The sequence below is a fragment of the Ensifer adhaerens genome, from assembly GCF_000697965.2.
In the GTDB taxonomy this organism is placed as follows: domain Bacteria; phylum Pseudomonadota; class Alphaproteobacteria; order Rhizobiales; family Rhizobiaceae; genus Ensifer; species Ensifer adhaerens.
In genome coordinates, this window is the sequence record NZ_CP015881.1 from 516,532 (window position 1) to 573,262 (window position 56,731).

Annotated in this window: 54 protein-coding genes and 1 pseudogene (2 of these 55 running past the window's edge); 33 read left to right on the forward strand and 22 right to left on the reverse strand. The window is 62.9% G+C overall.

Features of this window, described 5'->3' with window-relative positions; all coding sequences use genetic code 11:
* Positions 1-781, reverse strand: the 5' portion of a protein-coding gene (locus FA04_RS21975) for an ABC transporter substrate-binding protein (RefSeq protein WP_034799248.1). Its footprint begins 764 nt before the window's first position; only the first 781 of its 1,545 coding nucleotides appear in the window; its start codon is at positions 779-781; its stop codon lies beyond the left edge, outside the window.
* 434 nt (positions 782-1,215) lie between these two features.
* Between FA04_RS21975 and FA04_RS21980 the strand changes: the two genes are divergently transcribed.
* From FA04_RS21980 to FA04_RS22010, 7 genes are all read left to right on the forward strand, one after another.
* Positions 1,216-2,295, forward strand: a complete 1,080-nt coding sequence (locus FA04_RS21980) for a LacI family DNA-binding transcriptional regulator (RefSeq protein ID WP_034799249.1) — start codon at positions 1,216-1,218, stop codon at positions 2,293-2,295.
* The gene (locus FA04_RS21985; protein ID WP_034799250.1) at positions 2,292-3,314 is read left to right on the forward strand and encodes an ABC transporter substrate-binding protein; all 1,023 of its coding nucleotides are present in this window, start codon (positions 2,292-2,294) and stop codon (positions 3,312-3,314) included. The genes FA04_RS21980 and FA04_RS21985 overlap by 4 nt, the downstream gene beginning before the upstream one ends.
* Positions 3,315-3,418: 104 nt before the next feature.
* Positions 3,419-4,246 carry an ABC transporter permease gene (locus FA04_RS21990; protein WP_034799251.1) on the forward strand — a complete coding sequence of 276 codons (828 nt, stop codon included), beginning with the start codon at positions 3,419-3,421 and terminating at the stop codon, positions 4,244-4,246.
* A complete protein-coding gene (locus FA04_RS21995; RefSeq protein ID WP_034799252.1) occupies positions 4,243-5,022 on the forward strand; it encodes an ABC transporter permease in 780 nt (259 codons plus the stop codon). The genes FA04_RS21990 and FA04_RS21995 overlap by 4 nt, the downstream gene beginning before the upstream one ends.
* Positions 5,015-6,043, forward strand: a complete 1,029-nt coding sequence (locus tag FA04_RS22000; protein WP_034799254.1) for an ABC transporter ATP-binding protein — start codon at positions 5,015-5,017, stop codon at positions 6,041-6,043. The genes FA04_RS21995 and FA04_RS22000 overlap by 8 nt, the downstream gene beginning before the upstream one ends.
* 6 nt (positions 6,044-6,049) lie before the next feature.
* On the forward strand, positions 6,050-6,970 hold the full coding sequence (locus tag FA04_RS22005) for a nucleoside hydrolase (RefSeq protein ID WP_034799255.1): 921 nt from the start codon (positions 6,050-6,052) through the stop codon (positions 6,968-6,970).
* 26 nt (positions 6,971-6,996) lie between these two features.
* Complete coding sequence (locus tag FA04_RS22010; RefSeq protein WP_051659489.1) at positions 6,997-8,754, forward strand: adenine deaminase; 1,758 nt, start codon at positions 6,997-6,999, stop codon at positions 8,752-8,754.
* A 136-nt stretch (positions 8,755-8,890) separates the two neighbouring features.
* On the opposite strand, the gene FA04_RS22015 is transcribed toward FA04_RS22010, so the two are convergent.
* Positions 8,891-10,066 (reverse strand): M20 aminoacylase family protein, encoded by a 1,176-nt coding sequence (locus FA04_RS22015; protein ID WP_034799257.1) that lies wholly within the window; start codon positions 10,064-10,066, stop codon positions 8,891-8,893.
* Between the two features lie 192 nt (positions 10,067-10,258).
* On the opposite strand from FA04_RS22015, the gene FA04_RS22020 reads away from it, so the two are divergent.
* On the forward strand, positions 10,259-10,939 hold the full coding sequence (locus FA04_RS22020) for a phosphoribosyltransferase (protein ID WP_034799266.1): 681 nt from the start codon (positions 10,259-10,261) through the stop codon (positions 10,937-10,939).
* A gap of 70 nt (positions 10,940-11,009) precedes the next feature.
* Positions 11,010-11,411 carry a VOC family protein gene (locus tag FA04_RS22025; protein WP_034799268.1) on the forward strand — a complete coding sequence of 134 codons (402 nt, stop codon included), beginning with the start codon at positions 11,010-11,012 and terminating at the stop codon, positions 11,409-11,411.
* Between the two features lie 96 nt (positions 11,412-11,507).
* Here FA04_RS22025 and FA04_RS22030 read toward each other — a convergent pair whose 3' ends face one another.
* The 9 genes from FA04_RS22030 to FA04_RS22065 form a co-directional block, all read right to left on the reverse strand.
* Positions 11,508-11,972 (reverse strand): DUF411 domain-containing protein, encoded by a 465-nt coding sequence (locus tag FA04_RS22030; protein WP_034799270.1) that lies wholly within the window; start codon positions 11,970-11,972, stop codon positions 11,508-11,510.
* Between the two features lie 82 nt (positions 11,973-12,054).
* A complete protein-coding gene (locus tag FA04_RS22035) occupies positions 12,055-12,345 on the reverse strand; it encodes a copper-binding protein (protein ID WP_034799272.1) in 291 nt (96 codons plus the stop codon).
* Positions 12,346-12,372: 27 nt separating this feature from the next.
* Positions 12,373-12,858, reverse strand: coding sequence for a cupredoxin domain-containing protein (locus FA04_RS22040; protein ID WP_034799273.1), 486 nt, complete (start codon positions 12,856-12,858; stop codon positions 12,373-12,375).
* A gap of 50 nt (positions 12,859-12,908) precedes the next feature.
* Complete coding sequence (locus FA04_RS22045) at positions 12,909-14,246, reverse strand: multicopper oxidase family protein (protein ID WP_034799274.1); 1,338 nt, start codon at positions 14,244-14,246, stop codon at positions 12,909-12,911.
* Positions 14,247-14,314: 68 nt separating this feature from the next.
* A complete protein-coding gene (locus FA04_RS22050; RefSeq protein WP_034799276.1) occupies positions 14,315-15,769 on the reverse strand; it encodes a TolC family protein in 1,455 nt (484 codons plus the stop codon).
* Positions 15,766-15,996, reverse strand: a complete 231-nt coding sequence (locus FA04_RS34350; protein WP_082936547.1) for a hypothetical protein — start codon at positions 15,994-15,996, stop codon at positions 15,766-15,768. The genes FA04_RS22050 and FA04_RS34350 overlap by 4 nt, the downstream gene beginning before the upstream one ends.
* 197 nt (positions 15,997-16,193) lie before the next feature.
* On the reverse strand, positions 16,194-16,583 hold the full coding sequence (locus FA04_RS22055) for a hypothetical protein (RefSeq protein WP_156553046.1): 390 nt from the start codon (positions 16,581-16,583) through the stop codon (positions 16,194-16,196).
* 93 nt (positions 16,584-16,676) lie between these two features.
* Entirely contained in the window at positions 16,677-17,147 is a 471-nt protein-coding gene (cueR, locus tag FA04_RS22060) for a Cu(I)-responsive transcriptional regulator (protein WP_034799282.1), read from the reverse strand.
* Between the two features lie 99 nt (positions 17,148-17,246).
* Complete coding sequence (locus FA04_RS22065) at positions 17,247-19,721, reverse strand: heavy metal translocating P-type ATPase (protein WP_034799285.1); 2,475 nt, start codon at positions 19,719-19,721, stop codon at positions 17,247-17,249.
* A gap of 180 nt (positions 19,722-19,901) precedes the next feature.
* Between FA04_RS22065 and FA04_RS35910 the strand changes: the two genes are divergently transcribed.
* Entirely contained in the window at positions 19,902-20,384 is a 483-nt protein-coding gene (locus FA04_RS35910; RefSeq protein WP_234798803.1) for an antibiotic biosynthesis monooxygenase family protein, read from the forward strand.
* Positions 20,385-20,661: 277 nt separating this feature from the next.
* The gene (locus FA04_RS22075) at positions 20,662-21,600 is read left to right on the forward strand and encodes an MYG1 family protein (protein WP_034799292.1); all 939 of its coding nucleotides are present in this window, start codon (positions 20,662-20,664) and stop codon (positions 21,598-21,600) included.
* Positions 21,601-21,666: 66 nt separating this feature from the next.
* On the opposite strand, the gene FA04_RS22080 is transcribed toward FA04_RS22075, so the two are convergent.
* Positions 21,667-22,662, reverse strand: coding sequence for a GlxA family transcriptional regulator (locus FA04_RS22080; RefSeq protein ID WP_051659490.1), 996 nt, complete (start codon positions 22,660-22,662; stop codon positions 21,667-21,669).
* Between the two features lie 621 nt (positions 22,663-23,283).
* Here FA04_RS22080 and FA04_RS22085 point away from each other — a divergent pair.
* Positions 23,284-23,481 carry a hypothetical protein gene (locus FA04_RS22085; protein ID WP_034799295.1) on the forward strand — a complete coding sequence of 66 codons (198 nt, stop codon included), beginning with the start codon at positions 23,284-23,286 and terminating at the stop codon, positions 23,479-23,481.
* A gap of 183 nt (positions 23,482-23,664) precedes the next feature.
* Here the strand turns inward: FA04_RS22085 and FA04_RS22090 are convergent, their stop codons facing one another.
* Positions 23,665-24,687 (reverse strand): LacI family DNA-binding transcriptional regulator, encoded by a 1,023-nt coding sequence (locus tag FA04_RS22090; protein WP_034799296.1) that lies wholly within the window; start codon positions 24,685-24,687, stop codon positions 23,665-23,667.
* Positions 24,688-24,942: 255 nt separating this feature from the next.
* On the opposite strand from FA04_RS22090, the gene FA04_RS22095 reads away from it, so the two are divergent.
* The 7 genes from FA04_RS22095 (at position 24,943) to FA04_RS22125 (ending at position 32,222) form a co-directional block, all read left to right on the forward strand.
* Positions 24,943-26,277, forward strand: a complete 1,335-nt coding sequence (locus tag FA04_RS22095) for an ABC transporter substrate-binding protein (RefSeq protein WP_034799738.1) — start codon at positions 24,943-24,945, stop codon at positions 26,275-26,277.
* A gap of 105 nt (positions 26,278-26,382) precedes the next feature.
* The gene (locus FA04_RS22100) at positions 26,383-27,330 is read left to right on the forward strand and encodes a carbohydrate ABC transporter permease (protein ID WP_034799299.1); all 948 of its coding nucleotides are present in this window, start codon (positions 26,383-26,385) and stop codon (positions 27,328-27,330) included.
* On the forward strand, positions 27,327-28,268 hold the full coding sequence (locus FA04_RS22105) for a carbohydrate ABC transporter permease (RefSeq protein ID WP_034799311.1): 942 nt from the start codon (positions 27,327-27,329) through the stop codon (positions 28,266-28,268). Before FA04_RS22100 ends, FA04_RS22105 begins: the two co-directional genes overlap by 4 nt.
* The gene (locus tag FA04_RS22110; protein WP_034799314.1) at positions 28,265-28,453 is read left to right on the forward strand and encodes a hypothetical protein; all 189 of its coding nucleotides are present in this window, start codon (positions 28,265-28,267) and stop codon (positions 28,451-28,453) included. Before FA04_RS22105 ends, FA04_RS22110 begins: the two co-directional genes overlap by 4 nt.
* Positions 28,454-28,456: 3 nt before the next feature.
* The gene (locus FA04_RS22115) at positions 28,457-29,554 is read left to right on the forward strand and encodes an ABC transporter ATP-binding protein (RefSeq protein WP_034799317.1); all 1,098 of its coding nucleotides are present in this window, start codon (positions 28,457-28,459) and stop codon (positions 29,552-29,554) included.
* Positions 29,547-30,542, forward strand: a complete 996-nt coding sequence (locus tag FA04_RS22120) for an ABC transporter ATP-binding protein (protein WP_034799319.1) — start codon at positions 29,547-29,549, stop codon at positions 30,540-30,542. Before FA04_RS22115 ends, FA04_RS22120 begins: the two co-directional genes overlap by 8 nt.
* A 9-nt stretch (positions 30,543-30,551) precedes the next feature.
* Positions 30,552-32,222: a dihydroxyacetone kinase subunit DhaK gene (locus FA04_RS22125; RefSeq protein WP_034799333.1), complete on the forward strand. Its 1,671-nt coding sequence runs from the start codon at positions 30,552-30,554 to the stop codon at positions 32,220-32,222.
* 85 nt (positions 32,223-32,307) lie between these two features.
* Here the strand turns inward: FA04_RS22125 and FA04_RS22130 are convergent, their stop codons facing one another.
* Positions 32,308-32,505, reverse strand: a complete 198-nt coding sequence (locus FA04_RS22130; protein ID WP_034799336.1) for a heavy-metal-associated domain-containing protein — start codon at positions 32,503-32,505, stop codon at positions 32,308-32,310.
* Between the two features lie 422 nt (positions 32,506-32,927).
* Here FA04_RS22130 and FA04_RS22135 point away from each other — a divergent pair, with 422 nt between their 5' ends.
* Positions 32,928-34,220 (forward strand): NCS2 family permease, encoded by a 1,293-nt coding sequence (locus FA04_RS22135; RefSeq protein WP_034799339.1) that lies wholly within the window; start codon positions 32,928-32,930, stop codon positions 34,218-34,220.
* A 155-nt stretch (positions 34,221-34,375) separates the two neighbouring features.
* On the opposite strand, the gene FA04_RS22140 is transcribed toward FA04_RS22135, so the two are convergent.
* On the reverse strand, positions 34,376-34,696 hold the full coding sequence (locus FA04_RS22140) for a 2Fe-2S iron-sulfur cluster-binding protein (protein ID WP_034799342.1): 321 nt from the start codon (positions 34,694-34,696) through the stop codon (positions 34,376-34,378).
* 42 nt (positions 34,697-34,738) lie between these two features.
* Complete coding sequence (locus FA04_RS22145) at positions 34,739-35,992, reverse strand: cytochrome P450 (protein ID WP_034799345.1); 1,254 nt, start codon at positions 35,990-35,992, stop codon at positions 34,739-34,741.
* A gap of 111 nt (positions 35,993-36,103) precedes the next feature.
* Between FA04_RS22145 and FA04_RS22150 the strand changes: the two genes are divergently transcribed.
* Positions 36,104-36,952, forward strand: coding sequence for a helix-turn-helix transcriptional regulator (locus FA04_RS22150; RefSeq protein WP_162253367.1), 849 nt, complete (start codon positions 36,104-36,106; stop codon positions 36,950-36,952).
* A gap of 84 nt (positions 36,953-37,036) precedes the next feature.
* On the opposite strand, the gene FA04_RS22155 is transcribed toward FA04_RS22150, so the two are convergent.
* The 3 genes from FA04_RS22155 to puuE all read right to left on the reverse strand — a co-directional run bounded on the left by FA04_RS22155 (position 37,037) and on the right by puuE (position 40,039).
* The gene (locus FA04_RS22155) at positions 37,037-37,522 is read right to left on the reverse strand and encodes an ureidoglycolate lyase (RefSeq protein ID WP_034799348.1); all 486 of its coding nucleotides are present in this window, start codon (positions 37,520-37,522) and stop codon (positions 37,037-37,039) included.
* A gap of 71 nt (positions 37,523-37,593) precedes the next feature.
* A complete protein-coding gene (gene alc, locus FA04_RS22160; protein WP_034799351.1) occupies positions 37,594-38,613 on the reverse strand; it encodes an allantoicase in 1,020 nt (339 codons plus the stop codon).
* 10 nt (positions 38,614-38,623) lie between these two features.
* Positions 38,624-40,039: an allantoinase PuuE gene (puuE, locus tag FA04_RS22165; RefSeq protein ID WP_034799354.1), complete on the reverse strand. Its 1,416-nt coding sequence runs from the start codon at positions 40,037-40,039 to the stop codon at positions 38,624-38,626.
* A gap of 172 nt (positions 40,040-40,211) precedes the next feature.
* Here puuE and uraH point away from each other — a divergent pair, with 172 nt between their 5' ends.
* From uraH to xdhC, 4 genes are read left to right on the forward strand one after another with little or no spacing between them, the layout of a single operon-like run.
* A complete protein-coding gene (gene uraH / locus FA04_RS22170) occupies positions 40,212-40,583 on the forward strand; it encodes a hydroxyisourate hydrolase (RefSeq protein ID WP_034799357.1) in 372 nt (123 codons plus the stop codon).
* Positions 40,584-40,586: 3 nt separating this feature from the next.
* Positions 40,587-42,068 carry a xanthine dehydrogenase small subunit gene (xdhA, locus tag FA04_RS22175; protein ID WP_034799360.1) on the forward strand — a complete coding sequence of 494 codons (1,482 nt, stop codon included), beginning with the start codon at positions 40,587-40,589 and terminating at the stop codon, positions 42,066-42,068.
* 11 nt (positions 42,069-42,079) lie between these two features.
* Positions 42,080-44,419, forward strand: coding sequence for a xanthine dehydrogenase molybdopterin binding subunit (xdhB, locus tag FA04_RS22180; RefSeq protein ID WP_034799363.1), 2,340 nt, complete (start codon positions 42,080-42,082; stop codon positions 44,417-44,419).
* A gap of 18 nt (positions 44,420-44,437) precedes the next feature.
* Positions 44,438-45,304, forward strand: a complete 867-nt coding sequence (xdhC, locus tag FA04_RS22185) for a xanthine dehydrogenase accessory protein XdhC (protein WP_082573035.1) — start codon at positions 44,438-44,440, stop codon at positions 45,302-45,304.
* A gap of 12 nt (positions 45,305-45,316) precedes the next feature.
* On the opposite strand, the gene FA04_RS22190 is transcribed toward xdhC, so the two are convergent.
* Complete coding sequence (locus FA04_RS22190; RefSeq protein WP_051659510.1) at positions 45,317-46,060, reverse strand: NAD(P)H-dependent oxidoreductase; 744 nt, start codon at positions 46,058-46,060, stop codon at positions 45,317-45,319.
* On the opposite strand from FA04_RS22190, the pseudogene FA04_RS22195 reads away from it, so the two are divergent.
* Both FA04_RS22195 and FA04_RS22200 read left to right on the forward strand, forming a co-directional pair.
* A pseudogene (locus FA04_RS22195) lies at positions 46,022-46,741 on the forward strand (substrate binding domain-containing protein); the annotation flags it as partial. The gene FA04_RS22190 and the pseudogene FA04_RS22195 overlap by 39 nt on opposite strands.
* A 269-nt stretch (positions 46,742-47,010) precedes the next feature.
* On the forward strand, positions 47,011-47,673 hold the full coding sequence (locus tag FA04_RS22200; protein WP_156553048.1) for a hypothetical protein: 663 nt from the start codon (positions 47,011-47,013) through the stop codon (positions 47,671-47,673).
* Positions 47,674-47,854: 181 nt separating this feature from the next.
* On the opposite strand, the gene FA04_RS22205 is transcribed toward FA04_RS22200, so the two are convergent.
* Positions 47,855-48,769, reverse strand: a complete 915-nt coding sequence (locus FA04_RS22205) for a LysR family transcriptional regulator (protein WP_034799367.1) — start codon at positions 48,767-48,769, stop codon at positions 47,855-47,857.
* Positions 48,770-48,916: 147 nt separating this feature from the next.
* Here FA04_RS22205 and FA04_RS22210 point away from each other — a divergent pair, with 147 nt between their 5' ends.
* Positions 48,917-50,155 (forward strand): urate hydroxylase PuuD, encoded by a 1,239-nt coding sequence (locus tag FA04_RS22210; protein WP_034799370.1) that lies wholly within the window; start codon positions 48,917-48,919, stop codon positions 50,153-50,155.
* Positions 50,152-51,504: a guanine deaminase gene (gene guaD / locus FA04_RS22215; protein ID WP_034799372.1), complete on the forward strand. Its 1,353-nt coding sequence runs from the start codon at positions 50,152-50,154 to the stop codon at positions 51,502-51,504. Before FA04_RS22210 ends, guaD begins: the two co-directional genes overlap by 4 nt.
* An 89-nt stretch (positions 51,505-51,593) precedes the next feature.
* Here guaD and FA04_RS22220 read toward each other — a convergent pair whose 3' ends face one another.
* Positions 51,594-52,415 carry an IclR family transcriptional regulator gene (locus FA04_RS22220; RefSeq protein ID WP_034799375.1) on the reverse strand — a complete coding sequence of 274 codons (822 nt, stop codon included), beginning with the start codon at positions 52,413-52,415 and terminating at the stop codon, positions 51,594-51,596.
* A gap of 171 nt (positions 52,416-52,586) precedes the next feature.
* Between FA04_RS22220 and gcl the strand changes: the two genes are divergently transcribed.
* From gcl to FA04_RS22240, 4 genes are all read left to right on the forward strand, one after another.
* Complete coding sequence (gene gcl / locus FA04_RS22225; protein WP_034799378.1) at positions 52,587-54,371, forward strand: glyoxylate carboligase; 1,785 nt, start codon at positions 52,587-52,589, stop codon at positions 54,369-54,371.
* A 77-nt stretch (positions 54,372-54,448) separates the two neighbouring features.
* The gene (hyi, locus tag FA04_RS22230) at positions 54,449-55,264 is read left to right on the forward strand and encodes a hydroxypyruvate isomerase (protein WP_034799381.1); all 816 of its coding nucleotides are present in this window, start codon (positions 54,449-54,451) and stop codon (positions 55,262-55,264) included.
* A gap of 5 nt (positions 55,265-55,269) precedes the next feature.
* Entirely contained in the window at positions 55,270-56,154 is an 885-nt protein-coding gene (locus FA04_RS22235; protein WP_034799385.1) for a 2-hydroxy-3-oxopropionate reductase, read from the forward strand.
* A 238-nt stretch (positions 56,155-56,392) separates the two neighbouring features.
* Positions 56,393-56,731: the 5' end (the start) of a glycerate kinase type-2 family protein gene (locus FA04_RS22240; protein ID WP_034799388.1), read on the forward strand. Its footprint extends 930 nt past the window's final position; only the first 339 of its 1,269 coding nucleotides appear in the window; the start codon lies at positions 56,393-56,395; its stop codon lies beyond the right edge, outside the window.

Here is a 56,731-nt window from a genome sequence, read left to right on the forward strand (position 1 = left end):
GGCTCTGGACGCTGGTGATGATGTCGACGGCGCCGGTCAGGAGCGCATTGTTGAGCGCGGTCGCGTCGGTGAAGTACTGGAAGACGACTTCGCCATTGGTCGGCGCAGTGCCCCAGTATTTGTCGTTGCGGATCAGGGCCAGCGACGAGCCGCGGCGCCATTCGTCGAGGCGGTAGGGGCCCGTGCCATCTTCGCTGGCGTTCAGGTCCTTGGCCGCATCGTTGACGATCCAGACATAGCTCAGATTGTAGGGCAGCGAGATCGAGCGGGCAGACAGCTTGACGACCACCGTCTGGTCATCGGGCGCCTCGATGGCGCTGATGGTTGCAAGGCTCTTCTTGCGCGAGCTCTTGGATTGCTCTGCCGTCACGCGTTCGATGCTGTACTTGACGTCTGTCGCCGTCAGCGGATCGCCGGAGTGGAAGGTGACGCCGGGGCGAAGCTTGAAAGTGTAGGTGAGGCCATCGTCGCTGACGCTCTGCTCGGCCACGAGGCCCGGCTGAACGTCGCCGGCATCGGTCAGCGTGAACAGCGCTTCATAGACATTGCCGTTGAAGGCTTCGTTGATGCCCTGGCCGGCGCCGGCGGTGTTGTCGAGGTTCTGCGGCTCATAGAGCGAGCCGATGGTGATCGAGGCGTTGGGATCGAATTTCGCGTCCTCGGCAAGAACGGCCGTGCTCGACGAAAGAGCCAGCGCCAGCGTGGTAGCTGCCAAGGTTGCGCCGCGCGCCCAGCGGGTTTGTCCCGCGGTCTTGCCAAAGCCGATGATAGTGCCAGTCATGTCCCAAACTCCTGCTTATGCCTGTTGTGCGGATCGCACCGCCGCCCGAATTCTAGCCATCGGACGATTGCCGTGCATCATACTTATTCCCTAGTAATTTAGTGGGAAAATTGATTTCTTTTGTCAGGCGAAGTTGAAATTTGTACCCGCGATTGCGGCGGTTGGGCAGGTGCGTGTTTCGCTTTTCATCGCTCGGTGTCGGCGGAGATATATCAGGCAGACTTTGGACGGCCCGTTGGCGCTTGAGGAATTGACGTGAACTCCTTCCGCTGATTGTGAACGCCAGGCGCCAAGCGGAAATCGATTGTTGTTCGCAAATCTTTTCCCTCGAAAATTGCAAAATGCAACGAGTCGACAAAAGGATTCGACAGTCGGAAGATTCTGATATATCGGCTGATTAATCGTTTAATCATGCGATAGCGGAAACCACTGACTTGGCGCGTTCCGGACCAAAACTGACGAGGATTGCCAGAACGCTGGGCGTCTCCGCGGCGACGGTTTCAAACGCGCTCTCGGGCAAGGGGCGCGTCTCCGCCGAGATGGTGGAAAAGATCCGCGCGACCGCTGCCGAGCTCGGCTATGTGCCGAGCCAGGCGGGCAGGGCGCTGCGCACCGGCCGCACCGGTGTTCTCGGCCTCGTGCTTCCCGATATCGCCAATCCGCTCTTCCCACAGATCGCCCAGGCAATCGAGCTTGCGGCTTCGTCCTCGGGCTATGGCGTGCTGATCGCCGACTCGCGCGGCGACGTCTCGACCCAGACTAAGGCGATCGAGCGCCTGATCGATCGCGACGTTGATGGCCTCGTGATCGTGCCCAGGCGCGGCACGCGCATTGCCGATGTCGGCTGTCCGGTCGCCGTCATCGATACGCCCTCGACGCCGGGCAACACGGTCGCCGCCGACCATTGGGGTGGCGGCCGGCAGATTGGCGAACACCTTAAGGCTCTCGGCCACCGCCGCGTGATGATCATCGGCAACAATCCCGCCTCGAACGTGCAGAACGACCGCGCCGGCGGTATTCGCTCGGTCTTCGGCGAGGGCACCCATACCGATACGCTCTGGATCGAGCCGTTGGAAAAGGCGGCCGGCAAGGGCTGTCCGCTCGGCCTCGCCGACAAGGTGGCGGAAGGCTACACGGCCTTTGCTTGCATCTCCGATCTCCATGCGCTGCGGGCGCTGACCGAATTGCAGCGCGCCGGCATCAACGTGCCGGAAAAGGCGAGTGTCACCGGGTTCGACGACCTGATCTGGTCGCCGGTCATCACGCCGGCGCTGACGACCGCGCGCATGGACATGACCAAGATCGCGGCGATCGCCGTCGCAGCCCTGGTCAAGGCGATCAGCGAGCGCGACCCGTCCGATCCCGCGATCGGCGCACCGGTTACGGCGGCGACCTGCAAGGTGCCGATGCATCTGGTCGTCCGGCAATCGGCCGCGGCACCGCCCGCGTCTCAACCCATTCTTACCACTGCCACCGCAGCTACATCCGTCACCGAAGGAGGACACCAGCCATGAAGAAGTTCTTGCTTGCCTCGAGCGCGCTCTTGCTCGTTACCGCCCCTGCCGCATCCGCTCAGGAAAAGACGCTCACCATTTCCGTGTACGGCTTTGCCCAGGACGCATTCAAGGAACTGGTCTACACCCCGTTCGAACAGAAGTGCGGCTGCAAGCTCGTCGTCGAAACCGGCAACAGCGTCGAGCGCCTCGCCAAGATGGAAGCCAACAAGGCGAGCCCGGTCGTCGACATGGCCGTCGTCTCGATGGCCGACGCGCTTTCGGCCACCCGCGCCGATCTCATCGAAAAGATCGACACCTCGAAGCTCCAGAACTTCAACAAGCTCTACGACCTTGCCAAGGATCCGAACGGCGACGGCATGAGCGTCGGCTACACCTTCTATGCCACCTCGATCGTCTATCGCTCGGACAAGATGGAAGTGAACTCCTGGGCCGATCTCCTGAGCGACAAGAACGCCAGCCACGTCGCCTTCCCGAACGTCACCACCAACCAAGGCCCGCCGGCGCTCTACATGGTCGGCGAAGCCATCGGCAAGAACACGCCTGACCTCAAGGAAGCGATCGCCGCCGTCGGCGCCAAGAAGGACGATATCGTCACCTTCTACGTCAAGTCCTCCCAGCTCGTTCAGCTGATGCAGCAGGAAGAAATCTGGGCCGCTCCGATCGGTCGCTTCTCCTGGGAAGGTTTCACCAAGCTCGGCCTGCCGATCAAGTGGGCAACGCCCAAGGAAGGCCAGACCGGCGGCATGAACGTCATGGTGCTGACCAAGGGCAGCAAGAACCAGGATCTGGCGCTTGAGTTCATGGACTTCTGGCTCTCGACCGAAATCCAGACCGCACTTGCCGAAAAGCTGGTCGACAGCCCGGCCAACAAGGACGTGAAGGTTTCGCCCGAGATCGCCGAAAACCTCACCTACGGCGAAGAGACCGTGAAGAACCTGAAGCTGATCCCGTCGGCCGTTGCCCTCGACAACCGCGAAGCGTGGCTGTCGGAGTGGAACGCCCAGGTCGGCCAGTAAGACCAAGCCATTGCGACCTCCACCGGCGGATCGTGATCGCCGGTGGAGACCTGATGCGACGGGCGCGATGAGACGCGCCCAGGAATGCCTTGAAAGGAAGAAGGATGTTCCAGAACCGCGCCGAAGCCCTGGCGCTCGCTCTGCCCGCAGCGGTCTTTGCGGCGATCGTCTTTCTGGCGCCAGTGGTGATCCTGCTGGCGGAGGGCTTTCGCAGCGCCGACAGCTGGTCGCTGTCGGCCTATACGACCTTCTTTTCCGATCCGCTGAACCGCACCGTCTTCCTACGCACCTTCCGGCTCGGCCTGATGGTTACCGTCGTTTCGGCGGTCATCGGCTATGCCGCCGCCTTTGCGATCGTCAATCTGACGCCGCGCAGCAAGGGACAGATGATCGGCCTTGTCGTGCTGCCGCTGATGATCTCGTCGGTTGCCCGCACCTATGCCTGGATCGTCATTCTCGGCCGCACCGGCATCGTCAACCAGGCGCTCCAGTTTGTCGGCCTCTCGGATGAGCCGATCCGCTTCCTGTTTACCGAGACCGCCGTGTTCATCGGTCTCTTGCAGCTTTTCCTGCCGCTGATGATCCTGTCCTTGATCAGCGCGCTCGAAAACATGCCGAAGGATGCGATCCCGGCTGCCCGCGTACTCGGCGCCAACTGGTTCCAGGTGTTTTTCAAGGTGATCCTGCCGCTCACCAAGGAGGGCCTTGTTATTGGTGGTACCCTGGTCTTCACCGGCTCGCTGACGGCTTACATCACACCGGCGATCCTCGGCGGCTCCAAGGTGCTGATGCTCGAAACGCTGCTCTATCAGCGCGTCACCGTCGCCAACGATTTCGTCGCGGCCAGCGTCATCGCCTTCATCCTGATCGTCATGAGCTTTGCCGCCAATCTTCTTTTGAAACGGCTTGCCACCGCGAGGAACAAGCGATGACACCCCGCGTCTTTTCACCCCTCGTCCTCTTCCTGGTGATCGGCTTCCTGATCGGGCCGTTCTTCATCATCGTCGCCGCGTCGCTCTCCGGCGGCGAGACGCTGGCCTTCCCGCCGCAGGGCTTCTCGCTCAGGTGGGTCGCCAAGGTGTTCACGGTCGAGAGCTTCCAGGAAAGTTTCGCGATCTCGATGCTGCTGGCGATCGGCGGAACGGCGGCCGCTCTCGTGCTCGGCGTTCCCGCCTCCTACGCCCTGTCGCGCTACAAGCTGCCGTTTGGCGAAACCATCCGCACGATCGTGTCGCTGCCAATCATCGTGCCCGGTATCATCGTCGGCCTGGCGCTCTTGCGTTACATCGTTGTGCCCTTTGGCCTCAACATCACGCTGACGCTGTTTCTCGCCCACACCGCGCTGGTTCTGCCCTATGCGGTACGGGTCGTCTCGGCGAGCCTCAACAACCTGCGCTCCGATATCGAGGAGGCGGCTGTGCTGCTCGGCTCCTCGCGCGCCGGCGCCTTCTTCCGCGTGGTGATGCCGAACATCCGCAGCGGCATCCTCGCCGCCTTCATCCTCGGCTTCGTCACGAGCTTCAACCAGGTGCCGGTATCGCTCTTCCTCTCCGGCCCGGGCGTGCGCACGCTGCCGATCGACATGCTCTCCTACATGGAGATCACTTACGATCCGTCGGTCGCCGCCCTCTCCGCGCTGCTCGCCTTCATGTCCATCGGCATCGTCTTTCTTGCCGAACGCTTCCTGGGATTCTCTCGCTATGTCTGACGCCCCCTTCCTCAGCCTTGAAAAACTGACGCTCGCCTATGGCGATACCGTTGCGGTGAAGGACCTCGACCTTTCGATCCGCAAGGGCGAACTGGTGGCCTTCCTTGGGCCCTCCGGTTGCGGCAAGACGACGACGATGCGCTCGATCGCCGGCCTGCTGTCGCCCGCGTCCGGCGCGATCAAGCTCGATGGTGCCGACATCACCCGCGTGTCCGCCAACAAGCGCTCGGTCGGCCTGGTCTTCCAGTCCTATGCGCTGTTTCCGCACCTGACCGTGTTCGAAAACGTCGCCTTCGGCCTGCGGCTGAAGAAGCTGCCGGCCAACGAGATCGAGAGCAAGGTGACCGCCGGTCTCAAGTCGGTCGGGCTTTCGAAGTTTTCCGCCCGCAAGCCGGGCGAACTCTCCGGTGGCCAGCAGCAGCGTGTCGCGCTGGCGCGTTCCATGGTCATGGAGCCGAAGGTGCTGCTGCTCGACGAGCCGCTGTCGAACCTCGACGCTCGTCTGCGCCTCGAAATGCGCACGGAACTGCAGCGGGTGCAGAAGGAAACCGGCGTCACGATGATCTTCGTCACCCACGACCAGGGCGAGGCCCTGTCGCTGGCGGACCGCATCGTCGTCATGCTGAACGGCGCGATCGAGCAGCTCGGCACGCCCGAGGATATCTACAACCGCCCGATCTCGCGCTTCGTCGCCGACTTCGTCGGTTTCGAAAACATCTTTGCCGTCGAGGGCGGCAAGCTGAAGGCCGAGAACGGCCCGATCGATCTTTCCGGATCCCTGCCGCCTGACACGGCAGGGCTTGCGTGGCGTCCGCGCATGGTGACCCTTGGTTCAGGTCCTTTCCAAGGCACCGTGCGCGGAGCCTCTTTCTCCGGCAGCACGCGCGAGTACCTGCTCGATACGCCGCTCGGCGCCATCAAGGCGGAAGAGGATGCAGCACTTGCAGCCCGTGAAACCGGTTCTGCCATTGCCTTCGACCTGCCGGTCGAGAAGGCCGCACGCCTCAAGAAGTTCGGGTAAGGTCCGATGGGTGTCTGGATCGATACGGACATGGGGTTCGACGACATTGCCGCAGTGCTTGTCGTCCTTCATGCCGGTGAAGAGATCGACGGCGTTTCGCTGGTTTTCGGTAACACGCCGCTTGACCAGGTGAAGCGCAACGCTGCCGGCGCCGCGCGCGCTTTCGGCTGGGCTTTCCCCATCCATGAGGGGCGCGCCCTGCCGGTGCTCGGCAAGCTCGAAACTGCCGAACGCATCCTTGGCGAAGCCGGCATGCCGACAGCGGGATTGACGCTGCCGGAGGCCGACGCCTTGCCGGTAAGCGACGCCTTTGCGGCACTTTGCGCCTGGCTGGAGCAGGAGGGGCCGAAGCGGATTCTGGCGCTCGGGCCGCTCACCAATCTCGCTGCCCTTTGCCTTGCCCGTCCGGACTTGGCGAGCCGGATCACCGACCTCACCTGGATGGGGGGCGGCGTCACCAGCGGCAACCATACGGCATCTGCCGAATTCAACGCCTTCGCCGATCCGGAAGCGCTGGCGATCGTGATCGCTCATGGCCTGCCGCTGCGCATGGTCGATCTCGATCTCTGCCGCAAGGTCTTTGCCTACCCCGATGACGTCGCGCCGATCCGCTCGGCGGGTGGCGTCCATGCCGCCCTCATCGCCGATCTGCTTGCCGGCTTCATTTCGATCGGCACCAGTCGCGGCCGGCCGGGCATGGCGATCTACGACCCTTGCGCTGCCGTTGCCTTCGTCAATCCGGGCGCAATCTCGTTTCGCAAGGCGCGCATTGATGTCGAACTCGGAGGGACGCTGGCCCGCGGGCGCACCGTCGTCGAAACGCGCGAAAGCCACGCGATCTTCAATGCCGAATATGCCGTCGATGCCCATGTCGAGACGACCAGGGCTCAGATCCTGGGCGCTTTGATGAAGGAAGCGCAGAAGTGAGTTCCATAGAGCAGCCTCAGGACTTGATGGATGCGGCGCTCCGCAGCCGGGCAGTGGCGGCAGCGCGTGGTGCTGAACCGTTCGACGTTCTGATTTCGGGCGGTACGCTCGTCGACGTGGTGACGGGCGAGTTTCGCCCGGCCGATATCGGCCTTGTTGGATCGTTGATCGCAAGTGTCCACGAACCGGGCACGCGCTCCGATGCGGCAACCATGATCGATGCGACGGGCGCTTACGTTTCGCCCGGTCTGATCGACACCCATATGCACGTCGAAAGCTCGATGGTGACGCCGGCGACCTATGCCAATGCGGTGCTGCCGCGTGGCGTGACGACCGTCGTCTGGGATCCGCATGAGTTTGGTAATGTCAACGGTGTGGCCGGCGTGCGCTGGGCCGCAAACGCCAGTCGCGATCTGCCGCTGCGCACGGTGCTGCTGGCACCGTCGAGCGTGCCGTCAGCACCCGGCCTGGAGCTGGCCGGTGCCGATTTCGACGCTGATGTGATCGCCGACATTTTGAGCTGGCCGGAAATCGGCGGCATCGCCGAAATGATGAACATGCGCGGCGTCATCGACGGTGAGGCGCGCATCACCGGGATCGTTCAGGCGGGGCTTGCCGCCGGCAAGCCGGTCAATGGCCATGCGCGCAGCCTTGCGGGCTCTGATCTGCAGGCCTTCGTGACCGCCGGCGTCAGCTCCGACCATGAGCTCGTTTCCGGCGACGATCTGCTGGCAAAACTCAGGGCAGGGCTTTCGATCGAACTGCGCGGCTCGCACGATCACCTGCTGCCGGAATTCGTCAAAACGATCAAGGCTCTGGGCCATCTTCCTCAGACGGTAACGCTCTGCACCGACGACGTTTTCCCGGACGATCTTGCCCATGCCGGCGGCCTCGACGACGTCGTTCGCCGGCTGGTGCGCTATGGCCTGCCCGCCGAATGGGCGCTTCGGGCAGCCACGCTGAACGGCGCGGTCCGCCAGGGCCGGCATGATCTTGGACTTGTGGCGCCAGGGCGTCGGGCGGACATCGTGATCTTCGAAGATCTCGCTGATTTCCGTGCGCGCACGGTCATCGTCGACGGCAAGTCGATTGCAGACGCCGGACGGATGATCGAGCCGCTCTGCGGCATCGCCGCCGAGACCCTGCACGGCACGATGAAGATCGCGCCGCTGTCGGAGAACGATTTCCGCATTCCAGCAGATGGCACGAAGGTCCGCGTCGCGACCATCGACCGGCCGCGTTTTACCCAATGGGGCGATGCCGTTGCCGCGGTCGAGGGCGGCTTCGTCGTTCCGCCCGAGGGGACGACTCTGATCGCCGTGGCGCATCGTCACGGGCGCGCCGACAGCCGACCGGCTGTGGGTCTGCTGTCGAGTTGGGGCGCCTGGCGCGGCGCCTTTGCAACCACGGTATCGCATGACAGCCACAACCTCACGGTTTTCGGCGGCAATGCGCAGGATATGGCGGTCGCCGCCAACGCGGTGATTGCTGCCGGTGGCGGCATGGCCGCTGTGTCCGGCGGCAAGGTCGATGCACTCCTGCCTCTGCCGCTCGCGGGGCTGGTCTCCGAGGAGCCGCTGGAAGAGGTGGCGGATAGCTTTGCCGCACTCCGCGAAGCAGTCGGCCGCATCGTCGATTGGCAGCCGCCTTACCTGGTCTTCAAGGCCTGCTTCGGCGCGACGCTCGCCTGCAATGCCGGACCGCACCAGACCGATCGCGGCATCGCCGACGTGGCGACGGGCAAGGTCATGGAAAGCCCGATCCTGGAGATCCTTGAAGCCTGACATTCAACGGCCGCCCAGGCAGGGCGGCCGTTGAAGTCCGACGTCATTTCCGTATGACAGCTTGCCTCGCCCTTCAAGCGCAGGTTCTAAATCCTTGAGATCGCACGCTCCCGCCTGCTTCTTCGCGATGCAAGCGTTACTCGGCGCGTGCCAGTTCCTGCTCCACGAGGGTCGACCAGAAGGTGGCGCCCGGACCGATCGCGTCGTCGTTGAAATCATAGGCAGTGTTGTGGTGCAGCGCGCCGTCGACGGCGGGGCCGTTGCCGAGCCAGACGTAACAGCCGGGCGCTTCCAGCCCGAAGAAGGCGAAATCGTCGCCGGCGGTCGACGGTGGAAATGACGTCCGGGTCTTCTTGCCGAACACCGCCTGAGCGGCGCTCAACGCCCGAGCAGTGGCATCGGCGTCGTTGACGACGGGCGGAATGCGGCGTTCGAATTCGTAGTCAACGGAAATCCCATACATCTCGGCGGTACCACGCGCGAGCCGGCCGATCTCCGTTTCGAGCTGATCGCGCACTTCAGGCGTATAGGCGCGGGCCGTGCCGCCGATTTCCACCGTATCGGGGATGACGTTGAGCGCCTTCGGGTCGCCGGCGCGCACGGAGCAGGCGCTGACGACGGCTGGCTGTAAGGGATCGACGACGCGGCCGACGATCGACTGCAGCGAGGCAAGGAAGGTGCCGGCGGCCGTCACCGGATCGCGGCCAAGATGCGGCTTGGCGCCATGGGTGCCGACGCCGCGAAAGGTGAGCCGCCAGCTATCCGAAGAGGCAAGCTGCGGACCCGTGACGACGGCTATCTCGTTCGGGTCAAGGCCCGGCATGTTGTGCAGGCCGTAAACCGCGTCGCAGGGGAAAAGTTCAAAGAGGCCGTCTTCGACCATGCGTTTCGCACCGCCACGCCCTTCCTCGGCAGGCTGGAAGATGAAGTGCACGGTGCCGGAGAAATTGCGGGTCTTAGCCAGATGGCGGGCAGCGCCGAGCAGCATTGTCGTGTGGCCGTCATGACCGCAGGCATGCATCTTTCCGGCCTCGCGGGATTTGTAGGGACGGTCGGCGATCTCCGGCATGGCGAGCGCGTCCATATCGGCGCGAAGGCCGATCGAGCGTGTGCCGTTGCCGACCTGCAGCGTGCCGACGACGCCGGTTTTTCCCAAGCCGCGGTGGACCTTTAGACCCGCTTCCTCAAGCCACTTGGCAACGAGATCGCTGGTGCGTACCTCCTCGAAGCCGAGTTCCGGATGGGCATGCAGGTCGCGACGGAAGTCGGTGAGGAAGGTGAGGTCGTCGGCTATTCCGTCTGGCAGGCGCATCGTCAGGCATTCCCATGTTTCATTGCGCGAAGGGCTTGTGAATTCCGCGTGCTTTGCTTGAGCCGCAGCGCCCTTTCGGTTTGATCGAAGTCGCAAACGGTATAGACGAAAACGGCCGGAACCAGAACAGCAAGCCGGCCTTTTTGATCGCCTTTCATTTCGGGCGAAAGCGCGCAGACGAGGACCGGACCGATGCAGCCCCACGACTTCTGGCAGGAAATCTACCCGCCGAAAAGTTTCGATATTCAGGCGGGTTATCGCGATTTCTTCCCGGCGTCCCTCGGTGATGGCAGGCAGATTCTCCTGCCGATCCGTCAACTCGCCGACGGCAAACATGCGCTGGCCTCGCTGATCGTCAATCAGGCGAGCTTTGCTGTTGAGGACGCACTGGCAACGGAACTTGCGGCGAAGCTCGCCCCCTATGAGCCCGAAGTCGTCGCCGGTCTGCCGACGCTCGGCCTCACGCTCGCTTCGGCCGTTGCCCGCAAGCTCGGCCACAGCCGCTACGTGCCACTCGGGACGTCCAAGAAGTTCTGGTATGTCGACGATCTCTCCGTGCCGCTCTCCTCGATCACCACGCCCGACCAGAAGAAGCGTCTCTACGTCGATCCGCGAATGTTGCCCTTGCTTGAGGGTAAGCGCGTGGCTCTGATCGATGACGTCATTTCCAGCGGTACGTCGATCCTTGCCGGGCTGACGCTGATGGAAGCCTGCGGCATCGAGCCGGTCGCGATCGGCGCGGCCATGCTGCAGACCGAGCGCTGGCACCAGCCGCTTGCGGACCGTGCACCGCATTGGCCGGAGCGTGTCGTCGGAGTGTTTCAAACGCCCTTGCTTCAGCGGGGTGAAGACGACAGCTGGCGCGCCGCCTGAATTTCTTGGCTTCCGCGCGGCAGCGAAGATAGATTTGTCTATCTGCTCGGGACGTTACGAAAGGACTTGCATGCGGTTCATCAATCCGATCCCTTTCGTCCGCGACATCGATCACTCCCGGGAATTCTACGAGAAGATTGTTGGCCTGACGGTTCGCGAGGATTTCGGAAACTTCGTCCTCTTCGAAGGCGGCTTCGCGATCCATGAAGGACGTTCGCTGGAGCGGACCGTCTGGCGAACAGAGTTTGGTTCGGATGAGCCTCACGGGCGGCGAAATCTGCTGCTTTATTTCGAGCACGAGGATGTCGATGCGGCCTTCGCGCGCATTGCGCCGCATGTGGACCTGATCCATCCGGTCGAGCGTCAGGCATGGGGCCAGCGTGTGTTCCGCTTCAGTGACCTGGACGGGCATGCGGTTGAGATCGGAGAGCCGCAGGTGCTGGAATCGCCAATCGACCCGGAGAACCCCTAACTTATTCAGGCGCTGGCTTCATTGAAAGCCAAGGCGCCCTCGCCGTCGCGAAGGCGTCTTGGATTGTGTACTCTCCTTTAGAGGGCGAAGCGCGGCTTAGTTCGCCGGCCTGACCTGATAATAAACCGTCGACTTCGCGCCGCCCGCCTTGGCGATGGTGTAGACATCGTACGAGGCCTGCGGATCGTTGCCCATGCCGAGCGAGCCTGAAGGCATGCCGGGAACCGCGATGCCGGCGACATCCGGCTTTTCGGCCAGCAGCTTCTTTACCGCTTCGAGCGGTACATGGCCCTCGATGACATAGCCGTCGATGACGGCGGTATGGCAGCCCTCCATGTCGGCCGGAACCGCAAAGCGCGTCTTGATCACCGACATGTCGGCCTCATCGCGCACCTCGACCTTGTAGCCGGCCGCTTCCATTGCGTCGGCCCATTGTTCGCAGCAGCCGCATTGCGGATCCTTGTAGACGGCCATGGTGCCGGTTGCCGCGACGGCGCCCGTCGCAAAGAGGGTGATGCCCGCGATCGTGCCCGCCACGAAATGCCTGCGTAATACGTTCATCGAACATTCCTTTCCATTCTTGCCTGATCTCAGGATTGTGGCGCCCGGGCCGCGCAAAGTCGACCCGGGCAGTTTGTCGCTGCTACTTGATCTCGGTCACGGTCAGCTTGCCGTTGACACGGTCGGCGACGAATTCGATCGACGCGCCTTCCTTGAGCTTGGCAAGCACCGCGTCATCGGCGCGGAACACCATGGTCATGGCCGGCATGTCGAGGTTCTTCAGATCCTCATGGTCGATCGTCACCTTCTTGGCCTTGGTGTCGATCTTCTTGACCACGCCCTTGGTGAACTCCGCGGCCTGGGCGGGTAGGGAGAGCGTGGCGGTGGAAACAGCCAATGCGAGCGCTGCGAGGAGTTTGCCTACGGTTTTCATGGTTTCATCCTTTCCTGTTTTCTCGGGTTACTTCTTCACTACGTCGAGTGGGCCGTGCATGCCGGCGTCGTAATGGCCCGGCACCAGGCAGGCGAATTCGAAGGTGCCGTCGTTGGTGAACGTCCAGTAGATGTCGCCGGACTTGCCCGGCTCGAGCCGGATGGCGTTCGGGTCGTCGTGCTCCATGTCGGGGAACTTCTCCATGGTGATCTTGTGTTCCTGGATCGTCGCCTTGTCGTCGAGCACGAATTCGTGGGCGAGTTCGCCGGCGTTCCTGATGGCGAAATGGACCGTCTGGCCCTGGCGAACCTTGATGGTTGCCGGGGTGAAGATCATCTTGCCGTCGTCGGTTTCCTTCATGGTGACGCGGATCGTCTGCGTCGACTTCTTGCTGTCGCCGGGCTCGCCGATCGACACCTTGTCGTGGCCGCCGGCGTGGCTGCCGCTGGCGAGCGCCTGGGAGGAAAGGGCGGAGGCGATAACGAGCGCCAGAGCGAGTGCTGATTTCTTCATCGTAATGTTCCTGATGGATTTGAAAGAGGTCATTGCAGTCGGCCGCCCTCTCACGGTTTGGGCGTGAGCACGGTCTTGGCATCCTTGGCCCGCGTCGGTTCCGGCAATGCGCCGGTCCATTCCCAGGCCTGTGTTCCCGGCGGGTTTTCGTACCAACCGGGATCGCTGTAATCGCCGGCGGAGATACCTTCGCGCACCTTCACCACCGAGAACATGCCGCCCATCTCCAACGCGCCGTGCGGACCCCAGCCGGTCATCATCGGGATCGTGTTGTCGGGGAGCGGCATTTCCATTTCGCCCATGTCGGCCATACCGGCCGTACCCATGGGCATGTAGTCGGGTTTCACCTTGCGGATCTTTTCCGCGACCGATTTCTTGTCGGCGCCGATGAAGGTCGGGATATCGTGGCCCATCGCGTTCATCGTGTGGTGCGACTTGTGGCAATGGATCGCCCAGTCGCCCTCGTACTTGGCGTCGAATTCGTAGGCGCGCATGGCGCCGACGGGAATGTCGATCGACACTTCCGGCCAGCGTGCCTCCGGCCGCACCCAGCCGCCATCGGTGCAGGTCACCTCGAAGTCGTAGCCGTGCATGTGGATCGGATGGTTGGTCATGGTGAGGTTGCCGACCCTGACCCGCACGCGGTCGTTCTTGGACACGACCAGCGGGTCGATGTCCGGGAAGATCCGGCTGTTCCAGCACCACATGTTGAAGTCGGTCATTTCCATGATGCGCGGCACATAGGTGCCGGGATCGATGTCATAGGCATTGAGCAGGAACACGAAATCCCGATCGACACGCATGAAGTTTGGATCCTTCGGGTGCACCACGAAGAAGCCCATCATGCCCATGGCCATCTGTACCATTTCGTCGGCATGGGGGTGGTACATGAAGGTGCCGGATTTCACGAGGTCGAACTCGTAGACGTAGGTCTTGCCGGCCGGAATATGCGGCTGCGACAGGCCGCCGACGCCATCCATGCCCGAAGGCAGGATCATGCCGTGCCAGTGAATGGTGGTGTGTTCCGGCAGCTTGTTGGTGACGAAGATCCGCACGCGGTCGCCTTCGACCGCCTCGATTGTCGGGCCTGGCGACTGGCCGTTATAGCCCCAGAGATAGGCAGTCATGCCGTCGGCCATCTCGCGTTCGACCGGCTCGGCGACAAGGTGGAATTCCTTGGTGCCGTTGTTCACACGGTGCGGCAATGTCCAGCCGTTGAGGGTGACGACCGGGTTGTAGTCCGGTCCGCTCGTCGGCACGAGCGGCTTCTGGGTCGCGGCATTGTCCATGCTTGCCGCTTCGGGCAGGCCGGAATTTGAGGTTTGGGCCCAGGCGGCGCCCGAAACGAGAGCAGCACCGGCGCCGAGGAAGTTTCTTCTGTTGAACATATCTGATCCTTTTTTGAGTTAGGGCGGGATGCGTACGGAAAACCGCACACACTTTTCCTGCTCCCGCCCTAGTGTCCGGCGCCGGCTTCCGCTGCCGCGGGCGCTGCCGCGCCTCCAGCCGAGCCGCCCGATCCGCCGCCGTGGATTGCGGTCATCAGATCGGCATCGGCCAGCCAGAAATCGCGCTTCGCGTTGACGGAGAGCACGGTCGAATTGACCTTGGCCCTGACGTCGGCAAGCAGCTCGAAGGTGCTGGTGATCATGCCGTTGTAGCTGAGCGTCGCTTCTTCCTCGATCTTGGTGCGCAGCGGCACGACGTTGTTGCGGTAGTGCCGGGCGATGTCGTAGCGCGAGCGATAGGCCTCGTAGGCTGAGCGTGCTTCCGAGCGGATGTTGACCGCCTTTTCCGCCAGCAGGTTCGCCGAGCGCATATGGGCAAGCTCGGCCTTGCGCATGCGCGCATTGCCGCTGTCGAAGATCGGGATCACGAATTCGAGCTCGAACTGGCCGGTCGTCTCGACCTTGGTGCCATGATCCTCCTTCTCCCGTTCCGCCTCCGCACCGGCGACGAGTTCCAGGTCGGTCACGTAGCGGGTCGCCTCGGTGAGGCTGTAGGACTTGGCCACGGCTTCGAGATCGAGGCGGGCGATCTGCAGGTCGACGCGGCGCTTCAGCGCTTCGGCCTCGATGCTGTCCTTGCGGGCCAGCGTCTTCGGCAGGTTCGGCAGGCGGTTCGGCACCTGGTAGTCGACATCGCTACCCCAGAGACCCATCAGCCTTGTCAGGTTTTCCTTGGCAAGACGGGCTGCAAGCCGGGCTTCGGCTGTCTGGCCGGCGAGTTCAGCGTTGAAGACGTGCTCGCGCGCCTGGTTGCCCTTGCCCATGGCGCCGGTCTCACCGAGTTTTGCGGCGAGTTCCGAGGAGGCGTCCGCAGCCGCCTGGGCCTGGTTCAGTTGTGCGACGGTTTCCCATGCGGCAACCGCTTCGATCCAGGCGCGGCGGGTTTCGGCGGCCAGCTGCAGCGTGCTGAGCGCGGCGTTGAGCTGCGCCTGGCGGAAACGCGCGTCGGCGACCGCGATGGTCTTGTCGCGGGTCAGGAGCGCCAGGATGTTGGTGGTGACCAGCCCTTCGATCGCCTTGTAGGCCTGCAGTTCCGGTGTGCCGATCCCGGTGGTGCCGATCGAGACAGCCGGGTTGAGAAACAACGTCGCCTGCCAGGCATCCGCCGACGCGTCGCCGAGATCGGCATAGGCGGCCTGCAGGCCCTTGTTGTTGAGGAGTGCGACCTGAACGGCGGTGTCGGCGTCGATTGTCTTGCGCTTCAGGAGCGCCTTGACCTCGGCATTGACCTTGTCTGCCTGTTCGCGGTTCTGGATCCAGACGCTTTTCTTGGTCGCGGCCGTCGAGACCTTGGCATCCACGGTGGTGAAGCCCGCGTCCTTGGCCGAGTATTCGGTCACGCAGCCGGCGAGCACGAGGGGCATACCGATGGCGGCCGCGAGGTTGAGCTTGCGAAGCCTCATGACGCGTCTCCCTTGGCGGTCGACTGTGCGTCGTTGAGGGGTCCCCAGGCCTTGGGGCCGGTGGGTTCGCGGTGGGTGTAGCCCGAAATAGGGCTGCGATACTGCGTGCTTCGAATACCGCTCGTGCTATTGGCGGGATCGCCAAGGCTTGAGACCTCGGCAGGCAATGTGGCAGCGCATCCGCCCAGGATGATGGGCAGGAGCGCCATGGAAAACAAACGTTTCATGGTCAAACCTGAAATGTGAATGGCAGAGGCCGGCGATCGACCGGATGAAACCGGGCGGGCCTTGTCGCGGACGGCGCTAGAGGTGGTCGAGCGTCACATCGGACACGCGGAAACACGGCAACGCTTCGCACCACTGCAGATCCTTCCGTCGGCCAAGACCAACGGAGACCCGCAGCAGCGGTCACGGATTCACGAAATCAGGCTCTTGGGGGACGATGAAGGCCGTCGAGCTCACCGGGGGTGAGCTGCGGGTGCGGGCCGAAATTGCGGATGGAGCGCGGGAAAGCCGGATGGCTTCCGTCGACATCGCCGAGCACCGCCACGGCGGCGCAGAAGGTCTTGCAGCAATCCTTCTTGTCCGCCTTGCCGTTTTCTTGTGCCGGCTTCACCTTGCCCTTGTCGAGGCTCGGGCAATGCTCGGTCGCAGCTTGCATCGGATTAGCGGCTGCCTCGATCTGCATCGAGCCGTGCGCGGCCGCATGCATCATGCCGGAGGCGGTGGAAAAAGGCAGCACGGCCAGCGACAAAGCGATCGCCAGCTTCAGCACTATCAGCAAACGCAGATATGTGGTTCGCACGTTCTCCATGATCGATCCGTAGAAACGCCTTTGATTCCTGTCAATGATGCTTGCGCCTGGCGCCGTCACGAATGCGTGAGGCTCAAGGATGCGCACTCGTCGTCACCCGTGCCGCCGGTTGCGGACCGGATCGATGCCGGCCGTACCGAAGCGGGCGGGCTCGGTTGCCTTCGTCGGCGCGTTCGTGGCGTCGGCGAGATCCTCGAGAATGGGACAGTCCGGGCGGCCGTCGCCATGGCAATGGGCGGCGAGATGTTTCAGCGTCCGGCTCATCGCCTTCAGCTCCTCGGCCTTGCGCTCCAGGATCTCGACATGTTCGAGCGCGATCTTCTTGACCTCGCCGCTGGCGCGCTCGCGGTCGCGCCAGAGCGCCAAGAGGTCCGCCATCTGCTCGACAGTGAAACCGAGATCGCGCGAGCGGCGGATGAAGCGCAGCGTATGGACGTCGTTGTCGCCATAGTTGCGATAGCCGGCTTCGCTGCGGTCGGCCTGCGGGATAAGGCCGATTGTCTCGTAGTAGCGGATCATTTTCGTCGAGACGCCGGAGGCGCGGGAAGCTTCGCCGATATTCATGATGTCATCCTTTTTACCGCCGTGCGGCCATTCCCTTGAGAATATAAGGGCTCTCCCCGGCTTCCGCCATGCTGGCGAGAGCCGGGGAGACGATCGAACCTAGGCCGCCTGTGCTGCGGCAACCGGGCGAAAGGCCCGAAGCCGCAGGGCATTGCCCAGCACGAAGACGCTCGACAGCGCCATGGCACCGGCCGCAAAGATCGGCGACAGCAAGAGGCCGTAGACCGGGTAGAGCGCGCCGGCGGCAACCGGGATCAGTACCGCGTTATAGGCAAAGGCCCAGAACAGGTTCTCCTTGATGTTGCGGATCGTCGCCTTGGACAGCGCGATCGCATTCGGCACACCCAGGAGATCGCCGGACATCAGCACCACGTCGGCGCTCTCGATGGCGACGTCCGTACCGGTGCCGATCGCCAGGCCGACATCGGCTTCGGCGAGCGCCGGCGCATCGTTGATCCCGTCGCCGACGAAGGCGACCGCGCGTCCGCCTTGCTTCAGCTTCTTCAGAGCCGCGACCTTACCATCCGGAAGCACTTCGGCGATTACCTCGTCGATGCCGAGCTTGGCCGCGATCGCCTCTGCGGTGCGGCGGTTGTCGCCGGTGATCATCGCGACCTTCAGGCCGAGATCGTGCAGCATGCGGATCGCCTGATGCGTCGTCTCCTTGATCGGGTCGGCAACGGCGATGATCGCCGCCAGCTTGCCGTCGATCGCGGCATAGAGCGGGCTCTTGCCTTCCGAGCCAAGGCGGGCCGCCTGGTCGGCGAAGGCCGACACGTCGAGCTTCAGCTGCGTCATCAGGCGGTCGGCACCGACATGGACCGTGCGGCCCGAGACCTCGGCGCTGGCGCCGAACCCGGGGATTGCCTCGAACCTGGCCGGTTCAGCGATCGCCAGTCCCTTTGCTTTGGCTGCGTCGACGATTGCTTCGGCGATCGGGTGCTCGGAGCGGGTCTCCACGGCGGCGACCAGCGTCAGCACGGTATCACGATCGAAGCCTTCGGCGGTTTCGAGGTCGGTCAGTTCCGGGCGGCCCTTGGTCAGCGTACCAGTCTTGTCGACGGCGATGACGGCGGCGTTCCGCAGCGTCTGCAGTGCCTCGCCCTTGCGGAAGAGCACACCCATTTCGGCGGCGCGGCCGGTGCCGACCATGATCGAGGTCGGGGTGGCAAGGCCCATGGCGCAAGGGCAGGCGATGATCAGCACGGCGACGCCGTTGACGAGCGCGAAGGTGAGCGCCGGATCCGGACCGAAGACCAGCCAGACGCCGAAGGTCAAAAGCGCAATCGCGATGACGGCTGGCACGAACCAGGCGGTGACGCGGTCGACCAGCGACTGGATCGGCAGCTTGGCGCCCTGGGCCTGCTCGACCATCTTGATGATCTGCGCCAGCACGGTATCGGCGCCGACCTTGGTGGCCCGGAAGGTGAAGGAGCCGGTCTTGTTGATCGTGCCGCCGACGACTTCGCTGCCGGCCACCTTTTCGACCGGAACCGGCTCGCCGGTGATCATCGATTCGTCGACATAGGAGTTTCCGTCGAGGACGCTGCCGTCGACAGGAACCCGGTCGCCCGGGCGCACGACGACGGTGTCGCCAGTCTGCACGTCGGACAGCGGCACCTCGACCGTCTCGCCGTTGCGGATGACGCGGGCGGTCTTTGCCTGCAGGCCCATCAGATGCTTGATCGCCTCGGAGGTCCGGCCCTTGGCGCGCGCCTCCAGGAACCGGCCGAGCAGGATCAAGGTGACGATGACGGCTGCAGCTTCATAGTAGACGTTGGCGGTACCGTCGGGCAGAAGGTCCGGCGCGAATGTGGCAACGACCGAGTAGATCCAGGCGGCGGAGGTGCCGATCGCGACCAATGAGTTCATGTCCGGCGCCAGGCGGAAGAGGGCGGGGACACCCTTCTGGTAGAAACGCAGGCCCGGGCCGAATAGCACCAGCGTCGTCAGCGCGAACTGCAGATACCAGCTTTCCTGCATGCCGATATTGTTCATGACGAATTCGTGCACGCCCGGGATGAAGTGCGAGCCCATTTCAAGCACGAAGATCGGCAGCGTCAGGACGCCGGCAGTCAGCAACGCGCGCCCAAGCTTTCGCGTCTCCTGTTCGCGCTTCTCGCCTTCGCGGTCGACGCTTTCGTCGCCGGTGATGCGCTTGGCGGCATAGCCGGCAACGCGAACCGCCTCTTCGAGTGCGGCGGCGGTGGCGATGCCCCTGGTTATGCGCACCGACGCGCGCTCAGTCGCCAGATTGACGTTGGCTTCGGTGACGCCCGGCACGGTCTTCAGCGCCTTTTCGATGCGCGCGACACAGGACGCGCAGGTCATGCCTTCGATGGTGAGCTCGACCGTGTCTTCGGCCGCACCATATCCGGCATTCTCGATCGCCTTGACGATGTCGGCCGACTTGGTGCTGGCATCGAAGCGGACGTCAGCGCGTTCCGTTGCAAGGTTGACCGAGGCTTCGGTCACACCAGGCACAGCGCGAATAGCCTTTTCGACGCGCGCCACGCAGGATGCGCAGGTCATGCCCTCGACGGGAATGCTGGCGCTCAATGCGGCGGCGGACATCGCTTCGAGGTCGTTTGTTCTAATGGGGGTCACAGATCCCATGATCGTGCTCCTTTCTCTGTCTTTTGTCACAACATGGGGCTTCCAACGATGGGAAGGTCAAGGGCGCAAGAGAGATTTCTGCACGCCATCTTCAGAGCGGCTGGGAGAGGTCTGCCACCGCAGCGATAATGGCCCGCGATGCACGATGAAGCCGCCTCGACCCAAGTTCAGCCGCGAGGCCCGGCAGGTTTGTCAAAGCGCAGTTCGAATGGCTCCCGGTTTGCCGGCGATCGCAAGGCTGCGACCGTGCTTTGCCTGCCTCTTGCGAGTGAACTGCATCGGATCCATCCTGTAGAAGTTGCGTCCCATAGGGAGGTTAGGATGACGGCTTATAATTGTGTCCGTTTCCGCGTGAGACCCGGTCAAGAGGAACGGTTTGAGCAGCTTTTTCGCAGCGCTGGTCGCGACTTTGAAGGCTTGAGAAAGATGGCGCTCAGCAAGTCAGCGGATGGATCGTATTTCTCAATTGCCGAATGGGAAAGCCTTGAAGCGATCGCTGCGGCACGGCCCATGATGAAGGCGAACCTCGACACGTTCCGCGATACGCTCCTGGAACTCAGCCAGGATCTCGGGGTCACGGACCCGATTTCCGGCGAGGCGATCTTCGAAATGGCGCGTTAGGGCAATGTTGCTGCGCAAGGTGTGACGGCAACAGCTCCGTCGGTTGGTTGACAGGGAGGTCGGCCTTGGCTGCTAAGGTCGCGGACCCGATGACAGTGATGTCGTCGGCTTGCGAACGCGTGGGGCAGCAGCAGGACGGGCACGACATCTAGCGCCGGATTTTGGATGGCTTGAGAGCAGAACACTGCGACGAAGGCGCGATGACGGGTTGAGGTCACCGCGGGCAATGGCTATGTCGTGCCGCACACACGCGTCACGAACCATAAGGCCATTCGGAATGATCCCAGACTTTCTCGTTACACATTCCGGTGGTTTCCACGCCGACGAGCTGCTTTCCAGCGTCATCCTTACGCGGCTTTTCCCTGAGGCTCGCATCGTTCGCAGCCGGGCGCCGGAATGGCTGAAGCCGGGGGCGGACCGCATCATTTATGATGTTGGCGGGCAGTATGATGCCGCAGCCGGACTGTTCGATCATCATCAGCGCGGGGCGCCGGTTAGAGAGGATGGCCAGCCCTACAGTTCGTTCGGCTTGATCTGGAAGCATTACGGTCGCGCCTACCTGGCAGCGTTCGGCGTTCCCGAGGCCCATGCGGAGGCGGTCCATGCGGCCTTCGATGCGCGCTTCGTGCTGCCGGTGGATCTGGTCGATAACGGCGCGCTCGACCCCTCCGTGGCCGGCCCATTGGCGGGGCTCACGCTGTCGGCGCTGCTGGAAACCTTGAAGCCTGTCTTCGACGAATCCGGCCAGGAGGCCGAGGACCGCAGCTTCCATCAGGCGCTTTCGATCGCGCGCGCGTTCGTCGAGGCTGGCGTGTCGCAACGCGCCGCCAAGCTGCGGGCCGAGGCGCTCGTGCTGCAGCAGATCGCCCTTGCCGGTGAGAGCCGAGTGCTCGAACTGCCGCGGGGCATGCCGTTCCGCCCGGCGATCGTGAAAGCTGGCGCCGACCACCTGTTGTTCGTCGTTCATCCGCGCGAGAATGACTGGTGCTTGACGGGCATTCGCAAGGCCGATGAAGGGTTTGAGCTGCGCGCCGATCTGCCGGCTGCCTGGGCCGGCCTGACGAACGGCGACCTGGAGGCGGCTTGCGGCGTGGCTGGCGCGCGGTTCTGCCACAACGGCCGCTTCATCGCGGCGGCAGCGACGCGGGAGGCAGCACTGGCCATGGCCGAGCTCGCCGTCAAGGAAGCAGTATCGGCGGGCAGCGGTCAGGCTTGAGGAAACTGATGAGCCGACGGCGGCGGCTATGGCCGGTGCGTTGTCGGCAGGATCGCCTGGGACGGGTCACGCCGAAAGCGTGGCCCTGAACTTGCTCGGCGATTGACCGTAGGTTTTTGCAAAAATCCGCGAGAAGTGGCCGGCGTTCTCGAACCCGACTTCGATCGCGATGTCGATCAACGGCGCCTTCGTCTGCGTCAGCAGATGCTTGGCGCGTTCCAGCCGAAACTTCCGATAGACGAGCGCCGGCGACATTTTCGCCTTGTCCATGAACAGGCGTTCGAGCTGCCGTCGGGACAAGCCGACGGATGCGGCCAGCTCCGGGATCGACAGCGTGTTGTCCGTGTGCTGCTCCATGATGATGAGAGCGGCATTCAGGCGTGGGTCGTTGCTCTCGATCGCCAGCGGTTTTCTCGGCTGGACATGAAGATGCGAGCGGGCCTTGTCGATCTGCAGCACCTCGAGCGCATTTCGCTCGGCTTCCTTGCTGATATGCAGGCGCACGATATGGGCCGCCATGTCGGCGGCACTGCTGCCGCCAGCGCAGGATCCACGGGTGCGATCGAGATTGAAGAGACGGTCCGAGCGAACCTTGAGATCGGGGAACCGCTCGCGGAACGCCTGATAATGAAGCCAGCTGACGCAGACGGTGTGCCCGGTCATCAGGCCCGCTTCGGCAAGGACGAATGTCCCTGTACAGAGACCGATCAGAGGCACCTTGCGCGCCGCCGCCTTCTGGAGGAAGCGGACGGTGTCGTCGGCGATCGGCTGTTTGCTGTTGAGCAGGCCGCCGACCACGACGATGTAGTTGAACCCGGCGGGATCAACGAGGTCGGATGTCGGCGCCACCTGCACGCCGCAACTGGAGGCGATGAGATGCCGCGTGTTGCCCAGCACCTGCCAGTCGGCACGGATGCGGCCGGACTTGTCGAGCTCGTCGCTCGCAAGTCGCAGCGTGTCGATGAAAAGCGCGAATGCCGAAAGGGTGAAGGACCGCGCCAGAACGAAGCCGATCTTGAGACGTTCGGGCTGTGTCTCGCTGGATTTGATGGTCGTCGTCATGTGCCCTTCATGCTCGCGCCGCCAAGACCTCCCGTTCCCTATCGAGCATGCTCGGACATATCAGGAGAGGTAGCCGCTGGCGGCCGAGACTTGCCTTTCGCTGTCCATGGGGAGCCTGGGTTCCGTTCTTCCGGCACCCCATGGTGTGGCGCGGGAGGTCGACGCCCGGATGAAGGCGTCTTCGTCCGCATCATAACGAAGAGGACGGGCTCAAATTGCTCTCGTCACGACCTGCGCCGCTACGGTTACGAACATTGCGGCCAGTGTCAGCGCCGCACTGAACCGTGCGACCTTCATCCGCCGTTTGCGCGAGCCGCTCCAATCATACCCCATCACTTCCCTCCCTCCCGACCGGGCCAGAACGCGTTTGCTCGGTCTTCCGCCGAACTGCAGGTCTCGCCAGGTCACGGCTTTGAGTTACCCCTCATGCTGCCGCGATGCCACCGATCGTGTCAAGTTTGCCTCGGCGCGAGCAATGTGCCCGTCATAGCTCTGCGCAAAGGCGGCTGCGCAAAGGAATTTGCTGTTCGAGGGCGCAAACCCCCTAGTTGTGCGGGGAGCCTCTTTCCGCCGTTGTGATAGTTTTCTCTTTGGTGTGATTTTTTAAAGGGAGGGCGAAGAATGCCCGGCACATTCTCTACCGCCGACATGGACGTGATCAAACAGCAGCACGAGGATTGGTGTCGCGCGAACGACACCGACCCGAACAGTCCCGCGGGAATAGAGAAAGCCATGCAGATGCTGGTGAATTATGGCGGCAGCGCCAGCCAGCAACCGTCCGCGCAGCCGCAGAAGGTGCGCGCCAAAGCGCGCGCCTGATCTCCGCATCCACCCACGTCATTTAGCGGTCCGCGCCTGTCCTCGATCGCCTTGAACGAAGGCGCCTGGTCATAGTCGCGTGCGTGGGGCGGGCCTCCTCACGCGCCTGTCGGCGGCGCCGTCGCGATCAGGCGTTGCCCCATCTGCTTGGGGTGCGCACGTCAAAGATGCACTCTCCGAGGGTCAGAGGTTCTCCTTGAGGAGGACCTCTATTCTGATCTTGTCCTGTGCGGCGTGCGGTTCGCGAAAATCCGTTCGCGCGCGCATGATGCGGATGGCGCTGCGCACCGCGTGTCCCGGGTCCTGGGCGATGACGGCGTCAACGCTGGCGTCGCGCAGGCCGCGTTCGCTGAAGGGGGTGCGTTCGTGGACGACCACCGTGATCTTTTGCAGATCGGTGAAGGATGCTGCGCCCTCGAGCGGGATCCTGGCCTCGGAACTCAACACGTAGATCGCCGCAACCTCTTGATTGTTTTCAAGGACTCGCTGGAGGATCTGGGTGGCCCTGCGCTCGTCGCCGTGGGTTTCGACCGAGGGCAGACATTGCAGGTGAGGGAACTGTGAATTGACGATATCGTCGAAGCCGAAGCGTCGCTGGATGCTGTCGAGCGACTGCATCGTCTCGGCCACGATCAGGACCTTTCCCGCCCTCCGGCCGACAAACCGGCCGATGATCTTGGCCGCCGTCGCGCCGGCGGCGTAGTTGTCGACGCCCACGAAATCGGCGGTCGGGAGCTTTTCCTGTCCGGACAGAAACTGCACGAACTTGACGCCGCGTTCGATCAGGCGGCCGATCGCGTCGCGCACTTGCGGCGATTCCGGCGCCATCATCGCGATCCCGTCGAATTCGTTCTCGTCTATATCGGCGAGGTACTTGGCAACCTTATGCGGGTCGTCGATCGGGATCTGGACGAAATCGAGGTCGATGAGATCCCCCTTCATCGACACCCGCGCCTCTTCCACCCGATGGATGAGTTCCGCCAGATAGAGATCGCCGCTCGTCGGCAGCACGAACCGGAACCGGTAGCTCTTGTTGCGGGCAAGGCTGACGGCTGCCGGGTTTCGAATAAATCCAATGCGCTCAATGGCTTCGTTGACACTGCGAACGGCCCTCGGGCTGACATTCGGCCTGTCGTTCAGCACGCGGTCGACGGTTGCGAGGCTCAAGCCCGCTGCCTCAGCAAGATCTTTGGCTGTTGGCCGCATGCGGAACTCCCAGTGTGTATCGTCTCCAATCTACTCCACCAAAATCGCCGCGAAATCAAGAATTGATGTGCGCACCTCAAAAATCGCTTGCGCTGAGGTGCGCACCTCAGTTATGAATCCTTCAGCGAAGAACGCAGGCTCTGAATGCGGCCGCGCCCACCGCTAGTGCCAAGAGGATTTAGGTACGCCAACCGCCCGGTCAGGGCGCTTTCCTTCTGATGGAGGTCAGAAGGTACAAGGGGGAGGAACCCAATGATGAAACGGATTCTGTTGAGCTCCACAGTCATGGTCGGAGCGTATTTTGCCATTGCGGGTGCGTCCGGTACGCACGCTTCCGCAGCCGAACTGACCCTTTGCTGGGCCGCCTGGGATCCGGCCAATGCGCTCGTCGAGCTCAGCAAGGATTTCGAAGCCAAGAGCGGCAACACGATGAAGTTCGAATTCGTGCCGTGGCCGAACTTCGCCGACCGGATGCTGAACGAGCTGAATTCCGGCGGCAAGCTCTGCGATCTGATGATCGGCGACAGCCAGTGGATTGGCGGCGCCGCCGAGAATGGCCAGTACATCAAGCTCAATGATTTCTTCGACAAGGAAGGGATCAAGATGGACGACTTCATTCCCGCAACCGTCATCGGTTACGCGGAATGGCCGAAGAATTCGCCGAACTACTGGGCTCTGCCGGCGTTCGGTGACGTGGTCGGTTGGACCTATCGCAAGGACTGGTTCTCGCGTCCCGAACTCCAGGCGGAGTTCAAGCAGAAATACGGCCGGGATCTCGCCGTGCCGAAGACCTTCGCCGAACTCAAGGATATCGCCGAATTCTTCCAGAAGCGCCAGGTCGACGGCAAGACCGTCTATGGCGCTGCCATCTATACGGAGCGCGGCTCAGAAGGCATTACCATGGGCGTGATGGACGTGCTCTACAGCTACGGCTTCGAGTACGGAAATCCGAAGAAAGCCTATGAGCTCGACGGCTTCGTCAACTCGGCGGACGCAGTCAAGGGCCTGGAATTCTACAAGGCGCTCTACGATTGCTGCACACCGCCCGGCCATTCCGACGCCTACATGTCGGAGGATATCGACGCCTACAAGTCCGGCCAGGTCGCCCTGCAGATGAACTTTGCCTTCACCTGGCCCGGCATCCATGCCGACGCCAATGTCGGCGGCGACAAGTCCGGCTACTTCCCCAATCCTGCTGGTCCGACCGGTGTGCAGTTCGCCCAGCTCGGCGGCCAGGGCATCTCGGTCGTCGCAGCGTCCGACAAGCAGAAGGAAGCGCTGGATTACATCAAGTGGTTCGCGCAGCCTGAAATCCAGAAAAAGTGGTGGGCGCTCGGCGGATACTCCGCACTGCGCTCGGTGGTCGAGGACCCGAGCTTCGCCACGAGCCAGCCCTATGCGCAGACGTTCCTCGATTCGATGGCAATCGTGAAGGACTTCTGGGCCGAGCCGTCCTACGCCTCGCTGCTGCAGGCCTCGCAGAAGCGCTTCCACGATTACGTCGTTGCCAACCAGGGCACGGCGAAGGATGCGCTCGACGGTCTCTCTGAGGACTGGAAGGACATCTTCGAAGACGAAGGCAAGTATTGACGCAAACACCCGCCGCCTCCCGGCGGAAGCGTCCATGCGGGGCCGGCCGGCCGATCTCTCGCGCCGGCCCCGCATGCCCATTCGTCAATGCCTTAGGGGAATACCATGCTCCATTCTTCGATCGATCGCGCTGCGCACGCGACGCCGCCCGTGCTTGCACGGCGCATCAGAGGGTTGTCGGACCGCGCGATCGCCTGGATCTTCGTCGCACCGTCCGTTGTGCTTTTGCTTGCGATCAACATCTTTCCGCTGATCTGGACCGTCCGGCTGAGCTTCACCAATTTTCGCGTAAACCGCCCGAACGAACCTGTTCAGTTCGTCGGTCTGCGCAACTACCTGAACATCCTGACCGACAAGGATATCTGGCTGACGATGCAGGCGACGGCCCATTTCCTGATCTGGACGATCGTCCTGCAGGTGCTGATCGGCTTTGCTCTCGCCTATCTCATCAACAAGAAGTTCCGCGGCAATGACCTGTGGACGACCATCATCGTGCTCCCGATGATGCTGAGCCCGGCCGTCGTCGGAAACTTCTGGACCTTTCTCTACCAGCCGCAGATCGGCCTGTTCAATTACGCGATCGGGTTCCTGACCGGAGCAGACCCGTCCAGCTTCTCGATGATCGGCGACACGTCGCTGGCGCCCTGGGCGATCATCATCGTCGACACCTGGATGTGGACGCCATTCGTCATGCTCATCTGCCTTGCCGGGCTGCGCTCCATTCCGAGCAGCATCTATGAGGCGGCGGAGTGCGACCGGGCCAGCAGCTGGCGCCAGTTCTGGACCATCACCATCCCGATGGTGCTGCCGTTCCTGATGCTGGCCATCCTTTTCCGCGGCATCGAGAACTTCAAGATGTTCGACCTGGTCGTGCAGCTGACGGGCGGTGGCCCGGGCTCGATCACGGAGCTGACGTCGATCAACCTGAAGCGTGAAGCCTTCGAGAAATGGCGCACCGGATACGCGTCCGCCTATGCCGTCATCCTCTTCGTGACCGTCTTCGGCCTTGCGTCGATCTATGTCAAAGCACTCAACAAGGTGAAGCAGAGATGAGCAGCTTTTCTGTAACGGAGCCATCCGCACGGCAGAAGTGGTTCGCAGGCGCCCTGGTCGTGCTTTATGCGGTGATCACCATTCTCCCGTTGCTCTGGATCATCGGAACGGGTTTCAAATCGCCCTCTGACGCGATCGCCTATCCGCCGAAGACCTTCTTCGAGCCGACGCTCGAAGGCTATGTGAACCTCTTCACGACGCGCACCCGCGTTTCGGAAGAACAACTGAAGGAAATGGGCGAACCGAAGACCTGGTACGAGCTTCTCGTTCGCAAGGATGGGCTGATCATCGCCGGCCCGTCGCGGTTCCCGGAGCGCTTCTACAATTCCGTCATCATCGGGTTCGGCTCGACGGTGCTGTGCATCGTGCTCGGAACGGCCGCGGCCTATGCCTTCTCGCGCTTCAAGGTGCCGCTCAAGGACGACCTGCTGTTCTTCATCCTTTCCACGCGCATGATGCCGCCGATCGCGGTCGCCATTCCGATCTTCCTGATGTTCCGCTCGCTCGGGCTGAACGACACCCATGCCGGCATGATCCTGCTCTATACGGCAGTCAACCTGTCGCTCTCGGTCTGGCTGCTCAAGGGCTTCATCGACGAGATCCCGATCGAGTATGAAGAGGCAGCGCTGATCGACGGCTACACTCGCTTCCAGGCTTTCTACAAGGTCGTGCTGCCCCAGGCGGCGACCGGCATCGCGTCGACGGCTATCTTCTGCCTGATCTTCGCCTGGAACGAATACGCCTTCGCCGTGCTGCTCACGTCGGGCACCGCGCAGACCGCACCGCCCTTCATCCCGACGATCATCGGGGTCGGTGGGCAGGACTGGCCGGCGGTGGCGGCCGGTGCGACCCTCTTCCTCGTCCCCGTGATGGTGTTCACGATCCTGCTTCGCAAACACCTGCTGCGCGGCATCACCTTCGGAGCGGTAAGAAAATGACAGCTTTCCTCAACCAGTTGCTCCGCCTTCGCCGTGGCGCATGGGAAATGGTGGCATCGGTGCTCATCGCGCTCGGCGTGGTCATGCTCATGCAGCCAGTCTCGCTCACGCTCTACTCCTTCTCCTTCCTCGTGACGCTGCTTGGAACAGTCATGTTCATCATCGTCAGCCATTTTCCGGAGTGACCCATGGCACAGATCAGAATTGAAAATGTGCGCAAGGAGTTCGGAGCGTTCACGGCTGTCCAGTCTTCGAGCTTCACGGTGGAAGACGGCGAGTTCTTCATGCTGCTCGGCCCATCGGGATGCGGCAAGACGACGACGCTTCGGATGATGGCGGGACTGGAGCTGCCGACGAGCGGCCAGATCTATATCGGCGGCGAAGAGGTCGGCATGAAGCGGGCGAGGGAGCGCGATATCGCCTTCGTCTTCCAGATGTTCGCCCTCTATCCCCACATGAACGTACGCAAGAACATCTCCTATCCGCTCGTCAGCCAGGGGATGAAAAAGGCGGATGTCGCCGCGCGTGTCGCCGAGGTGGCAAGGATCCTCAGAATTGAAGGCATTCTCGACAAGCCGGTTGGCGGGCTCTCGGGCGGTGACCGCCAGCGTGTTGCGCTCGGCCGGGCGATTGTCCGCAACCCGAAGGCCTTCTTCATGGACGAGCCGCTCGGCGCGCTCGACGCGGAGTTCCGCGAACACATGGCGGGGGAACTGCGGGCGCTGCACGATCGCATGGGCGCGACCACCGTCTATGTGACCCATGACCAGCTGGAAGCGATGCAGATGGGCGACAAGATCGTCGTCATGAACCACGGCGTCATCGAGCAATTCGGCCGGCCGCAGCAGATCTACGACTGGCCGGCGACCAAGTTCGTCGCCAAGTTCATCGGCTCCCCGTCCATGAACTTTCTGGAGTTCGAGGGCATGATCGGTGTCGGCGGCGACAGCATCGATCTCGGTGGGAAAAAGGTGGCGGTGCCGGCGTCGCGTGAGGGCAGGGCCGGCACGCTGTCGCTCGGTGTGCGTCCCGAGCATGTCCGTTTCGTCGACGACTCCAGCTACAGAGGCCGCGTGATCGCCGTCGAGTATCTCGGCACGACACAGATCGTCACGATCGAAACGCCCAACGGCGAGATCAAGGCGCGCACGCCCTCCAGTCAGGCAGCCCGTACCGACGAGCTTCTCGGTCTCGATTTCAACGCGCGGACCTTGACGCTCTTCAATGCGGAGACGGGTCGTGCTCTTGTTTCCGAAGCCAACGAGGGAGTGCTGCGCCGTGGCTGAAGTCATCCTAAGAAACGTGACGAAGACATTCGGCACCCACACAGCGCTGGACGATGTCTCGATGACGATCCCGGACGGGTCGTTCGTGGTTCTCCTGGGACCGACAGGCGCCGGAAAGACGACGACGTTGCGTATGGTCTCGGGGCTCGACACGCCTAATAGCGGCGAGATCTTTATCGGCGGGATGTCCGTGCAAGGACTGACGCCGGCGCAGCGCAACGTGGCGATGGTATTCCAGCAATATTCGCTCTATCCGCATCTGTCCGTCCGGCAGAACCTGGAATTTCCGCTGAAATCCCCGCTCTTGAAAACGCCGCAGAAGACGATCGACGAAAAGGTGAACGCCATCGCCGAGGTCTTGCAGATTTCGCACAAGCTCGACAACAAGGCGACCGCCTTGTCCGGTGGCGAAATGCAGCGCGTGTCGATCGGGCGTGCGCTTGTCAGAAACCCGCAGATATACCTGATGGACGAGCCCTTGAGTTCGCTCGACGCGAAGCTTCGAGCCGATCTGCGCGTCGAACTGAAGAACATTCAGGCAAAGTCCGGGGCGACGCTTCTTTACGTCACCCACGACCAGATCGAAGCGATGACCATGGCAACGCATATCGGTGTGCTCGAAGAGGGCAGGCTTGTTCAGTTCGGATCACCAAGAGAGGTCTACGAAGCGCCGGTTAGCGTTTACGCCGCGACCCGCCTCGGCCAGCCGCGCATCAACGTCCTGCCTGCCAAGCTTTTTGCGGGCGCGCCGGACAAGGCGCAGTCGATCGGCCTTCGCCCCGAAAATATCGTCCAGGGCGCCGGAGAAGATGCACTTGTGACCCGTGTCGAACATCTGGGCGACCAGACGCGCCTGCATCTCACGTTCAAGCAGCACAACCTCGTGACGGTCACGGACCCCCATACCGGGTTCCGCGGCGGCGAGACCATCAAGATCCAGCCAGACAAGCCGCTCTTCTTCGACGCGGCCGGAATGCGCATCGCTTAGGAGGCGAACATGAATCAGTTTATCAACCGCAAGGAAAATGCGGTTACGGAAGCGATCGACGGGGTTCTTGCCGCATCCGGCGGCGCGCTCAGCCGCCTCGACGGATATCCGCACATTCGCGTCGTCCTGCGCTCCGACTGGGACAAGGGCAAGGTCGCGCTCGTCTCCGGTGGCGGCTCGGGACACGAGCCCGCGCATATCGGCTTCGTCGGCAAGGGCATGCTGACGGCCGCCGTCTGCGGCGACGTCTTCGCATCGCCGAGCGTGGACGCGATCCTCGCCGGTATCCTGGCGGTGACGGGACCTGCCGGCTGCCTGCTGATCGTCAAGAACTACACCGGTGACCGGCTGAACTTCGGCCTCGCGGCCGAACGCGCCCGCGCCTACGGCCTCAATGTGAGCATGGTCATCGTCGATGACGACATCGCGCTGCCGGACCTTCCGCAGGCGCGCGGTGTCGCCGGTACCCTTTTCGTCCACAAGATCGCCGGAGCGCTCGCAGAAAGCGGGGCGGACCTCGATACGATCGCCAATGCGGCGCGCAAGGTCATATCGGGCACGAGCACCATCGGCATGTCGCTCGATACCTGCACCGTTCCGGGCTCGCCGAAGGAACATCGCATCCCCGAGGGCCATGCGGAACTCGGCCTCGGCATCCATGGAGAAGCTGGCGTCGAACAGATTGTGCATTCCGATGCGAGAAGCGCCGTTGCCGCCATGGTCGAGCGTCTGCAGGCGGCGATGGAGGACAAGCCGCACGTAGTGCTCGTCAACAATCTCGGCGGAACGTCTATCCTGGAAATGTCTATTCTCATGCACGAACTCGCCCAGTCGGCGATCGCCGATCGGATCGTGCATCTGGTCGGACCTGCGCCGATGATGACGTCGCTGGACATGCGCGGCTTTTCCGTCTCCGTCTACCCGGCCGACAAGGCCGAGCTGGAGCTGTTGTCCCGGCCCGTGGCGCTTCCGGCCTGGCCAGGCGTGACCGCCGTCAGGCCGGTGAATGTACTCGCCCTGCCTGATGGCCTGACGCCGATTTCGCCTCTGCCTTCACGGCACGATGCGACGCGGCAGTTCCTGCTTGCCTGCTGCAACCTGCTGATCGATGCGGAAAAGGACCTGAATGCACTCGATGCCAAGTCCGGAGACGGAGACACCGGCTCGACGCTCGCCGGCGCCGCACGGGCACTCATTCAGGCCCTCGATCGCCTGCCGCTATCCGACCACACGCAGCTTTTCCGCGCCATCGGGCAGGAGTTGAGCCAGACGATGGGCGGCTCTTCGGGCGTGCTTCTGGCGATCTTCTTTGCCGCCGCCGGGGATGGCGCCTCGAGCGGGCTTTCGATCCGCGAAGCGCTGAAAGCCGGGTTGGCGCGCATGCAGGAAATCGGCGGGGCGCAGATCGGCGACCGCACCATGGTCGACGCGCTTTCTCCGGCACTGGACGCGCTCGACGCGAGCATCGGCGCGGCCTCCAAGGCGGCGCGCGACGGCGCCAATCTGACCGCGACACTGGTGCGGGCAAGGGCAGGGCGTGCCGCTTACATCAATGCCAAGCAACTCGAAGGGCACATCGATCCCGGCGCCGAAGCGGTCGCTCGCCTGTTCGAGCACCTGGCACGGCATCCGGATATGCTCGGGCGCCAGCCGGAGGGGGCCGCAGCCGTCGCCGGCTGACGGTGACCGAAACATTGCCCTGACAACAAAACGCCCCGGAAAGCCGGGGCGTTTTGTGACGGGAGGTGTCGGAGGGAGCGTGCGCTCAGAGCGCGCGGCTCTCGTATCCGGCCGCCTTCAGGGCGTCTGCGATCGGCCCTGCCGCTGCGGCGGTCTCGACGCTGACTTCCCGATTGCCGAGATCGACCTTGATCGTTGCCTGCGGGTCGACGCTCAGGATCGCCTTCTGGACGACGCCGGCGCAGTGGCCACAGGTCATGTTGTCGATCTTGTAGTTCTGCATGCTTGTCTCCTTGGTTCGGTTGTGAGACAAACATGGCGTCTCCCACCGTTGGAAGGTCAATAGGCCTTCAAGATATTTGTTCGCGGCATTTCCAGTCGCGCGAACGGTGGAAAATACCCCCGTAAGTGTAGTCCAGCGGCCTCTCAAATTCTCCGAAAAATTTGAAAGTCTTTCATCATCGATCCCGGGAATGGACGGCTAGCGGTCTGCGTCCGGAAGTCGCACAATCCAAAGGCTGTGCAAGAGGCATTCGCGTCGTCCGAAAGAGGGCGGACGATCGCCAGCCGGCACGAAGCCTAAAGCGAAGCGATCGTTCCGGGAACATCCGGGCGTTCGAAATGCACTGGTCGGGAACTGGAGGAGACGGTTTCCCGCTCACTGTCGTTCGGCTGCGTCGTGGTGACGCCGCCAAGGGAGGAAAGATGTTTGAACGACTATTCAAGCTGAAAGAGCATCAGACGACGGCGCGCACCGAGGTGATCGCCGGTATCACGACATTCCTGACGATGTCCTACATCATCTTCGTCAACCCCGACATCCTGTCGAGCACGGGCATGGATAGGGATGCCGTCTTCGTCGCAACCTGTATTGCCGCGGCACTCGGCTCTGCGGTCATGGCGCTCGTCGCCAACTGGCCAATCGGCATGGCGCCGGGCATGGGCCTCAACGCCTTCTTCGCCTTCACCGTCGTTGCGGCGCTTGGCTTCACCTGGCAGCAGGCGCTGGGTGCTGTCTTCATCTCGGGCGTGATCTTCCTGATCCTGACCGTGACGGGGGTCCGAAGCTGGCTGATCGCCGGCATTCCGCATTCGCTTCGAAGCGCGATCGCCACCGGTATCGGCCTCTTCCTTGGCATCATCGCCCTGAAGAACGCCGGCATCGTCGTCGACAACCCGGCAACGCTCGTCGGTCTCGGCGACCTCAAGCAGACTGGCCCGCTGCTCGCGATCCTCGGCTTCTTCGTGATTGCCGTTCTGGACTCGCTAAAAGTTCGCGGCTCGATCCTGATCGGCATCCTGGTCGTCACCGTCCTGTCGATGATCCTCGGCGTCAGCGAGTTCAAGGGCATCGTCTCGGCACCGCCGAGCATCGCGCCGACCTTCCTGCAACTCGACATCATGGGCGCCCTGCACGGCGGCCTGCTGCATGTCATCCTCGTCTTCGTGCTCGTCGAAGTCTTCGACGCCACCGGCACGCTGATCGGTGTCGCCAAGCGCGCCAAACTGGTGGAAGAAGGCAAGCCGAACCGTCTGGGCCGCGCGCTTCTCGCCGACAGCACCGCGATCGTCGCCGGCTCGCTGATCGGTACCAGCAGCACGACCGCCTATGTCGAAAGCGCCTCGGGCGTCCAGGCCGGCGGCCGCACGGGCCTGACCGCGCTCACCGTCTGCGTGCTCTTCCTGGCCGCGCTGTTCTTCTCGCCGCTGGCAGCTGCCGTTCCGTCCTATGCGACGGCCCCGGCTCTGCTCTACGTTGCCGGCCTGATGATGCGCGAACTGACGGAAGTCGAGTGGGACGACCTGACGGAAGCGGCTCCGGCAGCGCTTACAGCACTCGCCATGCCCTTCACTTACTCGATCGCCAACGGCCTCGCCTTCGGCTTCGTCAGCTATGTCGTCTTGAAGGTCTTCACCGGTAAGTGGAGCGTCATCCACCCGGCAACCCAGCTCGTGGCAGCGCTCTTCATCGTGCGCTTCGCGTTCTTCGCCGAATAACGAAAATCGGCCGGGGCATGCCGCCTCGGCCGATCAGAACTTCCCCGTAAGTGCTGGCCGGAGCAACGAAATGTTGCTTCGGCCTTTTTGCCTCGATCTGGCTTAAAGAGCGCAAATCCGAACGGAAAGCCGCTTCACACTTTTCCTGGATTTGCTCAGTATTGCCCGGCGGGCAGATGCACCACAAGGCCGTCGAGTTCAGCCGACACCGTGATTTGACAACTCAGGCGGCTGCGCTCGTTCGGATTGACGACGCACTCGATCATGTCCTGTTCCTGGAACTCGGGCGCCGGCAGGCGGTCGCTCCATTCGCCGTCGATGTAACAGTGACAGGTGCCGCAGGCGCAGGAGCCGCCGCATTCGGCGGCAATGGCGTCGATGCCGTTCTGCACGGCGGCTGACATCAGCGATTGGCCGATCTCCGCATGAATTTCTTTCGTCGTGCCGTCCGCGTCGATGAAGACGATCTTGGGCATGGGTATTCTCCGATTGCGTATGTTGGTGTCGAGGATATGGGATCAGGCCGGCCGGATGGCGATCTTCAGCCGCTTGGGTCCACGGACAGAAAGACCGCGCTTGTATTCCGGCTCCCGGTCGACGGGTTCGATGGTTGGGAAACGGCGAAGCAGGGTGCTGAAGATGATATCCATGTCGAGGCGCGCGAGGTGGTTGCCGAGACAGAAATGCACGCCGCCGCCAAAGGCGAGATGACGGTTGGGCGTCCGGCCGATGTCGAACGTGTCGGCATTCTCGAACTGCTTGGGGTCGCGGTTGGCGGCGCCATAGAGCAGGCCGAACTTGGTGCCGCGCTCGAAGCGACGGCCGAAGATCTCGATGTCCTCGACGCAATGGCGGTGGAAGAACGGAAGCGGCGACTCGTAGCGGAACATCTCCTGCACGCCGGTCTGGATCAGGCCGGGTTCGCTCCGCAGCCGCGCCATCTGCTCGGGGAACCGCAAGAGTGCGTGCATGCCGCTGCCAAGCACATCGATCGTGGAACCGTGGCCGGCCATCAGGATCAGCATGCAGGTGGAGATGAATTCGTCGAAGTTCATGGCGCCGGAGCGCTCCGCCTCGATCAGCACCGAGATGAGGTCATCCTTCGGCGCCCGCTCACGTTCGGCCTTCAACGCTGTCAGGTATTCGTAGAACTCGGTCGTATTGCGCTCGGCGAGCTCCTTGCGCCCGTCGGATCGGTCGACGTCGAAGAACTGCACGATGTTTTCCGACCAGATCCGCAGCTGCGGACAGTCCTCGTCCGGCACGCCGAGCAGGCGGCCGATGATATGGCCGGGAACATGGGCGGCCAGATCATCGACAAAGTCGATCTCGCCGCGATCGGCGAGGCTATCGATCAGCCGGTCGACATAGGCCTGGATCTGGTCGCGGAGCTTCGCAATCATAGCCGGTGTGAATAGTTTGAAAACCTGCTTGCGCAAGCGGTCATGCACGGCACCATCGCTGTCGAGCAGGCTGAACTGCACGAAACGCTCGTGGTGTGGCATGTCGTGCCAATTGGCGGCGCGCTGCAGTTTTGAGAGCTCTTCCTTGGTCGCGAGGTCTTCGAGCGAGCGCACCATGCGCTTGTCCATGACGATCGCCGAGACGTCCTCGAAGCGCGAGGCAAGCCAGATGTCGAAATCCGCAAAGTAGTGCAGCCCCTCTTTTTCGCGCAGCGCGCGATAGGTCGGATAGGGATCGCGAGCAAAATCCGGGGACAGCGGCGCGAAGGTGAAATTCGCGGCATCGCCATTCGGCGCGGCTTCGGTCATGGGCAATTCTCCGTGCATAAAGCTGCATGATAACGTCACTGCCGTAGCTCTGTGAATGGCGCCCTGTCGCAAGATGATGGACAAAACTCGCGTCGGATGCCAGAAAATGGCATGCTGACCGAAAGCGAAGAGATCCATTTCCACACCCCGGCAAAATTCGCAGGTGCGTTTCCCTATCTGGCGCTGGTGGCCGGAAGCCGGACGGCGCGCCCTGACGAGGCGCCGATCCGCAAACGGTTCCACCAGCACGTCTTCGTCTACACAACAGGCGGACGCGGGTTGATCGAGGTGCACGGTCAACGTTTCCCGACCGAAACCGGCAGTGTTGCCTGGCTCGATACCTCTCAGGCCTATGCGCATAGCTGCGCTGCCGACAGCGAAAGCTGGCGTTATCTCTGGATGGGGATCGAGGGACACGGGCTTGATGCGCTCTACCAGTTTCTCGGCGTGCAGCAGTCGCCATTGTTCGTGCCGAGAGACCCGCGGAGGGCACAGGCGGCGTTCGAAAGTGTGAGCGGATTTCTTGCCGAACGCTCGCCGGCGACGGACGCCCTGTCGAGCGCCGCGATCGCGGGGCTGATGGCGGACATGATCGCGCCACGGCTGATCGGAGCCGAACCGGCCGAGGACAGGTCCGGTGAAGACCGTTTGATTCAGGTGCTGTCGGTGATGCGCGGCGATCTCGCCAGGCCCTGGACGATCGACGATCTTGCGGCGCTTGCGCGGCTGAGCCCGTCGCAACTCTTTCGTCGCTTTCGCGATATGGTGGGAACGACGCCGATGGACTGGCTGCGCCACGAGCGGATCAACCAGGCGAAACGCCTGCTGGTTGGACCCGATGCCAAGGTCTCGGCGGTGGCCGCCGTCTGCGGCTATCCGGATCCCTATCATTTCTCGCGCGATTTCCGCCGCGTGACCGGATACACGCCGACAAAATTCCGGCGGGATGGCGGCTATTGAGGTCGCAGTCTTCGTCCGATTTCGGCGGCCAGCGAGGCCCTGGCGCACCGATAACCCGACCGGACGACCGGGTCATGCATTCATTCACACGATCAGGAACGGCTCCTTGAAGAAATGTTCCTCCAGATTGACGCCTTCGCCGCCGCGATCGACCACCGCGAAATCCGAGACGTCATCGAGCGGCGTCAGGATGCCGTGCCAGACATTGCGGGCGATGTTGACGCCCTGGCCCGGGGTGGTCTTGAAGGCGATCGGTTCACTCGGGCCTTCGTCGGTTTCCCGGGAGACGACGATCAGAAACGGATTGTCGCTCAAGGGGATGAAGGCCTGGCTGCCGAGCGGATGACGCTCGACCATGGTGAGTTTCAGCGGCAGAGGATAGGGTACGCCGCGCACCAGGCTGATCATGGGCCGGGCCTTTTCGCCTGTTGTATCGATCTTGGCGAGGTCGTGGTAGCGGGTTGCATTGCCCCCGTTGATGGGGAAGTTGTTGGCATTCTCCGTTTCGATCACGTCGCCGAAAGGCGCAAAGGCCTCCCGGGTCAACGGCTGTATGACGATCTCCTTCATGTGACGCTCCTCCGTCCAATGTTGATGGGTTGCCTGGAAGTTTGATCGCTTCGCCTCCTCGGCGAAACGATCTAGATGCCGGCTTTCGCAATACGCCCGAAGACACGCAGCCGGCTGACGCCGCCGTCGGGGAAGATGTTGAAGCGCACGTGGGTTACCGGACCCGCGATCGCGAGTGCGCTTGCTTCATAGGTGTGGATGCTGTCGGCGGCGAGTTTCTGCGGCGGCAGGACCTCGCGCCAGAACATCGACGATGCCGTAACGGATGCGGCCACTTCGCAAGCGTTCGCTCCAAGGTCTGCCGCCTGCAGCGAACAGGCGTCCGGGTAGTTGCCCTTGAAGTGGGCGGTATCGACCACGATCCGGTCGATCTCGCCGCGCGCGGCGAGTTTCACCACGATCCAGTCGTTGCCGGGCTCGCGCCGCCGGCGGGTCTCCCAACCGTCGCCCATGTTGATGCCGCGTCCGGGCGCAAGCAGCCGCTGGTGGCCGTAGTGTCCGTTGGAATAGGCGATGATGCGCCCGCCGAGCAATGATGAGGCCAGATCGACCACCGCGTCGCCGATCGCTGCCCGGTCTAGCGCAGGCGCGCCGTAAACCCGAAGGCGGGCGACGCCGCCGTCGGGATAGATGCGCAAGCGCACATGGCTCCAGACAGAATCCGACCGCGCTTCGAAGTGATGCAGCGCGCTCGGGCCAAGCGGCCGAGGGCAGACCAGCTCCGTCCAGACCGTCCGATCGTCCGGGCCATCCGGTGCCAGGCAGGCGTCGATGGCGCAAGCGCTCGGGTAGTTGCCGGTGAAATGAGCGGTATCAACCTCGAAGCCCCGGATGAGGCCGTTCGTCGCGAGTGCCACGATGGCGTGGTCGTTGCCGGGGCCGCGGCGTCGCCGCGTCTCCCAGCCGTCCATCCACTTGCCGTTCTCGTCATAGACACCGGGATGATAGACCGGCGGCGCGTCCTGCAGCATGCGTTCGAGCGGCGCGAAGAACTCGTCGGTTGCAAAGACCGGCCGCGCGCCGAGACCGGCGGAGGCAAGGTTGATCGCGTTCAGCGCGAATTCGGGCGGGTTCACGCCGTCGATCGTCATCGCGAGACCCTCAGCTCGGCAGCATGTCCTTGAGGCGCAGATAGGCGATCCGCTCCACCTGCCGGCACGCGGTCTCGAACTCCGTATCGCGATCGTTGCCGATCCGGCTTTCGAAGGCGGCGAGGATCTCGTCCTTGCTGCGCCCCTTGACCGCCATGATGAACGGGAACTTGAACTTCTCGACATAGGCGGCGTTGAGCGTGGTGAAGCGTTCACGCTCGGCATCGGTCAGCGCATCGAGGCCGGCACCGGCCTGCTCGTTGGTCGAGCTTTCGGTCAGGCGCTTGGCCTGTGCCAGCTTGCCGGCGAGATCGGGGTGGGCGATCAGCACGGCAAGCCGCTCCTCGGCCGAAGCTTCGCGGAAGACTGCGGAAAGGGCGGCGGCAAGGCCGATCGCGGTGTCGTTGGCCGGCGAAAGTTCGCGCTGGAAGGCGCGCTTCGCGATCCACTTCGAATGTTCGAAGACGCCGCCGAACCTGGCGACGAACGCCTCTTCGCCAAGCCGCGACGGACGATCGTCCCAGGCCTTGTACGGGTAGTTTTCGGCCCAATGGCGGGCGATATCGACGCGTTTTGCGAGCCACACCTTCTCGTGGCCCTGCACATAATCGAGGAAGCGGGCGAGTGCCGCGGCGCGGCCGGGCCGGCCGACGAGGCGGCAGTGCAGCCCGATGCTCAGCATCTTCGGCGCACCGGCCGTACCTTCGGCGTAGAGCACGTCGAAGCTGTCCTTGAGGTAGGTGAAGAACTGGTCGCCGCTGTTGAAACCCTGCGGCGTGGCAAAACGCATGTCGTTGCTGTCGAGCGTGTAGGGGATGACCAGCTGATGGCGCCCCGCATGCTCATGCCAATAGGGCAGGTCGTCGGCATAGGCGTCCGATACGTAGTCGAAGCCGCCGGCTTCGGTCACCAGGTCGAGCGTGTTGTCGGAACAGCGCCCCGTGTACCAGCCGCGCGGGCGCTCTCCGGTGACGATGGTGTGCAGCCGGATCGCTTCGGCGATCTCCTGGCGCTCGCGCTCCGGCGAAAAGTCCTTGTGTTCGATCCATTTCAGGCCGTGCGAGGCGATTTCCCAGCCGGCGTCCTGCATGGCGGCGACCTGTTCCGGCGAGCGCTTCAGCGCGGTTGCGACGCCATAGACGGTCGCCGGCACGCCGCGCTCGGTGAACATGCGATGCAGCCGCCAGAAGCCGGCGCGTGCGCCATATTCGTAGATCGATTCCATGTTCCAGTGGCGCTGGCCCTGCCAGGCCTGCGCACCGACGATTTCCGACAGGAATGCCTCGGACGCTGCGTCGCCATGCAGCACGCAGTTCTCGCCGCCTTCCTCGTAATTGATGACGAATTGCACGGCGATCCGCGCGCCGTCGGGCCATGTGATCTTGAAGTTCGGGCCGTGGCCGTGAAGATCGCGGGGGTATCTCATCTAAGCAGCTCCTCCAGACATTTTCGTCTCTGCATCCAATTTCTAGCGGCATTTGTTTCGAGCCATTCCCCCCAAAAAATTTGAAAGTCTCGAATGATCCGGTCGCTACCAAGCGGGTGGGAATGCCGGAATACTGCGAGGTGGAAAGCTGACTTCGGGAGGAGCGAAAACTATGCAATCTCAGGGTGGAAACGCCGGCCGTTTGACGACGCACGTGCTGGATACGGCCAGCGGCAAACCGGCCGAAGGGCTGCGCATCGAGCTCTACCGGGTCGATGGCGATCGCCAGACGCATATCAAGTCCGTCAAGACCAATGACGACGGCCGCTGTGACGAGCCGCTTTTGAGCGGCGAGCGCATGCAGACCGGCACCTACGAGCTGCAGTTCCATGCGGGCGATTATCTCGGCGGCGCAGCCAAGCGCGGTGACAACCCGTTCCTCGACGTGATCCCAATCCGCTTCGGCATCGATAACCAGGGCGCGCACTATCACGTGCCGCTGCTGCTTTCGCCCTATGGCTACTCCACCTATCGCGGGAGCTGAGCAATGACGATCCAAATCCGCAACACCATCCGCTTCATCCTGAACCACCGCCTCGTCGAACTTGCCGATGTTTCGCCGGTTCAGACTCTGCTCGATTTTCTGCGGATCGACCGCAATCTGAAGGGCACGAAAGAAGGCTGCGCCGAGGGCGACTGCGGTGCCTGCACCGTGCTTATCGGCCGCCTGCTCGACGGCAAGCTCAAGTATGAATCCGTCAATGCCTGCATCCGTTTCGTCGGCTCGCTCGACGGCTGTCATATCGTGACGGTGGATAGTTTGGCGCAGCCGGCTGGCCCGTTGCATCCGGTGCAGCAGGCAATGGTCGACACGCATGCCTCGCAGTGCGGTTTCTGCACGCCGGGCTTCGTGATGTCGCTCTATGGCCTCTGGATGGAGAACTCGAAGCCGTCGATCGCCGAAATCGAAAAGGCGCTGCAGGGCAATCTTTGTCGCTGCACCGGCTATGCCGCGATCATTCGCGCCGCCGAGGCGATCTCGACGATCGGCGATATCGGCAAGGATCCGCTGGTGGCCGAACGCGACCGGATCGCAGGCGAACTGGCAGCACTTCAGGATGGCCGTCGCGTGGAAATCGGCTCCGAGACCGAGCGCTTCATCCTGCCGGGCTCGGTCGATGATTTCGCCGCCGTGCTCGAAGCCAACCCGAAGGCGACGATCGTTGCCGGTTCGACCGATGTCGGCCTCTGGGTCACCAAATTCATGCGCGACATCTCACCGGTCATTCACCTGACCCATCTTGAAGAACTGCGCCGCATCACGGTCGATGCCGACGGCGTGACGCTCGGCGCCGGCGTCAGCTACGCCGAAGCCTACCCCGTTATCGTCGCGCACTTCCCTGAACTGACCGAGCTTTGGGATCGCATCGGCGGCCAGCAGGTCCGCAACATGGGCACCGTGGGCGGCAACATTGCCAACGGCTCGCCGATCGGCGACACCCCGCCGGCGCTGATTGCGCTTGGCGCCGCGATCACGCTGCGCAAGGGCGATCGCCGCCGCACGGTCGTCCTCGAGGACTTCTTCATCGCCTACGGCAAGCAGGACCGCGAGCCGGGCGAGTTCGTGGAAAGCGTGCGCATTCCTTTCGTTTCGGATAAGGCGCGCGTGGCCGTCTACAAGGTGACGAAGCGTCTGGATGAGGACATTACCGCCGTCTGCGGCGGCTTCAACATCGCCTTCGAGGCAGGTCGGGTCAGCGACGCCATCATCGCCTTCGGCGGCATGGCCGCTACGCCGAAGCGAGCCGCTCATGTGGAGGCGGTGCTAAAAGGCGCCGAGTGGAACGAGGAGACGATCGAGCGCGCTGTCGCTGCCTTCGATCAGGACTTCACGCCGCTCACCGACTGGCGCGCCTCGGCGGAGTACCGCCAACTGGTGGCGAAGAACCTGCTTCGCCGCTTCTATCTCGAAACGCAGTCGAGTGGCGGCCAGCTCCGTCTCGATCGCACCATTGCCGTCGCGGTTTAAGGGAGGAAGCCATGAACGTGATGCAGCCCATCGACCGCATCCGCGGCGGCGTACACGAAAACGAACGGCACGAGTCCGGCCACAAGCATGTGTCCGGAACGGCCGAATATATCGACGATATTCCTGAGCCCCAGGGCACCCTGCACGGCTATCTCGGCCTCTCGCAGCGGGCGCACGCCGACATCCTGTCGATTGACTTTGAGGCCGTGAACGCCAGCGAAGGCGTGATCGGCGTTCTGACGGCCGCCGACATTCCCGGTGAAAACGACATCAGCCCGGCGCACAAGCACGACGAACCGATCTTCGTCACCGACAAGGTGGAGTTCCACGGCCAGCCGATCTTCGCGGTTGTCGCCACGTCGCGCGAAGCGGCGCGGCGCGCGGCCGCCAAGGTCAAGATCGAATATCGCGATCTGCCGCATGTGACCGACGTGCTCGAAGCGGCTGCCGCCAACTATCCGCTGGTCATCGACCCCTTGAAGCTCGAGCGTGGCGACATCGACGCCGGCTTTGCCAAGGCGAAGAACATTCTCGAAGGCGAGATGCGCATCGGCGGCCAGGACCACTTCTATCTGGAAGGCCAGATCTCGTTTGCCATTCCCGGTGAGGACGACGAGGTGCTCGTCTATTCCTCGACCCAGCACCCGGCCGAGACGCAGCACATGGTCGCGACCGTGCTTGGCGTGCCGTCGAACGCGGTCACCGTGAATGTGCGCCGCATGGGCGGCGGTTTCGGCGGCAAGGAAACCCAGGCCAACATTTTCGCCGCCGTTGCGGCCGTCGCTGCCAAGAAATACCGCTGCCCGGTCAAGGTTCGGCCGGACCGCGACGACGACATGAGCGCCACCGGCAAGCGTCACGACTTCCACGTAGACTACAAGCTCGGCTTCGACGACGAGGGCCACATCGAGGCGGTGGACGCTGTCTTTTCGGCACGCTGCGGTTACTCGGCTGATCTCTCGGGTCCGGTCACCGACCGTGCGCTCTTCCATGCCGACAACTGCTATTTCTATCCGAACGTGCGCCTGCGCTCGCGTCCGCTGAAGACCAACACCGTTTCCAACACCGCGTTCCGCGGTTTTGGCGGCCCTCAAGGGATGGTCGGTGGCGAACGAATGATCGAGGACATCGCCTATGCCATCGGCAAGGACCCGCTGGAAATCCGCAAGCTGAACTTCTATGGCGGCGAGGGCCGAAACCTCACGCCCTATCACCAGACCGTGGAAGACAACATCATCGGCCGCATTATCGAGGAACTGGAAACCTCGGCGGATTATGCCAAGCGTCGCGAAGCGGTGATCGCGTTTAACCGCGAGAGCAATGTGGTTAAGCGCGGCATCGCGCTGACGCCGGTAAAGTTCGGCATCTCCTTCACCAAGACCGAGTACAACCAGGCCGGCGCGCTTGTGCATGTCTATACGGATGGTTCGATCCATCTGAACCATGGCGGCACCGAGATGGGGCAGGGGCTCTATACCAAGGTCGCCCAAGTGGTGGCCGACGAGTTCCAGGTCGATCTCGACCGGATCAAGGTGACGGCGACGACGACCGGCAAGGTGCCGAACACGTCTGCAACCGCGGCGTCCTCCGGCTCCGATCTCAACGGCATGGCCGCTGCCAATGCCGCCCAACAGATCAAGGAACGGCTGGTCAAGTTTGCTGCCGAGCGCTGGAACGTCGCCGAGGCCGATGTCGCCTTCGAACCGAACGTGGTGCGGATCGGAGCGGAACGCTTGAGCTTCAACGAGTTCATCAAGATCGCCTATGGCGCCCGCATCCAGCTTTCGGCCGCCGGTTTCTACAAGACGCCGAAGATCCACTGGAACCGCGCCGAAGGCCGGGGCCGGCCGTTCTTCTACTACGCCTATGGCGCCTCGTGCTCCGAGGTCAGCGTCGATACGCTGACCGGTGAATATCAGGTCGACCGCACCGACATCCTGCACGATGTCGGCCGCTCGCTGAACCCGGCGCTCGATCTTGGTCAGGTCGAAGGCGCCTTCGTTCAGGGCATGGGCTGGCTGACGACGGAAGAGCTCTGGTGGGATGCCAAGGGCCGGCTGCGCACGCACGCGCCCTCGACCTACAAGATCCCGCTGGCATCCGATCGCCCGCGCGTCTTCAACACCCGGCTTGCCGAGTGGTCGGTCAACCGCGAAGAAACGATTCGCCGCTCGAAGGCTGTCGGCGAACCGCCTTTCATGCTCGGCATCTCCGTGCTGGAAGCCTTGTCGATGGCGGCCGCGAGCGTTGCGGAGTATCGTATAGCACCGCGCCTTGATGCGCCGGCAACGCCGGAACGGGTGTTGATGGCGATCGAGCGGCTGCGGGCGGCCGCACGGCAGAAAGGGTAACAGGGGCTGATTGTCATGGTGGCGAGCCGCGAGGATATCAGGGACTTTCTCCGACGCGAGCGCGACTGCGTGCTTGTGGAGGTGACCGGTGCCGCCGGTTCGACGCCACGCGATACCGACGCCTGGATGCTCGTCGCCGCCGATAGCCTGTTCGGCACGATCGGCGGCGGGCAACTCGAATACATGGCGATCGACCATGGCCGGCGGGCGCTGAAGCGCGGCGACGCGCCGGAGGCGATGACGATCCCGCTCGGACCGGAGATCGGCCAGTGTTGCGGCGGGCGCGTGGCGCTTGCCTTCACACGAATCGATCGGGAGAAAGCCGCCATGCTGATTGAATGCAGCGACCTGGAAATCGCCAGCCGGCCGCATGTCTATGTCTTCGGCGCGGGCCATGTCGGCGATGCACTGGTGATGGCGCTCTCCCTGGTGCCGGTGCGCACCGTTCTCGTCGATACCCGCGAGAACGAGCTTTCGGCCGTTGCCGACATTCCCGGCATCGAGACCTGCCTGACGGCGATGCCGGAGGCAGTGGTGCGCGACGCGCCTCCCGGCAGCGCCTTCGTCATCCTCACCCACGACCACGCGCTCGACTTCCTGATCGCGGCAGAAGCGCTTCGCCGCGACGATGCCTCCTATGTCGGTATGATCGGGTCGAAGACGAAGCGCTCCACTTTCAAGAACTGGCTGTCGCGCGAGATCGGTCGACCGGACCTCTTCGACCGGCTGGTCTGCCCGATCGGCGGCACGACGGTGAAGGACAAGCGGCCAGCGGTGATCGCTGCGCTTGCCGCCGCCGAAGTCATGGCGGCTGCGCTCAATTTTCGCCAGCCGGTACAAGCGGACATCTCGCGTCGGCCGGCTGCCGCCAAGCTTGCTCGTTAGCAAATCCGCCCGTCAGCGGAGCGCCGTTTCGCCCCGGTGCGCACCGCTGAGGTGGAGCGCAAAGCCGTTGATGCGCGGGTCGCCGACCTCCGGTCGGAGTTCAAGCGTCGGGATCGCATAGTCCCCGCCGTTCTGCCGGCGATAGGGAATGGGCGCAGTTGTCGCGAGCGTGTGCATTCTTTCTTTCAGTTGTTCCGCTGTGGCTTGAAAACCAGCGTCGTCAAGGCTGTCGACGCGGTAGGCGACGAACGGCGGGAGCACGTCGTAACCGGGATAGAAGAGGATCCCGTGGTTGATCGGGAAGAGCAGGTCGTCGATCGGCCCGTTCACGCCCCGCGGCGAATAGTGCTCCTCCCAGCCGCCCGTCGTCACGACAAGCATGGCGCGTTTGCCGGCCAGCGTTCCCTCGCCGAAGCGCCTGCCCCAATATTTGTCGCTGTGCTCGCCGACGCCATAGGCAAAGCCGTAGGCATAGACGCGATCGACCCAGCCTTTCAGGATCGCCGGCATTGAATACCACCACAGCGGAAACTGCAGAATCAGCGCGTCGGCCCAGAGCAGCTTTTCCTGCTCGGTCTTGACGTCGGCGGTCAGCGTATCGGTGGCAAAGGCCTCCTTCGACGCGCGGCTCGGCTTGAACCGGGCATCGGGGGCAAGGGCCGGAAAATCGGCGCGACCGATCTCGGACTTCCATCCCTCGGCATAGAGATCGGTGACTACGCCGATAGCGTCCAGATCCTGCGACTGGTAGAACAGGCCGGCGACGAAGCGCGCGGTGCGCGTGGGGCTGCTGCCGGTACCATTCGTGTGTCCTGCACGTCCGCATTGGGAGTGCTGCACGTTACCCGGCTGATCTTTGCTTTCCAGGACAGGCATCCCGACATCGGCGTCGATCTGAGCCTGACCGACGAGCGCATCGACCTCGTGCGGGAAGGCATCGACGTCGCGTTGCGGCTCGGGCCGCTTAGCGACAGCTCCATGAAGCTTAGGCCGCTTGGGCAGAGCCGGCGTCTTCTGGTGGCTGCTCCGGCCTACCTGGCCGCGCGCGGATTTCCGCGCGCCCCAAGCGACCTCTCGGCGCATGAGGGGATCCGCATGTCGAACATTGCCGGCAGTGACAGGCTCAACTTCGAAGCCACAGACGGGCGGCATCTGTCCGTGCCCTTCGGTGGACGCCTTCGCATCGATCATGGGCTTGCTGCACGTGAGGCCCTCGTCGCCGGCCGGGGCATCGCGCCTGCCCACCGATGGCTCGTCGACGATCTGATTGAGGCCGGCGTGTTGGTACCGCTGCTTCCGGACTATTCATTGCCTGCGGTGCCGCTCAGCCTGCTGATCGTGCCGGAACGCTCTGGCATCGCCCGTGTTCGTCTGTTGGTTGATTTCCTGGTCGAGGCGATCGGCAACCTTCCGGGGATCGAGAGGTCCAGAGCCTAGCGGCCTCGGCCGTCCGCCAGCTGCGACAGCGTGATCCCTAACCCGAATGGATCGGTCGCATGACCCGTGCGCCGTAAGCCATACCACAAATGTGTCGCTTACCCTTTGCTTCCGGATCTGCCTATCATCAGTAGTTTCTAAAATAAGGTTGACGCTGAGGTCGACCTTAGCGGAAGTAACGCGTCCAGGATTTTCTTTAGTGCTTTTCAGACAAATCGCGTTTTACGCAATTGCACAGAGACGGGGACGCATCAGATCGGGAGACGACTATGAAGAAACTGACGCGTGCTCTGCTCTTGTCCACGGCATTCGCGGTGCTGACGCACTATAGCGCGCCGTCCATGATCGGCGTTGCCCACGCCGATGGGGGTACTACCAGTGGTGAAGGCAGCACGGGCGGCACCGGTGGCGACGGCGGGACTGGCGGCACCGGAGGAACCGGTGGTGATGGTGGTACGGGCGGTGATGGCGGTACGGGTGGTACCGGCGGTGACGGTGGAACGGGGGGCGATGGCGGCACGGGCGGCACCGGTGGTGATGGCGGCACGGGCGGCGATGGTGGTGGCACCGGCGGCGATGGCGGTGGCACCGGTGGTGACGGTGGTGGCACGGGCGGTGATGGCGGCGGCACCGGTGGTGACGGTGGTGGCACGGGCGGTGATGGCGGCGGCACCGGTGGCGATGGCGGCGGCACGGGCGGTGACGGTGGTGGCACGGGCGGTGATGGCGGCGGCACTGGTGGCGATGGCGGCGGCACCGGTGGCGACGGTGGTGGTACCGGCGGCGATGGCGGCGGCACGGGTGGTGACGGTGGCGGCACCGGCGGTGACGGCGGCGGTGGCGGCAAGCCCAAGCACGCCAACAACGGCTTCGGCAACGGCGGCGGTGACGGAGTTCCCGGCAAGTCGAAGCACAGCGACGTGAAACGCTGATCTCTGAAAAATATTGAGGGCGCGCCGCATCGGCGCGCCTTCTTTCTTTTGCAAACCACGTTGAGATCGCCCGGCACCGGGCGAAAGAATCGGCTCTCCGTCGATAGGAGCCGCCGGCAGGATGCCTAGGGTGTGCAGTCTTGCTCCTTGGTCCAGGCCGAAGCGGCCGGAAGACGAACGGTCAGGCCAGCATTCCGTTGATCAGGCGCTGACAGCGCTCGGCCATGTAATCGATCATCAGTCGCACCTTCGGGTCCTGGAACCGCTTGTGCGGATAGATCGCCGCAAGCTGCACGCTGAGCGGCGGCGTGTCGACGAGGATCGGCACGAGTGCGCCGGAATTGATGTGCGCCTTCACCTCGAACAGCGGCTTGTTGATAATGCCGCGGCCGTCGAGCGCCCACTGCGTCAGGACGTCGCCGTCGTCGGAATCATAGGGTCCGGTGACTTCGAGCTTGCGCACGCCTTCCATGGTCTGGAGCGTCCAGAAATACTCTTTCGAACCGGGATACCTGAGCAGCAGACAGTCGTGCTTGTCGGCGATGAGTGCGTCGGGCGTCTGAGGGATGCCCCGCTTCTCGAAATAGGCAGGCGCACCGCAGACAACGCGCTCGCAATTCATGATGCCGCGCATGCGCAGGTTCGAATCTTCGAGGATGCCGAGCTTGAAGGCGACGTCGACGCCTTCCGACAGGATATCGACATTGTGGTCCGACAGGCGAAGCCGCACTTCGATGTCGGGATACTTGTCGTGAAACTCCGGAATGCCCGATGCAATCAGCCGCCGACCTATCCCCAAAGGAGCGGTAATCTTCAGCGCGCCCTTCGGATTGCGCGAGAGATCGGCGATCGCATTTTCTGCTTCGTTGACAGCCTCGAGGATCTTCACCGCGCCGTCGTAAAAGACGCGACCGTGCTCCGTCGGGGTCAGCTTGCGCGTCGTCCGATTGAACAGGCGAACGCCCATATGGCGTTCCAACTCTTTGATTCTATTGCTTGCAACCGCCGGCGTCACGCGCTGGTCGCGACCCGCTGCCGACAGGGTTCCAAGCTCTACGACGCGTACGAAGACGCGCACATTGTCCAGATAAGACATGCCTCCGTCCCACTCCTTCAGGCTCTCTCTAGCCTATCCATTCCGTCGCTATTTTATAGATTTTTTTGAAAGTGTTGGTGAAGCAGCGACGTTCCCGCGACCTCCAGCAATGACACATAATGGTCCGAGGAGAAATGGGAGAATTTCATGTACGACTATGCCATCGCCTGGGATTGGCTGACCTTTGCCGTGAGATGGCTGCACGTCATCACCGCCATTGCATGGATCGGTTCGTCCTTTTACTTCGTCGCCCTCGACCTCGGTCTGAAGAAACATCCCGGCCTGCCGGTCGGCGCCTATGGCGAAGAATGGCAGGTGCACGGTGGCGGCTTCTACCACATCCAGAAATACCTGGTTGCGCCGGCCAACATGCCGGAGCACCTGATCTGGTTCAAATGGGAGTCCTACGTCACCTGGCTCTCCGGCTTCGGCATGCTCTGCCTGGTCTACTATGCCGGCGCCGACCTCTACCTGATCGACCCGAACGTGCTCGACGTCTCGAAGCCGGTGGCAATCGCCATCTCGCTCGGCTCGATTGCCTTCGGCTGGCTCGCCTATGATACGATCTGCAAGTCGCCCTTCGGTCGCGACAACACCCGACTGATGGTGCTGCTCTACTTCATTCTGGTCGGCATGGCCTGGGGCTACACGCAGCTCTTCACCGGCCGCGCAGCCTTCCTGCATCTCGGTGCGTTTACCGCAACGATCATGTCGGCCAACGTCTTCTTCATCATCATTCCGAACCAGAAGGTGGTCGTCGGCGACCTGATCGCTGGCCGCACGCCCGACGCCAAGTACGGCGTGATCGCCAAGCAGCGCTCGACCCACAACAACTACCTGACGCTGCCGGTTCTGTTCCTGATGCTGTCGAACCACTATCCGCTGGCGTTCGGTACCCAGTACAACTGGATCATCGCCTCGCTGGTCTTCCTGATGGGCGTGACCATCCGCCACTATTTCAACACCCGTCACGCGAACAAGGGCAACCCGACCTGGACCTGGCTCGTAACCGCGCTGCTCTTCGTCGTCATCATGTGGCTGTCGACCGTGCCGAAGATTCTTGCCGGCGGCGAGGAGGCGAAGATTTCCGCCGCGCAACAGCCGTTCGTCACCGCGGAAGCCTTTCCGAAGGTCCGCGACACGGTGCTTGGCCGCTGTTCCATGTGCCATGCCAAGGAGCCGGGCTGGGAGGGCATCGTCGTCCCGCCGAAGGGCGTGATGCTCGAGACCGACACTGAGATCGCCAATCACGCGCGTGAAATCTACCTGCAGGCCGGCCGCAGCCACGCGATGCCGCCCGCCAATGTCACCGGCGTATCGGACGAGGAGCGGCAGCTGCTCGTCGCCTGGTACGAATCCGTCGTGAATGGAGGAAAGACCCAATGACCGATCTGCTGATCCGCGGCCGTGTGCTGACCTTCGTCGAGGAACCAAAGGGCATCGACGACACCACCTCCTATCGCTACTTCGAAGACGGCGCCGTGCTCGTGCGCGGCGGCAAGGTCGCCGATATCGGCGATCATGCCGATGTCGCCCGTCGTGCCGGTGCCGGCGTCAAGGTCGCCGACCATCGCCCTCATCTGGTGTTGCCAGGCCTGATCGATACGCATCTGCATTTCCCGCAGACGCAGGCGATCGCCTCCTACGGCGCCCAGCTTCTCGAATGGCTGAACACCTACATTTTCGTCGAGGAGCAGAAGTTCCGCAAACCGGAGCATGCCGACTTCATCGCCGGCCGTTTCCTGGATGAGCTTCTGGCGAACGGCACGACGACGGCGGCCGCCTATTGCTCGGTGCATCCGGAGAGCGTCGACGCCTATTTCGGGGCCGCTGAAGCGCGCGGCATGCTGATGATCGGCGGCAAGGTGATGATGGACCGCAATGCGCCCGATGCGCTGCGCGACACGGCGCAGCAGGGCTATGACGAGACGAAGGCGCTGATTGCCAAGTGGCACGGCCGTGGCCGCGCGCACTACGCTATCAGCCCGCGCTTTGCCATCACCTCGACGCCGGAGCAGATGGAGGCGAGCCGCACGCTCGTCGCCGAGCATCCGGAGTGCTACGTCCAGACGCATCTCTCTGAAAACAGGGACGAAATCGCCTTCGCCACGTCGCTCTATCCGGAAGCGAAGGACTATACCGACATTTACGCGCGCTACGATCTGCTGACGCGCAAGACCTTGCTCGGCCACTGCATCTATCTGAGCGACCGCGAGATTTCGGTACTCGCCGAAACCGGTGCCGTCGGCAATTTCTGCCCGACCTCGAACCTGTTCCTCGGCTCGGGTCTCTTCGATCGCGATCGCTTCGACAAGCTCGGCGCCCGCTGGTCGGTCGCGACCGATGTCGGCGCCGGCACCAGCTTCTCGATGCTGGAGACGATGGACGAGGCCTACAAGGTTCTGCACCTGCAGGGCCAGCGGCTGACGCCATTCAACTCCTTCTACCGCATGACACTCGGCAACGCCCGGGCGCTCGATCTCGACGACCGTATCGGCTCGCTGCATGTCGGCGCCGATGCCGATATCGTGGTGCTTGATAGCCGCGCCAAGCCGTCGATGGACTTGCGCATGCGGGTTGCCGGTTCGCTTGTCGAGGAACTCTTCATCCTGCAGACGATGGGTGACGACCGATGCGTGGCCGAGACCTATGTCGCCGGCAAGCCGATGAAGGGAGCTGCACGCGCTGCGAAGGACGCAGCCACCTCGGCAGTAAAGAGCCTCGAAACGGCCTAAGGCGCGTCCGCCCCTGCTGGCTCGCCAGCATTGCTTATTATAACGCCGCGTGTCCGGATCGGACGCGCGGCGTTTCTGTTGGTCGGGGTTTAAAGCTCTTCCGGTCGCTTGCCGCCCATCGCCTTGGTCAGCGCATCCGCGCGTTCGCGCACGATGGGGCCGAAGGTTGAGAGCTTCTGATCGCTGACGCGGACCGACGGGCCCGAGATGGATATGCCGGCGATCGTTTCGCCATATTCGTTGAAGATCGGAGCGGCGACGCAGCGCATGCCGAGCGTGTGCTCCTCGTCGTCGACCGACCAGCCGCGGTGGCGGATCTCCTGGATATCCTTCAGCAGCGCCGGCAGCGTATCGCGCGTCTTGTCGGTGAAATGCGCGAGTTCGCGACCGTGGAGCAGTTGGGCGATCTCCTTGTCGGACCAGGTGGACAGGATGGCCTTGCCGATGCCGGAGGCATGAACCGGACCGCGGCGGCCGGGACGGAAGAAAGCGCGCATCGGCGCGTGGCTTTCGACCTGCGAAATGAAGACGACGTCGCCGCCTTCCTCGATGCCGATATTCGCCGTCTCGCCGCTTTCCTCCATCAGTCCTTTTAGAAACGGCCGACTGATGGTGCCGAGCTTGCGGAAGCGCAGATAGGCGTTGCCGATCTCGAACGCCTTCAAACCGACTGTCCAGGCGCCCGTGTCCGGGTCGTGCATCACCATGCCGTGGCCGGCAAGCGTTGCCAGCAGCCGGTGCACGGTCGACGGCGCCATGCCGGTCTCGTCGGCGAGCTGGGTGAGGGTTGAGCCGTCGCCTTCGGCCACGACCGTCAAAAGGGCGAGACTGCGATCAAGCACCTGGACGGATGAAGGGGCGGCGTTCTCGCCCGCCTTGCGTCCGCGTTTTCCCCTGCCGTTGCCGTCCATAAAAGCCTCTCTGCAAATCACGTGTCTCGCCCATCATCCTCTATCAGGCCATGCCGCGATTTTCTCCGAATTATTGAAAATCTTTATTTCCACATGATGGAAATGAATTCCATTTACGTGTTGCGTATCGACGATAATGGATTATTGTTTCAGGAAATTGGAGGAGTTCCCATGGCTAAGATGCGTGCCGTTGACGCGGCTGTTATTGTTCTGGAAAAGGAAGGCATCGACTGTGCCTTCGGCGTACCGGGTGCCGCCATTAATCCGTTCTACTCGGCGCTGAAGGCGCGCGGCTCGGTTCGTCATATCCTGGCGCGCCACGTCGAAGGCGCTTCCCACATGGCCGAAGGCTATACGCGCGCCAAGCACGGCAATATCGGAGTCTGCATCGGCACGTCGGGCCCGGCCGGCACCGACATGATCACCGGCCTCTATTCGGCCTCGGCGGATTCGATCCCGATCCTCTGCATCACCGGCCAGGCGCCGCGCGCCCGTCTCGACAAGGAAGATTTCCAGGCTGTCGATATCGCCAAGATCGCAGCACCGGTCACCAAGTGGGCGGTTACCGTCATGGAGCCGGCGCTCGTTCCCTTCGTCTTCCAGAAGGCGTTTCACATCATGCGCTCCGGCCGTCCCGGCCCGGTGCTGATCGACCTGCCGGTCGACGTCCAGCTTGCCGAGATCGAATTCGATCCGGACACCTACCAGCCGCTTGAAGCCTACAAGCCGAAGGCGACGCGGGCCCAGGCCGAGAAGGCGATCGCGATGCTGAACGAAGCGGAACGCCCGCTGATCGTTGCCGGCGGCGGCATCATCAACGCCGATGCATCGGACCTTCTGACAGAATTTGCCGAAATCACCGGAATTCCGGTTATTCCGACGCTGATGGGCTGGGGCACGATCCCGGATGACCATCCGCTGATGGCCGGCATGTGCGGCCTGCAGACCTCGCATCGCTACGGCAATGCCAACATGCTCGCCTCCGACTTCGTGCTCGGCGTCGGCAACCGCTGGGCAAACCGCCACACCGGCAACGTTCCGACCTACACGGAAGGCCGCAAGTTCGTTCACGTCGACATTGAGCCGACGCAGATCGGCCGCGTTTTCGCGCCCGATTTCGGTATCGTCTCGGATGCCGGCGCTGCGCTGAAGCTCTTCCTCGATGTCGCGACGGAATGGAAGACGGCGGGCAAGCTGCGTGACTGGTCCGCCTGGGCGGAAGAGTGCCGCGAGCGCAAGCGCACCATGCTGCGCAAGACCCACTTCGACCAGACGCCGCTGAAACCGCAGCGCGTCTATGAAGAGATGAACAAGGCCTTCGGCCGCGACACCTGCTACGTTTCGACCATCGGCCTCAGCCAGATCGCCGGCGCCCAGTTCCTGCACGTCTACAAGCCGCGCAACTGGATCAATTGCGGCCAGGCCGGACCGCTCGGCTGGACCTTGCCTGCGGCCCTCGGTGTTCGCGCTGCCGATCCGGACCGGACGATCGTGGCACTCTCAGGCGACTACGACTTCCAATTCCTGATCGAGGAACTGGCTGTCGGCGCCCAGCACAAGCTGCCTTACCTGCATGTGGTCGTGAACAATTCCTATCTCGGCCTCATCCGCCAGGCGCAGCGCGGTCTCAACATGGACTTCGAAGTCAGCCTCGCCTTCGACAACATCAACGCGTCGGGCGATGCGGAGAAGGGTTACGGCGTCGACCACGTCGCGGTTGCCGAAGGTCTCGGCTGCAAGGCGATCCGGGTGCGTAGTCCGAACGAGTTCCAGGAAGCCTTCGACCGGGCGCGCGCGCTGATGGACGAGCACCAGGTTCCCGTCGTCATCGAGTTCATCCTCGAGCGCGTCACCAACATCTCCATGGGCGCCGACATCAATGCAGTCGTCGAGTTCGAGGAACTGGCGCTGCGCGGCGAGGACGTGCCGACCGCGATCACGGCCCTGCTCGACTGAGCCTTGAATGACTGAGGAGATGCGGGCGCTCCGCCGCCCGCATCGCTCACAAGACAAACACAAGGAGGAAACATCGCATGGCGAAGTTCGCTGCGAACCTGACAATGCTGTTCAACGAGGTGCCGTTCCTCGATCGTTTCGCCCTTTCTGCCAAGGCCGGCTTCGAGGGCGTGGAATATCTGTTTCCCTACGAATTCGAAAAGGTGAGCCTGCGCGCAGAGCTTCAGCGCCATGGCCTGACCCAAGTTCTGCACAACCTGCCGGCCGGCAACTGGGCGAGCGGCGAACGCGGCATCGCCATCCTGCCTAACCGGGTCGACGAGTTCCGCAAAGGCGTGGCGAGCGCCATCGACTACGCGACGGCGCTCGACTGCAAGCAGGTCAACTGCCTGGTTGGCATCGCGCCTCACGGTGTCTCTGAACAGGTGCTGCGCGACACGCTGGTCGCCAATCTCAAGCTTGCTGCAAGCGAACTCGGCAAGCAGGGCATTCGCCTGCTCATCGAACCGATCAACGACTTCGATATTCCGGGCTTCTATCTCAACACGGTCGAGCAGGCGGCTTCGATCATTGAGGAGGTCGGCAGCGACAACCTGTTCATCCAGTACGACCTCTACCACCAGCAGCGCACGCAGGGCGAGTTGATCGGCACCTACAAACGCTTTGCCGATCGCATCGTTCATGTCCAACTTGCCGACAATCCGGGCCGCAACGAGCCGGGCACCGGCGAGATCAACTATCCCTTCGTCTTCGACGCGCTGGAAGCGGCCGGCTACGACGGCTGGATCGGTTGCGAATATAAGCCGCGCACCACGACTGCCGAGGGCCTTGGCTGGCTCGGCGCCGAGCGCCAGCGCACCCAATCCGCAGACATCATCAAGATCAGGAGCTAAACACCATGGCAACAATCGGTTTCATTGGACTGGGTATCATGGGCACGCCGATGGCGCGCCACCTGCAGGATGCCGGCCACACCATCGTCACCTCGAAGTTCGTCATCCCGCCGCGCCAGGAGCTGCTCGACAACGGCCTCAAGTTCGTCGACTCGCCGAAGGCGTTGGCCGAAACCGTCGACACCATCATCCTGATGCTGCCGGATACCCCTGAGGTCAAGGATGTTCTCTTCGGCGAAAACGGCGTCGCCTACGGTCTTTCCAAGGGCAAGCTCGTCATCGACATGAGCTCGATCTCGCCGATCGAGACGAAGGAATTCGCCAAGAAAGTTCGCGAGACCGGTGCCGAATACATCGACGCCCCGGTTTCCGGCGGCGAAGTCGGCGCCAAGAATGCTTCGCTCTCGATCATGGCGGGCGGCGCCCAGGAGAGCTTCGACCGCGCCCTGCCGCTCTTGAAGTTGATGGGCAAGAACATCACGCTCGTCGGTGATTGCGGCGACGGCCAGGTCACCAAGGTCGCCAACCAGATCATCGTTGCGCTGACGATCGAAGCGGTCTCGGAAGCGCTTGTCTTCGCCTCCAAGGCGGGTGCTGATCCGGCGCGCGTCCGCGAAGCGCTGATGGGCGGCTTTGCCTCCTCGCGCATTCTCGAAGTTCACGGCGAGCGCATGATCAAGCGCACCTTCGATCCGGGCTTCCGCATCTCGCTGCACCAGAAGGACCTCAACCTGGCTCTCCAGGGTGCCAAGTCGCTCGGCATCTCGCTGCCGAACACGGCGGCAACGCAGGAACTCTTCAACAACTGCGCAGCCAACGGCGACAGCGGCCTAGACCACTCCGGCCTCGTCCGGGCGCTGGAGCGCATGGCGAACCACCAGGTTGCCTAAGCAATTCCAGGGAACGTGCGAAGCGGTTTTCCGTTAGGAATTGCGCCGCTTTGAAAAGATCAGGCGACGACCTTAAATGCGCATGACTCGTCCGGCGTCCCATTGTGCCGGACCGGTCATGCGTCCGGGCGGCGGTTGGAGGAACCGCCGCCCGAGACTTTCATGCAGTTCCAACCGCGATTTGCGCTGGGATGACATATAAGGATGGAGCGACGCGACATCCTCCAGGGGGAGACCAATGCCAACCATCACCGATCCACGCCGTTTCCTCGAAGCGCTGTTCACCTCGGCCGTTGCCGCGGCTGATCCGGAGAAAGTGATCGCGGCCAACCTGCCGGCGCGACCGAAGGGGCGGACGGTGGTGGTTGGGGCCGGCAAGGGTGCGGCCCAGATGGCAGCCGCCTTCGAACGCCATTGGGATGGTCCGCTCTCGGGCGTGATCGTCACCCGCTATGGCTATGCTGCCCCATGCGAGACGATCGAGGTGCTGGAAGCGTCGCACCCCCTGCCTGATGAAAACGGTTTACTGGCCTCGAAGCGCTTGCTCGCTGAAGTCGGCGGCCTGACGGCGGACGAT

Coding starts and splice junctions, on each gene's coding strand:
- FA04_RS21985 (WP_034799250.1), top strand. CDS start 2,292: ATGAAGAAGTTCTTGCTTGCCTCGAGCGCGCTCTTGCTCGTTACCGCC.
- FA04_RS21990 (WP_034799251.1), top strand. CDS start 3,419: ATGTTCCAGAACCGCGCCGAAGCCCTGGCGCTCGCTCTGCCCGCAGCG.
- FA04_RS21995 (WP_034799252.1), top strand. CDS start 4,243: ATGACACCCCGCGTCTTTTCACCCCTCGTCCTCTTCCTGGTGATCGGC.
- FA04_RS22000 (WP_034799254.1), top strand. CDS start 5,015: ATGTCTGACGCCCCCTTCCTCAGCCTTGAAAAACTGACGCTCGCCTAT.
- FA04_RS22005 (WP_034799255.1), top strand. CDS start 6,050: ATGGGTGTCTGGATCGATACGGACATGGGGTTCGACGACATTGCCGCA.
- FA04_RS22010 (WP_051659489.1), top strand. CDS start 6,997: ATGGATGCGGCGCTCCGCAGCCGGGCAGTGGCGGCAGCGCGTGGTGCT.
- FA04_RS22015 (WP_034799257.1), bottom strand. CDS start 10,066: ATGCGCCTGCCAGACGGAATAGCCGACGACCTCACCTTCCTCACCGAC.
- FA04_RS22020 (WP_034799266.1), top strand. CDS start 10,259: ATGCAGCCCCACGACTTCTGGCAGGAAATCTACCCGCCGAAAAGTTTC.
- FA04_RS22025 (WP_034799268.1), top strand. CDS start 11,010: ATGCGGTTCATCAATCCGATCCCTTTCGTCCGCGACATCGATCACTCC.
- FA04_RS22030 (WP_034799270.1), bottom strand. CDS start 11,972: ATGAACGTATTACGCAGGCATTTCGTGGCGGGCACGATCGCGGGCATC.
- FA04_RS22035 (WP_034799272.1), bottom strand. CDS start 12,345: ATGAAAACCGTAGGCAAACTCCTCGCAGCGCTCGCATTGGCTGTTTCC.
- FA04_RS22040 (WP_034799273.1), bottom strand. CDS start 12,858: ATGAAGAAATCAGCACTCGCTCTGGCGCTCGTTATCGCCTCCGCCCTT.
- FA04_RS22045 (WP_034799274.1), bottom strand. CDS start 14,246: ATGTTCAACAGAAGAAACTTCCTCGGCGCCGGTGCTGCTCTCGTTTCG.
- FA04_RS22050 (WP_034799276.1), bottom strand. CDS start 15,769: ATGAGGCTTCGCAAGCTCAACCTCGCGGCCGCCATCGGTATGCCCCTC.
- FA04_RS34350 (WP_082936547.1), bottom strand. CDS start 15,996: ATGAAACGTTTGTTTTCCATGGCGCTCCTGCCCATCATCCTGGGCGGA.
- FA04_RS22055 (WP_156553046.1), bottom strand. CDS start 16,583: ATGGAGAACGTGCGAACCACATATCTGCGTTTGCTGATAGTGCTGAAG.
- cueR (WP_034799282.1), bottom strand. CDS start 17,147: ATGAATATCGGCGAAGCTTCCCGCGCCTCCGGCGTCTCGACGAAAATG.
- FA04_RS22065 (WP_034799285.1), bottom strand. CDS start 19,721: ATGTCCGCCGCCGCATTGAGCGCCAGCATTCCCGTCGAGGGCATGACC.
- FA04_RS35910 (WP_234798803.1), top strand. CDS start 19,902: ATGCACGATGAAGCCGCCTCGACCCAAGTTCAGCCGCGAGGCCCGGCA.
- FA04_RS22075 (WP_034799292.1), top strand. CDS start 20,662: ATGATCCCAGACTTTCTCGTTACACATTCCGGTGGTTTCCACGCCGAC.
- FA04_RS22080 (WP_051659490.1), bottom strand. CDS start 22,662: ATGACGACGACCATCAAATCCAGCGAGACACAGCCCGAACGTCTCAAG.
- FA04_RS22085 (WP_034799295.1), top strand. CDS start 23,284: ATGCCCGGCACATTCTCTACCGCCGACATGGACGTGATCAAACAGCAG.
- FA04_RS22090 (WP_034799296.1), bottom strand. CDS start 24,687: ATGCGGCCAACAGCCAAAGATCTTGCTGAGGCAGCGGGCTTGAGCCTC.
- FA04_RS22095 (WP_034799738.1), top strand. CDS start 24,943: ATGAAACGGATTCTGTTGAGCTCCACAGTCATGGTCGGAGCGTATTTT.
- FA04_RS22100 (WP_034799299.1), top strand. CDS start 26,383: ATGCTCCATTCTTCGATCGATCGCGCTGCGCACGCGACGCCGCCCGTG.
- FA04_RS22105 (WP_034799311.1), top strand. CDS start 27,327: ATGAGCAGCTTTTCTGTAACGGAGCCATCCGCACGGCAGAAGTGGTTC.
- FA04_RS22110 (WP_034799314.1), top strand. CDS start 28,265: ATGACAGCTTTCCTCAACCAGTTGCTCCGCCTTCGCCGTGGCGCATGG.
- FA04_RS22115 (WP_034799317.1), top strand. CDS start 28,457: ATGGCACAGATCAGAATTGAAAATGTGCGCAAGGAGTTCGGAGCGTTC.
- FA04_RS22125 (WP_034799333.1), top strand. CDS start 30,552: ATGAATCAGTTTATCAACCGCAAGGAAAATGCGGTTACGGAAGCGATC.
- FA04_RS22130 (WP_034799336.1), bottom strand. CDS start 32,505: ATGCAGAACTACAAGATCGACAACATGACCTGTGGCCACTGCGCCGGC.
- FA04_RS22135 (WP_034799339.1), top strand. CDS start 32,928: ATGTTTGAACGACTATTCAAGCTGAAAGAGCATCAGACGACGGCGCGC.
- FA04_RS22140 (WP_034799342.1), bottom strand. CDS start 34,696: ATGCCCAAGATCGTCTTCATCGACGCGGACGGCACGACGAAAGAAATT.
- FA04_RS22145 (WP_034799345.1), bottom strand. CDS start 35,992: ATGACCGAAGCCGCGCCGAATGGCGATGCCGCGAATTTCACCTTCGCG.
- FA04_RS22150 (WP_162253367.1), top strand. CDS start 36,104: ATGCTGACCGAAAGCGAAGAGATCCATTTCCACACCCCGGCAAAATTC.
- FA04_RS22155 (WP_034799348.1), bottom strand. CDS start 37,522: ATGAAGGAGATCGTCATACAGCCGTTGACCCGGGAGGCCTTTGCGCCT.
- alc (WP_034799351.1), bottom strand. CDS start 38,613: ATGACGATCGACGGCGTGAACCCGCCCGAATTCGCGCTGAACGCGATC.
- puuE (WP_034799354.1), bottom strand. CDS start 40,039: ATGAGATACCCCCGCGATCTTCACGGCCACGGCCCGAACTTCAAGATC.
- uraH (WP_034799357.1), top strand. CDS start 40,212: ATGCAATCTCAGGGTGGAAACGCCGGCCGTTTGACGACGCACGTGCTG.
- xdhA (WP_034799360.1), top strand. CDS start 40,587: ATGACGATCCAAATCCGCAACACCATCCGCTTCATCCTGAACCACCGC.
- xdhB (WP_034799363.1), top strand. CDS start 42,080: ATGAACGTGATGCAGCCCATCGACCGCATCCGCGGCGGCGTACACGAA.
- FA04_RS22200 (WP_156553048.1), top strand. CDS start 47,011: ATGAAGAAACTGACGCGTGCTCTGCTCTTGTCCACGGCATTCGCGGTG.
- FA04_RS22205 (WP_034799367.1), bottom strand. CDS start 48,769: ATGTCTTATCTGGACAATGTGCGCGTCTTCGTACGCGTCGTAGAGCTT.
- FA04_RS22210 (WP_034799370.1), top strand. CDS start 48,917: ATGTACGACTATGCCATCGCCTGGGATTGGCTGACCTTTGCCGTGAGA.
- guaD (WP_034799372.1), top strand. CDS start 50,152: ATGACCGATCTGCTGATCCGCGGCCGTGTGCTGACCTTCGTCGAGGAA.
- FA04_RS22220 (WP_034799375.1), bottom strand. CDS start 52,415: ATGGACGGCAACGGCAGGGGAAAACGCGGACGCAAGGCGGGCGAGAAC.
- gcl (WP_034799378.1), top strand. CDS start 52,587: ATGGCTAAGATGCGTGCCGTTGACGCGGCTGTTATTGTTCTGGAAAAG.
- hyi (WP_034799381.1), top strand. CDS start 54,449: ATGGCGAAGTTCGCTGCGAACCTGACAATGCTGTTCAACGAGGTGCCG.
- FA04_RS22235 (WP_034799385.1), top strand. CDS start 55,270: ATGGCAACAATCGGTTTCATTGGACTGGGTATCATGGGCACGCCGATG.